Source organism: Kribbella sp. NPDC020701 (assembly GCF_055562215.1).
Window position 1 is genome coordinate 168344 of sequence record NZ_JBVHFT010000016.1, and the last position, 54685, is coordinate 223028.

Below are 54685 nucleotides of genomic sequence, written 5' to 3' on the forward strand. Positions count from 1 at the left end.
TCGGGCTGGAGCGGGCGTTCGAGATCGCCACGGCGGATCCGCGCGTGGTCGCGATCGGGCTGGGTGAGGCCGATCTGTCCAGTGCCTTGGGCGTGGACGGGTCCGCGGGGTTGGCGTGGGCTCGCGGACGGTTGGTGTCGGCGTCGCGGGCTGCCGGTCTGGGTGCTCCGATGATGTCGGTGTTCCCGCACGTGAACGATGTCGAAGGGTTGCGACGGACGTCGCTGGAGGGACGCGAGCTCGGCTTCGTCGGCCGTACGGCGATCCACCCGCGACAGTTGGCCACCATCGTCGAGTGCTTCACGCCGAGCGCCGTACAGGTGGCCGAAGCCGAAGCGCTACTCGCCGCGGTCGAGCAGACCGGAGTGTCGACCGGTGGTGTGATCGTCCTCCCGGACGGCCGGATGGTCGACCCCGCGATGGTGGGGCGCGCCCGCGAGGTCACAGACCTGATGCGGGAGATCGAGTTAAGGTCGTAGGCATGCTGCCGCGCAGTGTTGATGCCGTGGTGATCGGTTCGGGGCCGAACGGGCTCGTGAGCGCGATCGCCCTCGCCGACGCGGGCTGGGACGTCCTGGTGCTGGAGGCCGCGGAGACCTTCGGAGGGGCGGTCAGGTCGGTCGAGAGTGACGGCTGGGTCAGCGATCGTTTCAGTTCGAACTACCCACTCGGCGTGGCGTCCCCGGTACTGCGTGCGCTCGAGCTGGAGAAGTTCGGGCTGAAATGGTCGAACGCGCCGCTGTCGCTCGTGCACCTCCTCGACGCGGAGGACGGTGCGGCGGTCGCCGTCCACCCGGATCCCGAGGACACCGCGAAGTCGATCGGCGTGGACCACCCCGGTGACGGTGAGGCGTGGCTGCGGCTCTACCAGCAGTACGTCGCGATCCGCGAACCGCTGCTGAAGTCGCTGCTCACCTCGTGGCCGCCGGTCGTGGCGGGGATCAAGCTCGCGCGCAAGCTCGGGTCGGCGGGGGAGTTGCTGCGGTTCGCGCGGTTCATGGCGATGCCGATGCACCGGATGGGCCGGGAGTTGTTCGCCGGTCCGCGAGGTGCGGCCCTGCTGGCGGGCAACGCGATGCACGCCGACTCGCCGATGTCGGGCAGCGTCAGCGGCACGATGGGCTGGCTGCTCGCGATGCTGGCGCAGGACGTCGGCTTCCCGGTCGCGGCCGGCGGGTCGTCGTCGCTATCTGGTGCCTTGGTCGGCCGGGCCGAACGCGCCGGCGCCCTGCTCGTCTCCGGTACGCCGGTCGCCGGGATCGACGTGTCATCCGGCCGGGTGACCGGCGTACGCACGGCGTCCGGAGAGACGGTCGCGGTCAGCCGGGCCGTCATCGCGGACACGTCCGCGCCGGCGCTCTACCGCTCGTTGTTGCCAGAAGCAATGATTCCGGCCGGTTTGCGGCGGGATCTGGACGAGCGGTTCGAGTGGGACTACCCGACGGTCAAGCTGAACTTCCGGCTGAGCGGCCCGGTCCCGTGGAGATCGCCCGAGGCACGTTCTGCCGGGGTGGTCCACCTGGGCGGAACGGCCGACGACCTCGTCCACCTGTCCGCCGACCTCGACACCGGCCGGTTGCCGTCCCAGCCGTTCCTGCTGATCGGCCAGACCACCAAGTCGGACCCGACCCGCTCGCCGGCAGGAACCGAGGCGGTCTGGGCGTACTCACACCTCCCGCGCGGGATCTCCGACGACGAGTCCGCGGAGAAGCTGGCCGGGCGGATGGAACGTGCGATCGAACGCTTCGCGCCCGGCTTCACGGAGCTCATCCTGGCCCGCGACCTGCAGCGTCCGTCCGCGCTGGAGTCGGGGAACGCCGCGCTCGGTTTCGGTGCGCTCGGCGGCGGCACCATGCAACTTCACCAGCAACTCGTCTTCCGTCCGACGATCGGGCTGGGCAGCCCTCGAACGTTCGTCACCGGCCTCTACCTCGGCAGCTCCGCGATTCATCCCGGCGGTGGAGTCCACGGCGCCTGCGGTCATCTCGCCGCCCGCACTGCCCTGCGCGACGCGTCCGTCATCGGTCCGCTCACTCGCACTCTCCCGGCCGCGGCCCTCCGGCATCTGCAGCGTTGAAACTGGATGAAGCCACCTGTCGAGCCCGAGTCGCGGCGGCGCGAGTCGGACGATTGGCGACGGCGGGTGCTGACCTGCGGCCTCACGTCGTACCGGTGACGTATGCGGTGCACGGGGATGAGTTGTTCATCGGAGTCGATCAGAAGCCGAAGACGACAACGGACTTGAAGCGGTTGCGAAACATCGCGGCGAACTCACGGGTGGCGGTGCTCGTCGACGAGTACGACGAGGACTGGACGCATCTGTGGTGGGTGCGGGTCGACGGGGTCGCGCGGGTGCTGACCGAGGCACCGGCGGCCGTGGAGTTGCTGGCGGCGAAGTATCCGCAGTACGAGGCTGATCCGCCGCGGGGGCCGGTGATCGCCATCCGCGTGGACGGTTGGTCGGGCTGGTCCTATGCGTGAGGGGTTTGCAGATGAGTGACGGAGCCGGTGTGGAGGGTGTGCTGCGGGAGCTCGCGCCGCAGGTGCTGGGCTTCCTGGCTCGGCGGCACGGGCAGTTCGATCTGTGTGAGGACGCCGTACAGGAGGCGTTGCTGGCGGCGGCGACACAGTGGCCGGCCGACGGTGTACCGGCGAACCCGCGGGGTTGGCTGATCACGGTCGCGACCCGGCGGCTGACCGATCAGTTCCGCAGTGAGAGCGCGCGCCGGCGACGCGAGGACTCGGTCGCCGCGATGGCCGGGCCGGAGGAGTTGGTTGCCCCAGGCGCCGATGCCGACGGGCCGCCGGAGGCCGACGACACGTTGACCCTGCTCTTCCTGTGCTGTCATCCGGCCGTCACGCCGGCGTCGCAGGTCGCGCTCACGTTGCGCGCGGTCGGCGGTCTGACCACGGCCGAGATCGCCCGGGCATTCATGGTGCCGGAGGCAACGATGGCGCCGCGGATCAGCCGGGCGAAGAAGAGCATCAAGGCGGCCGGCAGCCGGTTCGTGATGCCGCCCGAGGACGAGCGGGCCGACCGGCTGCGCGTCGTACTCCAAGTGCTGTATCTGATCTTCAACGAGGGTTACACCGCGAGTTCGGGTGAGGAACTGCAGCGGGTCGAGCTGACCGCCGAGGCGATCCGGCTGACCCGGATGCTGCGATCGGCCTTGCCCGACGACGGTGAGGTGGCGGGACTGCTGGCGTTGATGCTGCTGACGGACTCCCGGCGTACGGCGCGCAGCACCGCGGACGGCGGCCTGGTCCCGATCGACGAGCAGGACCGCACGCTGTGGGACCGCGCGCAGATCTCCGAGGGCGCCGAGCTGATCCTGAGCACGCTCGCCCAGGGAGCCGTCGGGCCGTATCAGATCCAGGCGGCGATCGCGGCGATCCATGCGGAGGCGCCGAGTGCGGAGGCGACCGACTGGCCGCAGATCCTGTCGTTGTACACGCTGCTGGAGAAGCTCGCGCCGAACCCGATGGTGACGCTCAACCGCGCGATCGCGCTCGCCCAGGTGGAGGGTCCGGCCGCGGGACTCGAGTTGCTCGCCACGCTGGACGACGACAAGAACATCACCGAGACACACCGGCTGGACGCCGTACGGGCACACTTGTACGAGCGTTCCGGAGACTTGTCGCGAGCGCACGAGCTCTACCTCGCGGCGGCCCGCCGTACGACGAGCTTGCCCGAGCAGCGCTACCTGACCGCCAAGGCCGATGGGATCTCCGGTCAGGGGACCAGTCGGTAGAAACGCCAGAACGCGGTGTGGAACGGGTGAACCTGCAGTTCCTGGAAGCCCGCGTCGGTGGCGTAGCGGCGCAACGTTGACGGACGCATCACCGCTCCGGTCGCCGCCGATTCCGGATCGCCCATCGCGTCCGACAGGCAGGACATCAGGCTCCAGCCGTAGTGGTACCGCTCGAGGTCCGACGCGGGTGCCGTGAATTCGTCCTCGACCAGCTCGTCGGCGACCAGGACGGTCCCGCCGGGCGCGAGCATGTCCCGCGCGCTCCGTAGCGCCTCGACCGGCCGCGGCATGTCGTGCAGGGCCTCGAGAATCGTGACCAGGTCGAACCGGCCGGCCTGGGCTGGGTCGGCGGCGTCGGCGACCGAGAAGCTGACGCGATCGGCCAGGCCCGTCTCGTCGGCGTGTCCAGCGGCCGCGGCGATCGCGTCCTCGTCGAGGTCGAACCCGTGCACCGTGATCCGCGGGTAGGCCTGCGCCATCGCGATCGACGACCAGCCGGTGCCGCAGGCGAAGTCGGCCACGCGGGCGGGTGGATCGTCCCGGAGCCTCCGATCGATCTCCGGGATGGCCGGCAGCCACTCCTTCCCCAAACGGTTCAGGTAGATCGGCCGGTTGAACTCCGCGCGGCCTTCCGGTTCCCAGGGCTGGTGCGGTGGTGCGCCACCGGTTCGGAAGGCCTCGACGAGGTGCGGAAGCTGCCGCGCCGCGCGGGCGAGTTCTACCCCCTTGGCCGCCTGATAGTCGACGTGGTCCGGATCGGCCAGAACCGGGATGTGCTCGGGCGGAAGGTGGTACCGCCGCTCGGTCGGCGCCGCCTGGACGTCATCGACGTCGATCAGCCCGCTGGCGGCGTGATGCTCGAGCCACTCGCGGATGTAGCGCTCGGCGGTCCCGGTGCGGTCGGCCAGCTCGGCCGACGTGGACGGGCCGTGGTCGGCGAGCGACCGGTACAGGCCCAGGCGTTCGCCGAGGTAGATCGTGTACAGCTCGAGCGCGCCGCCCGCGTCGCGGAAGAGCCGATCGGCCAGTGCGGTGGTCCGGTCGTCCGTCGTACCCATGGAGGGATCGTACGGCGCTCGGCGGTCGCCGACGCGGGTGTTGAGGCGGCGCTCACGCGGATGGGACGGTGATCCGGCGGCCCGTCTCGTGGGATTGGATGGCGGCGTGGGCCAGTTGCAGGGCTCGGCGGCCGGTTTCGGCGTGTACGGGTGGCTTGGTTCCGGCGCGGAGGGCGTCGAGGATCGCGTCGACGTGCCGGTCGAAGGTGCCGGAGAAATAGCGGGCCTCGTCGTCGAAGTATCCCGAGTGCCAGCGGTGCTCGACGTCGTCGCCGACGCGGGAGAAGGTCAGCGCGCGAACGGTGTCGTGGATGACCAGGCGGCCCTCGGTCCCGTTGATCTCCACGCGTTGTGAGTCGGGGTAGGCGTAGGACGAGTCGTAGCTGCCGAGCATCGTGCCGACCGCCCGGCTCTGGAAGTCGAGTGCCAGCGCGAGGGTGCTGAAGTCGCCGTACGTCTTGTCGGTCAGGTGTGCGGAGACGTTGGCGATCCGGCCGACGAGGTGCTCGAGCATGTCGAAGCCGTGGCACTGGGTCTCGATCAGGTTCGCGTGCGGCGAGTTGCCGTGGTTGGCTTCGCCGCCGAAGCGCCAGGTGGCGAACACCGGCTCACCGATCTCGCCGGTATCGATCAGGGCTTTGGCGCGCTGGACGGGTTCGGCGTACCGGTGGTTGAAGTTGATCGCGAAGAACTGGTCGCCGGCTTCGGCGAGGAGGGTGTCGGCCTCGGTGAGGTCGAAGACGAGTGGCTTCTCGACCAGCAGCGGTACGCCGGTTCGCAGCAGCCGCAGAGTGACGTCGAAGTGGTCCTCGTTCGGTAGGCAGACGGTGATCAGGTCGGGTTGCTCGCGCTGGAGCATGAGGTCGAGGTCGGTGTACGGGGTGGCGCCGTACCGCTCGGCTCTCTTCTGCGTCCTGTCCGGGTTGCGGCCGACGACTGCGCAGAGTTCGGTGTCTTCGCGACGGGAGAAGATGCGGGCGTGCTGCTCCCCCCAGCCGCCGGCTCCGACCACAGCAACGCGAAGGCGATCGGTCACGAGGCGATCTCCTGGGTGACGACGACCTTGCCGGTCTCGCCGGCCAGGAACAGCGCGAACGCCTCGCGGATGTCGGCGACCGGGCGGCGGTGGCTGATCACGCGGCCGATCAGCTCCTGGTTGGCCTGGAGGAGTTCGAGGTTGGCGGTCATTTCGTCGTACCGGAAGTACTCGCTGCCGAGGATCGCGTGCTCGGGCGCGATCAGGTCACTCGAGACGTCGATGGTGACGGTCTCCCCGTGGCCGACACAGATCAGCGCACCGCGTTTGCCGAGGATATCCAGTGCCGCGCGCCGGGCGACCTCCTTGCCGGACGAATCGAACGCGATGTCGGGGTCCCCGACGGCTTTCAGATCGTCTGCGAGCACCGGGATCGCGCCGAAGCTCTCGGCGAAGTCGAGGCGCCACCGGGAGATGTCGGAGATGTAGACCGGTACGTCGGCGCCGTACAGGAACTTGCTCATCACTGCCAAGCCGAGGCCGATCGGCCCGGCGCCGGCGATGTAGACACTCTCGACGTCCTGCCGAACCAGCGCGGCCCGGCCGAGTGCGTGGCGGCTGGTACCCATCACGTCGAGCAACATGGTCGCGTTGCCGATCTCGATGTCATCGGTGACCGGGAAGAAGTTCGTCTCGTGGACCAACTCGTAAGGCCCGTACCCGCCGTCGTGGGTGAACCCCATGTCCGCCCGCTTGGCCAGACACTGATTGGTCGCCCCGAGCCGACAGCTCCGGCACTCGCCGCAGAAGTCCATCAGGAACACGGCCCCGCGACTCCCAACCGGAACCCCGGTGCCTTCTCCCGCGGCGATCACGGTGCCGGCGGCCTCATGGCCGGGCACAACGCTGCAGCCGCCGAAGTACTGGTCGCGGTCCGTGCCGCAGAGAGCGTTCGCCTGGACCCCGAGCAGGAGCTGCCCGGGACCGGGGTCGGCGTAGGAGCGGTCCGCAAACTCGATCCGGCCATCTCCACTGAACACGGGGGCGAGAGCTGTGCGCGTCATGGTCGCGAAATTTACTACGTAGCAAACTCGGAAAACAAGAGGTTGTGGCGCATCGTCCGGCTTGTCAGAGGGTGGTGCTCTCGCGGAGGCGGAGCTCGTAGCCGGCCATCCGGTGCTGGGGGACGCGGGGCTCCTCCGCGCCGAACTGCTCCTCGAGCAGGTCGAGCGCCATGCTCGCGATGTCGTCGAGCAGCGGTGCCACCGTGCTGAGCGTCGGCGTCGACAGGCTCGACTCGACGATGTCGTCGAATCCGATCACCGAGACGTGCCCTGGCACGTCGATCCCGGCGCGAATCAGCGCCCGGATAGCCCCGAGCGCAGCCGAGTCATTCATCGCAAAGATCCCGTCGGGCAGATCCCCTTGGCTGATGATTCCGGCGATCGCATCGGCGGCTTCGGCGGTCGTCCAGCCGCAGTCGATCAGGAGGTTCCGGTCGACCTCGAACCCGTGCTTCTTCAGCGCGGCCTGGTAGCCCTGCCGGCGGAGTTGGTAGGAGCGCTTGGGTCCGTTGTTCGCTCCGAGCAGCAGGATCCGGCGCCGTCCGGTGTCGAGTAGGTGAGTGACCGCCGCCTGCGCCGCTTCCCGGTTCTTGATGCCGACGTGGTCGATCTCGCTGCCGGGCTCACGGTCGCCGACGAGCACCACCGGATGCTTCCGGCCCTCCGCCTGCCCCTCGTCCACGCGACTCAGCGCGACCGCACTCATGATCAGCCCGTCGGTGAGGATCTCGCCGCCGCCGTGCAGGAGTTCCAGTTCGGCCTCGTGGCGTCCGCCGGTCGTCTCGACCAGGACCGTCGTACCGCGCCGCTGGGCTGCCGCGATGACGGCCTCGGCGAGATCGGCGAAATAGCGCTCTCTGAAGGTCGGGACAGCCAGCGTCACCGTGCCGGTGCGGCCCGTCCGGAGCCGCCGCGCGGCCGTGTTCGGCCGGTATCCGAGCGCGTCGAGGCTCGCCTGCACCCGGGCGCGAGTGGCGGGGGAGACGTGGACGTAGTTGTTGACCACGTTGGAGACCGTCCGCTGCGAGACCCCGGCGTGGCGGGCCACATCCGACATGCTCACGGCCACTACGTGTCCACCCTTCGAACGGGTCGTCAGGCTATCACCGCCGCCCTGCAGCGCCGGGACGTGACCTGCGTTGTAACTTCGGTTTACAGTAGCGCCATGAGCCTTCAGGAGCGAACGCGAGGCAGGCGGGACGCGATCGGAGTCGGCGTCGCACTGCTGAACCGGCTGGCCAAGTCGCGCGCGATCGACCGGTTCGGGCTGCGGAAGCAGACCGAGCGGGTGGTGTTCGAGGCGACGAAGACCGGTTTCCGCACGGCGGGAGCGCTCTCTCGGAGTTTCTCGGCGGCGTCGAAGCGCAGCAAGCCGTCGCGGTTGCCGGCGGCGCGCGGGACCGGCCGTTTCGACCTGACCCCGACCGAGGACCAGCAGTTGGTCGTCGAGGTCGTGCGCGAGTTCGCCGCCGAGGTGCTCCGCCCGGCTGCCGCCACTTCGGACACCGCGTGCGCGACCGAAGAGAAGGTTCTCTCGTCGTCCGCCGACCTCGGGCTGAGTCTGATCGAGGTTCCCGAGGAACTCGGCGGCATCGTGACCGAACGATCCGCGATGACCGGCGTACTGGTGGCCGAGGCGATGGCGTACGGCGACATGGGACAGGCTGTCGCGTGCCTGGCACCGGCAGCCGTGAGTACGGCGATCTCTCTGTGGGGCGATGAGACCCAGCAGGCGACGTACCTGCCGGCTTTCACGGGGTCGTCCGTACCCGCGGCAGCGCTGGCGATCCTCGAACCGCGACCGCTGTTCGATCCGTTCACGCTGAAAACCAGGGCGACGCGGCAACGAACCGGTCACCTCCTGAACGGCGTGAAGTCGTTGGTGCCGCGCGGGGCCGAGGCCGAACTGTTGGTGCTCGCCGCAGACGTGGAGTCCTCCGGGCCTGCGTTGTTCCTGGTCGAGTCCAACCATCCCGGCGTGACGATCGAGGCCGAGCCGTCGATGGGCTTACGGGCGGCCTCCCTCAGCCGGGTGATTCTCACGGACGTGCCGGCCGTACAACTCGGAACCCCTGAGGACTATGCCGAATGTGTGCGGTTGTCGCGGCTCGGGTGGTGCGCGTTGTCCCTCGGTACGGCACGGGCGGTGCTCGACTACGTCACGCCGTACGTGAACGAGCGGACTGCCTTCGGCGAGCCGATCAGTCACCGGCAGTCGGTGGCGTTCATGGTGGCGAACATCGGGATCGAGCTGGAGGGCATGCGGCTGGTGACGTACCGGGCCGGATCGCGTGCTGAGCAAGAGCTCTCGTTCGCTCGCGAGGTCGCGCTGGCGCGGCGGCTGTGTACCGACAAGGGCATGCAGATCGGGACGGACGGCGTCCAACTGCTCGGCGGGCACGGGTTCGTCAAGGAGCATCCGGTGGAACGGTGGTACCGCGATCTGCGGGCGATCGGCGTCATGGAAGGTGCGGTGCTGGTCTGATGATCAACCTCGAGACGCCTCGGAAGTTCCGTGCCTTCGTCAATCAGGCACACCAGGTCGCCGCGGAGATGCTGCGGCCGAACTCGCGCCGCTACGACCTGGCCGAGCACGAGTACCCGGTCGAGCTCGACATGCTCGCGGCGATGGTCGACGGATTAGGTGCCTCGGGCACCGGTTCGGGTGCGGGTGCCTCCGGCGTACGACGTACTGCCGACGCCGTCGACGGGGTCGTGAACGGGTCGAACCTGTCGTCGGTGCTGTCGATCATGGAGATGTGCTGGGGCGACGTCGGACTCCTGCTGTCGATGCCGCGGCAGGGGCTCGGCAACTCGGCGATCGCGTCCGTCGCCTCCGAGGAGCAGTTGCGTCGCTTCGACGGCGTGTGGGCGGCGATGGCGATCACCGAGCCCGATTGTGGCTCGGACTCGGCGAAGATCCAGACGACAGCTCGGCTGGATGACGACGTCTATGTGCTCAACGGTGAGAAGATCTTCGTCACGGCCGGTGGGCGCTGCGACGCCGTCGTGGTGTGGGCGACGCTGGCCAAGTCGCTCGGGCGGGCTGCGATCAAGTCGTTCGTCGTACCGAAGGACACGCCTGGGATGACCGTCGAGCGCCTCGACCACAAGCTCGGGATCCGCGCGTCGGACACCGCGACGATCCGCTTCGAGAACTGCCGCGTACCGCGGGAGAACCTGCTCGGATCACCCGACATCGACGCCGACAAAGGCTTCGCCGGCGTCATGCAGACCTTCGACAACACTCGCCCCTTGGTCGCCGCCATGGCCGTCGGCGTGGCCCGAGCATCCCTTGAACTCACCCGCGACCTGCTGCGCGACGCCGGCGTGGAGGTCGACTACGACCGCCCCGTCCACCTCCAACCGGCCGCGGCAGCGTCGTACCTCACCATGGAAGCCGATTGGGAAGCCGCCTACCTCCTGACTCTCCAGGCAGCCTGGATGGCCGACAACCGCCGGCCGAACTCCCTCCAAGCCTCCATAGCCAAAGCCAAAGCCGGCCGCTCCGGCAACGACATCACCCTCCGCTGCATAGAACTAACCAGCACCCTCGGCTACTCAGAACACCACCTCCTGGAAAAGTGGTCCCGAGACTCCAAAATCCTCGACATCTTCGAGGGAACCCAGCAGATTCAACAGTTGATCGTAGCGCGGCGCCTACTAGGGAAGACTTCCGCGGAGCTCAAATAGCCTTGACTGAAAGGGCTTTCGCCATTCCTGGATCTCCGGCTAGAGCAGCCCGGGGCCGGCGTCCGGGGGCTCGAGCTCCGGTCCGATTTCGCTCCTGGTCCGTGACTGGTCCGTCAGCCGCCGCGCAAGTCGCGTCAGCCGCCGATCGACGGCCTGTCGGTCACGGTCGTAGGACGACGGCAGCATAGGGGTGTACATCTGCAGCGTGAAGCCCGGATCGTGGTGCCCGAGATACTCGGAGAGTTCTTTGATGTTGACCCCGTCCGCGAGCGTGATGCTGGCGAAGTAGTGGCGGAGCGCGTGCAGCCCAGTCGTACGGTCGGTCTTGAAGCGCCGGCGGCCGCGGTTGTCCTTGTATGGCGGCGGGATCACACCGGCCATGGCAAGCGCGGGTCTCCACACGAGCTCGTCGTGCAAACGTGCCGTCATGTGTCGGCCGTCTGGCCAGCTGAAAATCAGGTCGTGGTCTTGGACTTCGCCGTCGAGGCGCTCCCACGGTAGCGAGATGGTGGTCATCCCGAAATGCTCGATGTGGCTCTTGATCGCAATCGCGAGCACGGGTGCCATCGGCACGAAACGCTCCTTGTCGTTCTTGGGAAGCGCGAAGACGAACCTCTTTCCCAGGCGCTTCACCTGACGCCGGACTCCGATGAGCATGAGACTGAAGTCGAAGTCGTCGACCGAGAGTCCGAACAGCTCACCCTGCCGCAAACCGGCGGCCGACGCGGTCGTCGGAAGCAGCCGGAACCGATCAGGGTGTGCTTCGACGATGCGCTCGACCGTCTCATCCGACCAGGCAACGACTTTGGAGAACCGCCGCTTCGGCTTCTTGACGACCTTGAACTGGCACGGATTGCGCTTGATCAGCTCGTCGGCGACCGCAAGTTCAAGACACCCGTTGAGAACCAGCAATGCGCTTCGAGCTGTCGAGGGGCCGTAGACACCCATGAGATCGGTTAGCCAGACCGCGACCTCCGACGGCAGGATGCTCTTGACCATCCGCCGCCCGAACACCGGCTCCACATGAAGCCGCCACTTCGAGTCGTACTGAATCGCGCTCGCCGGATCGATCGTCCGCGACCCCATCCACCGAGGCCAGATCTCCTCCAACCGGACCTTGCCGGCATCCGGATCCAGATAGTCACCCCGATCACGATCCGTCTCCATCCCACTCGCGTACCGCAGCGCCTGGACCTTCGTCTCAAACGCCCGCGACCTCTCCTTCCCCTGCGGGTCAGTCCAAACCCCCAACCACCGCTTCCCCCCTCGCGGGCGTCGCGCTGGGAGCCGTCGCGTTCGGCGTGCAGGTTGCGCTGGAACGCCGTCGCCGCCGGCCCCACCAATCCCTGGGACACCCGTCGACCACAACTTATGCCGCACCGCCCCGACAAGCCGCGCCAACTGCCGAGACCACTGCCACACCACGCGACCCCGAGGTTTACGCCAAGCTGGTTCGTGGCGCGTTCGACACGCTTCGCAGTGGCCACGAACTGCGCATGCGCGCTATGGGGAAGACGCCCGGACCGTCCTTCTGAGCGAGATTTGGATCGACATCGGGTGGCCGCCTCCGGGCTCCGGGCCGCCTCTGCCGCGGTCGCCCGTCGTGCGTCTTCTCCCCGCCCAACTCGTACCGGGCGGCTCGGTCGAACGACTGAACGACTGAGTGCCGATCCCTGTTCGCCGTACGCCTGCCGGCGCGCGGAACTCTTGAACCGCAGTGCGTGCGGCAGAGATGAAGGTCGAAGCAGTTCTCAGGCGTGGAGTTCGCCGGCCTCCTGGTGCGGGGCGGCTTCGATGTCGGACAGGAGAGTGTCGCGGCAGTTGTGCAGGTCGGCGAGCAGAGCCTTGACAGCCTCGTCCGGGTCGCCGCTCCGGATCGCGTCGAGGACCGCCGCGTGACGATCGGTCAGGGCGATCAGGTCGAGGCCGGCATGTGAGCGCACCTGTGCGATGCACAGTTGCGTCTCGCCCATGACGGTCTCGTGCATCCGGCGCAGGCGTTTGCTGCCGGTGGCGGCGACCAGCGCGCGGTGCAAGGCGACGTCGGCTTCGGTGTGCTCGGTGTGCTGGTCGCGCTCGGCTGCGATCCGCATCAGCGACAGCGAGCGGTCGGCGTCGCCGGGCACCTCGCCGCGGCGCGCGAGCGTCGTCACCGCCTTACACTCGATTGGCTCCCGGGCGTAGTAGAGGTCGCTCACGTCGTCGGCGGACAGTTGCGGGACGACCGCGGTGCGTCGGGGTCCTCGACGAAGAAGTCCTTCGTTCGTCAGCCGGTCCAGCGCGGCCTTGGCGGTAGGTCGGGCGACGGCGAATCGGTTGGCGACCCAGATCTCCGAGAGCTTTTCTCCCGGTGGGATCTCGCTGGCGATGATCTGCTTGCGCAGCGCGGTAGTCAGCGAGTCGGTCAGTGAGGTGCTCTCGAGTTCGACACTCACTCCTACCGCCTCCTTGATGTCATCTCGGCCGGGTCTCGGCCTGGGATGTCCGCATCCTAATTGATCGCTAGCCGAACTGCCTGACAGGTGTACTGGTCATCGGAAGGTCACGCGATCTGCGTTGAGCGTCGAGATCCGATCCCAGTCGTACGTCACGCCGAGACCCGGGCCGGACGGTACGCCGACGCAGCCGTCGTCTCCGACTGCGGACAGGTCCTCGGCGTAGTCGTCGGCGAAGACGTCTGGTAACGACGGATTGCCGGTTGTGGGGTCGAGGAGCCCGAGTTCGTAGTAGTTCGTGTTCCGGATCGCCGCCATGCAGTGGCGCTGCGCCGGGCCGGCCGCGTGCACCTCCAGGTCCAGTCCGATCGCCTCTGCCGCGTGCGCGGTCTTCATCACGCCGGTGATGCCCAGGTCGAGCTCCGGATCGGCGCGCAGGAAGTCGGTCGCGCCGTCGAGTGCGAGCGCGGTCCGCAGTTCGAGGCCGCGGACGAACTCGGTGATGAGCAGCGGCGTACGAACCCGGTCACGCAGGATCCGGTGCGCCAGCGGTGCGTCGCCACGGAGCGGGTCCTCCCACCAGTAGGCGCCGACCTCGTCGCAGAACCGGCCGAGCCTGAGAGCCTCCGCGAGGGTCGGCAGGCTCTTGCCTGGGTCGGTCATGATGTCGCTCCGGCCGCCTGATCCCTCAGCGGTCGCGCCGAAGATCTCGATCTCGTCGCGAGCGGTTCCGGCCGACCGCCCGTGGATCTTGAAGCCGGGCACGCCGAGGCGCGCGCACTGGTCGGCGAAGTCGCGGTAGCTGTCAGCGGTGGCAAGGCTGCCCAGCCCGTGCCCTCCGCCGACCGTGCTCACGTATGCGGGAAGCCGGTCCCGGAACCGGCCGAGAAGTTGCGACACCCCGAGGCCGGTCAGCTTGCCGAGGGCGTCCCACAGGGCGATGTCGATCGCGCCGGCCCCGATCCGGTCGGTCTTGGCGAAGCCGCCGTTGAAGCTGTCCCAGATCGCCTCGCGGTCGTGGAGGTCGCGCCCGACGATGCTTCCCGCCATGGCCTTGACCTGGGCGATGGCGTACGGCGGTGCGCTCCACATGACGACGTACCCGCCCTCGGCGCCGTCGTCGGTGCGGATCCGGATCCCGAACCGGCGCGTCGTCCGGCTCGGCGGTGTCGCGTCGGTCAGCGGCTCGCCACTGCGGTCGTAGCGCCGCACCACCGTGTGGTCGAACTCGATCAGCTCCACCGCGGAGATGATGGACATGAACCTCCTGTCCGAGCCTACTTGAGGCCGGTGGTCGCGATGCCCTGGGTCAGGGCCTTCTGGGCGAACAAGAACACGGCGAAAACCGGGACCAGCGTGACGATCGACATCGCGAACAGCGCACCGTAGTTGCTGAGCCCGGCGGAGTCGGAGAAGGTGCTCAGCCCGAGCGGCACCGTGTAGAGATCGGGCCGGTTCAGGTAGAGCAGCGGTGTGAAGAAGTCGTTCCAGGTCCAGATGAACGTGAACACGGCGGTGACGCCGATCGCCGGAGTGCACAGCGGCAGGATGACGCTCCAGAACGTGCGCAGTGGTCCGCAGCCGTCGATCGCCGCTGCGTCGTCCAGCGTGGTCGGCAGGGTGCGCATGAACTGCACCATCAAGAAGATGAAGAACGACTCCACGCCCAGGAACTTCGGCAAGATCAGCGGTACGTAGGTGTCGGTCAGTCCGAGGGTCGAGAAGATCACGTACTGCGGTACGACGGTCACGTGGAACGGCAGCATGATGGTCGCCAGCATGATCGCGAACATCGGCCCGCGGAACCGGAACCGCAGGCGGGCGAAGGCGTACGCGGCCAGCGTGCAGGAGATCAGGTTGCCGACGATGCACGCGATCGCGACGATCATCGAGTTAAGCATGAACCGTCCGAACGGGATGCCGAGCGAGTTCCAGCCGTCGACGTAGTTGGCCAGAGTCAGCGCGCCACCGCCGGAACCGTCGCCGAAGATGTCGCTGTTGTTCATGAACGATCGGGTCAGCATCCAGATCAGCGGATAGATCATGATGATGCCGAAGGCAATCAACAGCAGATGCCGCCAGCCGCGTCGCAGGATCCATTCCAGGAGGTCCGGGCCGGCCTTGCCGCCACGGCCGGGCGGCGTCTGCTCGAGCGGGGCTGCGGGCATGGTCGGGGGAGTGGTCACCGTATCTGTCCTCATCGGGATCAGTCCTCGTAGTGGACCCAGTAGCGGGCGGCGACGAAGTTGACCGCGGTCAGCATGCCGATCACGACGAACAGGATCCAGGCCAGTGAGCTCGCGTAACCCATCTCGAAGTTCTTGAAGCCGGTCACGAACAGGTAGAGCGTGTAGAACAACGTCGAGTTCGACGGCCCGCCGGTTCCCGCCGACACGATGTATGCCTGCGTGAAGGCCTGGAACGAGCCGATCAGCTGGAGGATCAGGTTGAAGAACACCACCGGGCTGAGCAGCGGCAGGATCACCGAGGTGAATCGGCGCCAGGCCCCGGCTCCGTCGACCTTGGCCGCCTCGACCAGCTCCTCGGGGACCTGTCGCAGCCCGGCCAGGAAGATGATCATCGGCGAGCCGAAGGTCCACACGTGCAGAATGATCAGCGTGTCGAGCGCATGGGCCGGCTCGGAGATCCACGACCCCATCTGGATTCCGAGCTTGCCCGCGAGTTCCGGCACCAGTCCGGTACTGGAGAACAATTGCCGCCACAGGACCGCCACCGCCACGCTGCCCCCGAGCAACGAGGGCAGGTAGTACACGGACCGGTAGATCGCCAGCCCTCGTACGCCCTGGTTGAGCAGCACTGCGATCGCGAGTGCGAAGGTGAGTTGCAACGGAACGGAGATGAACACGTACTTCGCCGTCACACCCGAGGCCGCGAGGAAGTCCGGGTCGCTGAACATCCGCCGGTAGTTCTCCAGCCCCGTGAACCGGGGAGACTCGCCGAGCCGGTAGTCGGTGAAGGACAGATACAGCGAGGTGACCATGGGGACGAGCGTGATCAGCAGCACGCCCGCCATCCACGGCAGCAGGAACAGATACGCGATCCGCGATCGCCGGCCCCGGGCGCGATCCTTGGCCGCCTGCTGAACCTCGTTGATCAATGCCATGGCGCTTATTCCACCGTCGAACCGGTCAGTGGTTGCCAGTCGCGCTGCTGCGCCTCCCAGCGGCGCAGCCCCAGCTTGACAGCGTCCAGCCGTTCCATCGTGGCGCCGTCGTAGTGTCCGAGTGACAGACCGTCCGCTCCGGCGTCAACCGCGGCCTTGACGCTGTCGGTCAGCGTCTGAGTGGTCGCGTTGGGCCGGACGCCGAGAGCGGCGATCAGCTGCTGGTCCTCGCGCAGGGCGCGACGGCACTTCATCAACTTTGCCCGCTTGGTCGCGACTCCTTCGGCCGTGCCCAGCTGGTCGGAGTAGTCGGATTCGCGAACCGAGTCGACGTGTGTGAACGCCGATGCGAAGTCGAGCCCGGCGCGCTCGGGCGACGCCATGTAGGTGTTGTAGCGGAACTCGACCTGGCGTCCGGAGCTTGCGAGCGCCTCGCGGACGAGCGCGAACAGGCGGTTCACCGAGCGCTTGCGGAACTGCAGCCACGCGGTGAAGGCCTCGTTCTCCACGAGCAGTGCCGATTCGGTGTAGTTGGACTCGTCGAGCAGTTGACGTTCGTGCAGTTCCTCGAGTCCGATCCGGCGGGACAGGTTGGCCAGGTGAGTCACTTCGTGGACAACCGACGCCCAGTCCAGGCCTTCATCAGTGGCCTTGCGCTTGCAGGCGTCGCAGAAACAGCCGCCGGTCGCGACCGCGAGCAGTTGCTGCCAGGACGTCGGGCCGAAGCCGTGCGTTCCGCCGTCGTCACGTCCTGCGCCGAACAGCACCAGGCAGGTCTGCACGTAGTCGACGTCGTGGTTGCTCGCGATGTCGGCGAACAACCCGTACAGGTAGTCCTGGACATCGGGATTGTTCAGGCAGGGCAGCGCCCGCTGGGCCTCGACCGCCTCGAATGCGCCGACGACGTTTCCGTACACATCGCGCTGCAGTACGTCGGACAGGTTCTCCCGTGCGTACTGCGCGTCGATGATCGTGTGTGAGATCTCGCAGCCGGTGCGCAGGCCGCGCTGCCGGGACGCTGTGATCAGCTCGTCGAGCCAGTCGCGGCCGATCAGGAAGTCGCGCTCGGTGGTGAGCGGTTTGATCCGCTTGTACTTGCTGGGATCCGGTGCCCAGTACGCCCGGCTGTCCTCGGGCACGTAGTAGCGACGGACGGGGTTGTGCGGATAGTGCCGGGCGTGCAGAGGCCGCTTCTCCTTGTGCATCAGGCCGACCAGGTACACCGAGTTCACCTCCGCACGGCTGGTCAGGACGTCGAGGACGTGCTCGATGCCCTCGTCGGCCAGGTCCCACGGATAGAGACTGGCGGCAATCTCGTTCAGTGGCATAGCGGTCCTTCCGCGCGATCGGGGGAGTTGGCTACTTCTTGAGGAGCTTGGTGCGCAGGTCGCCGAAGATCAGGTCGACGGTCTGCTGGATCGAGGCCTTGTCGTAGGCGAGGTTCCGCCAGGCCTTGACCATGTCGCCGGTGAAGGCTCCGGAGGTCGGCAGCCCGTTGCGGACCGGGTTGGACTTGGCTTCGGCCTCGAACCCGATGTAGGTGAGGAACTGCTTCTCGGCGTCCGACACCGCGGACGTGATGGCGTCGCGAACGGTCTGGGTGGGTGGTGCGCCGATCGTCGTACCGATGATCTTGGCGCGGTCGACGTCGTTGAGCAGGTAGTCGGCGAACTTGAGTGCCGCGTCCGGATTCTTGGCGTTGGCGGCGACGCAGAGCATGTTGGGGGAGAGCCCGATCGCCTTGGTCCCGGCTCCGCCGTTGCCCGGGCACGGCATCAGTACCAGCGGATCCTTGGTCAGGCTCTGCAGTTCGAGCATCTGGTTGGAGTTGCGCAGGTGGTACGCCGCCAGTCCGCGGATCATCGGCGCGCCCTCGAAGTACGGATTCTGCTCCAGCGCCAGCGCCGTCGGGACCGATGCCTGGGTGTCGCGCAGGTTCTTCCAGTAGGTCAGCCATTCGGTCATGAGGTCCTTGGTGAAGCCGAGGTCGCCGTTCTCCGCCCACGTGTCCTGGTCGTGCTGCCGGGCGTAGGCCTTGAACCAGTCGGCGGCGCCGCCGGTGTTCGGATCGTCGGTGCCGAAGAACTTCGCTCCCTTGGCGGCGTGGATCTTCGCGCTGAGCTGCGCGAACTCGTCCCAGGTGTAGGAGTCCGGGTACTTCTTCACCGGTATGCCGACCTCGTCGAGCACGTTCTGCTTGGCGAACATGCCGATCGACTGCAACCCGTGGGTCATCGCGTACTGCTTGCCGTCGATCTGGCCGGGTGCCTTGATCGAGTCGGTGAAGCCGGCGTCCGTGATGCCCTTACCCGCGCCGAGGTGCGGAGTCAGGTCCATGACGTGGCCGCCGGCAACAAGTTGGGGCAACAGGTCGGCGGTCACCCAGAACACGTCCGGAAGGTTCTTGCCCGACATGGCGACGGTGATCTTGGTTTCGATGGCGTCGATGTCGCCGAACTCGGGGCTGACCTTGATGGACGGGTTCTTCTCGTTGAACGTCGTGCAGGCCTTCTGGAAGCGCTTCACCCGGTCGTCGGACCCCCAGAACATGAACCGGAGCGAGGCCGACTTGGAGGAACCGGAACCGGTCGAGTCGCCACAGGCCGCAAGAGCTGGGCCGGCGACTGCTGCTGCGCCCAGTCCGCCCACCAGGCGGAGCACGGACCGGCGGGACATACGGGGGAGCGGGACGGACATCGCCATCACCTTTCGCTCGGCGCGATCGGAGGCAGGTGCTCGATGCGCTGTGGGGATGTTCCTGCGATCATCTTCAATTCGGCTAACTTGTCTGTCAAGATTGCAGACAAGACGAGTTTTCAGGAGAGTATTGCTATGCCAACGCTCCCGCTCAGCGCCAACATCTCGATCCTGTTCACCGAGCTTCCCTACCTGGAACGCCCGGGCGCCGCCCGGGCCGCGGGCTTCGAGCGGGTCGAGAGCTGGTGGCCGTTCCCCGGGCCCGGAGCCACGCCGGCGCAGGTGGATGCGTTGACCACCGCACTGGAAGAAGCGGGCGTCGAGTTGTCCGGCCTGAACTTCTTCGCCGGCGACATGTCGACCGGTGAGCGAGGAATCGCCTGCCGGCCGGACCGGCAGGAGGAACTCGAGGTCAACACCGAGCAGGTGTTACAGATCGCGCGGCGGACCGGCTGCCGTGCGTTCAATCTGCTGTACGGCCAGCTGGATGTCCGATGGTCCGTCGACGAGCAGCACGACACCGCGGTTCGCGCCGTACGGGCGGTCGCGAAGATCCTTGCCGAGATCGATGGAGTCGTACTACTGGAGCCGCTGGCCCGCGGGCTGAACGGTACGTATCCGCTGGTCGACGGCGATGACGTGGTCGAACTGCTCGAGGGTCCGTTGCGCTCGACTCCGAACGTCCGTCTGCTCTTCGACCTGTTCCACCTCGGCAACAACGGCGTCGACTTGGTGACAGCCGCAGAACGCTTGGCGCCCTGGATCGGTCATGTTCAGCTCGCCGACAGCCCTGGCCGTGGCGAGCCAGGCAGTGGGGATCTTCCGATCGAGGAGACGGTGACGGCTCTGGTCGCGGCCGGCTATCGCGGAACGATCGCCGCCGAGTATCAACCGACGCGGCCGACGACGGAATCGCTCGGCTGGGTGGATCGGCTCGATCCGGTCCAGCTCGCCACAGCTGTGCGTGAGAAGAGGCCACGATGAGCACGGTCGGATTCATCGGTGCCGGCGTCATGGGCGCGCCGATGATCGCCAACCTGGTCCGGGCCGGGTATCTGGTCCGCGCGTACGGGCGGTCGGCGGCCTCGCGGGAGCGCATCGAGACCGCGGGCGGCGGCCTGGTGGAGTCGGTCGCGGCGGTCGCGAAAGGTGCAGACGTCGTGGTCGCGATGGTTGCTGACTCCTCCGACGTACGAGAAGTGGTGCTCGGGGCCGACGGACTCGCGGACACCTGTGCCGAGGGCCAGATCTTTGTCGACATGAGTACGATCGCGCCGTCGGTCGCGATCGAAGTGCACGAGGCCATGGCGGCGCGCGGCGTACCGGCATTGGACGCGCCCGTGAGCGGCGGCGAGCAGGCCGCGATCGACGGGGAGCTCAGCATCATGGTCGGCGGGGATCCGGCCGTGCTGGAACAGGTTCGGATGATGCTCTGCACGCTGGGCGGCACGATCACGTATGTCGGTCCGCCTGGAAGCGGCCAGCTCACCAAGGCGGCCAACCAGCTGATCGTTGCCGCGAATCTGCAGGCCGTCGCGGAAGCGGTCGTTCTCCTGGAACGCTCCGGCGTAGAACTCCAGCCGGCGCTGTCCGCGATCGGCAGCGGCTTGGCCGGATCGGCCGTGCTGGACCGCAAGCGTGCCGCGTTCTTGACCGGCGTCTTCGAGCCAGGGTTCCGGGTCGACTTGCACGACAAGGATCTGGGCATCGTCGCCGGGGTCATGCGCGAGCAGGGGCTGTCATTGCCGCAGACCGCGATCGCCGCTCAACTGATGGCTGCGCTCCGCGCTCGCGGCGACGGCGGGCTGGACCACTCAGCCTTGCTGCGGCTCACTCGAGCCCTGAACGGAACGGAGAGCCGGCGGTGACATCTGACGACGTGATCGTGGTAACGGGTCCATTCAGCGAGGAAGATCGGTGCCGCGCCGCGGCACTTGCCCCACAGCACACCCTGCACTTCGCCGAGCGCCCGCCAACTGCCGACGTCGAGCATGTCGTCGCCGTGGCGGGCGCGGTGGGACCGGACGACTTCGTTCGCCTGCCACACCTGCGGTGGATACACAGCTGGGCGGCAGGACCCGATGCGGCCATCTTCGACGATCTGGTGTCCAGTCCGGTCGTACTCACCTCATCGGCCGGGAACGGCGGAGTACCACTGGCCGAGCACGCCCTGATGCTGCTGTTGATGCTGGACCGGGACGCTCCCCGCTGGTTGTCCGCTCAGCAGGACCATCGGTGGGACCGGCACCGGCATCCCGAACTGATGGGCACCACGATCGGGATCTACGGACTCGGCAACGCCGGCAAGGACCTGGCCCGCAAGGCCCAGGCGTTCCACATGCGAGTGCTGGGCCTGCGAAGGCACCCGACGGCACCGGTCGACTGTGTCGACGAGTTGTACGGACCCGAACAACTGATGGACTTCGTCCGGAACTGCGACCACGTCGTGATCACCGCACCTCTGACACCCGAGACCCGCAACGCCTTCGACGCATCGGTCTTCGAGGCGATGAAACCCACAGCGAACCTCGTCTGCATCTCCCGTGGCGGAATCGTGGTCGACGATGACTTGCTGGAGGCCCTCCGCAACGGCCAGATCCGGGCTGCCGGACTCGATGCCCACAGCATCGAACCGCTACCGACCGGCAGCCCGTTCTGGGACCTGCCGAACGTCATCGTGACCCCGCACAACGGAGCGACCACGCCAGGAACGCTCCGGCGGCAAGTCACCATCTTCCTCGACAACCTCGCACGCTTCGCCGGCGGCCGGCCATTGGTGAACGTCGTCGACAAGCAACTCGGGTACTGACCCGCGTGTTGGTCACCCAAACGTAACAACTGCGCCAACGCTTGCTCGGCTAGTTGACTGAACTCATCAGTGTGTCATTCGGCGCTTGGTGGGCGGGTGATAGAGAGAGTGTAGTGTCCACAGCGGGCCGGGCCGCGTGGCGGAGTTCGCGCTCACCAAGCGCCGACATATCTCCGAGCCGCCCTGACGGCGATCGACCTCAGTTCATGATTGCTGGAGCACGACGGTCGTCGCGGTGACCTGCCAGTCCTCCTCGCCACGACCGAGGACATACGTCGCATGCGCGATGCGATCCGGCTCGATCCACGACTCGTGCACTATCGCGACCGTCCGCGTGATGATGCGGACCTCCTCGGTCCGACGCTCCGCGGCGAACAGCGCCTGGCGGCCAGACTGCGCCAACTCCCCAAGTCGCTCCCCGATCATCGCCCGGCCGCGGTACCACTGACCGGAGCGGTTGACCAGGTCCGCGTCCGATGCGAACGCCGCTACGTAGGCATCGATATCGCCCGCTCGCCACGCACCGCGAAGGCGTTCCATGAAGTCGGCGATCTCGGCATCACGCGTCATGGATAGCCTTATACCAGCTCGATAGTGCCAGCCGGACCTCGTCGGTGATGTGGTTCATAGTGCCGAGTTCGTCGTCGTCGCCCCACCGCCCCCAGTTCGACAACGAGTCGGAGTACCCGAGCACGTCCTTCTGTGTAGGCATCGGTCGCCCGGCCGTCATCCCGGTATCGGCGAGGTGCATCGTGATTGTTCTTCTCCTGTTGGTGATCAGCCATCGATTCGCTTCACGGTCAAGCTGCTCTTTCGTTGGGTTGAGCAATCGTGGCTTCTGGTTGGGTGGGCCGGTGCCTCGCGCTCCGGGCAGCGGACAATCGCAGGCCGGGGTGAGAATGGCGGTCACGGCGAGGGACGCGATCGCCAGGATTGCCATCGTCGTACCGACGGGCAGGAGCTGCGCCATGAGGCCGGCCAGGGTCGCGCCGAACGCCTGCATCGCCTTCATGCCGTTGGCATGCAGGCCCAGTGCCTGGCCGCGGACATCCTCGCCGGTCAGCGCGATCAATCGCTCCTGCAACAGCAGGGTGGACGCGAAGCCTGTCGACGCGATGGCGGCCGCGCCGATTGCGATCGGCAGACTCAGGGGGAACACGAACAGCAGGTACGGCGCGGCACCTTCCCGAGGATGATCTGAAGCCCATAGATGTCTGATCAGGACCGGCGTTGGCGCGCTGGTTCGGGAAGGTACGCCCGTGCTCAAGGTAGTCGACGAGGAGTCCGAGCCCAACGCGACCGGCGGGGATGGCGGGTCGTTGGTGTCGTCGTTGCTGGATGAGATTGTTCGCGATGGTGCCCGTCAGATGCTGGCTGCGGCGTTGCAGGCCGAGATTGCCGCCTACATCGAGGCCCATCGTGACGAGCTCGACGAGAACGGCCACCGGCTGGTGGTCCGTAACGGGTACCACGCCGAGCGGGAGGCTGATGGGCCGCGTACGCCGGGGCCGTGCTGCGCGAGCGAGGCAGAATCTGGTCGGCCCTCGGACGCGGCGCGATCAACTTCTACCGTTCAGCAAGGGTGATGCCGCCATGATCGATCTTCCACGAAGTCTCGCACTCGCCCGAGGCCTACGACGCCGCGGTCAGCGCGATCGCGGAGTGGATGAAGACGGAGCCATCTTCGGCACCCATTCGCACCGAGCCGGACGGCGGAGATGCGCACGACCACGAGGGATGGGGGGCAGGTGCCGGGACCGTGGAGCGCTACGAGTACCTGTGCCCCTGCGGCGACGGGACGATCATCGAAGAGCACGACAACATCCCGGGCTTCCGCGAGCACGACGTCCGGATCGACTGCGACAAGTGCCGCGCCGAGTGGCGCTTCGTTGACGGCAGGGGCGTTCGGGACTGGGGCCTGGAACCCGTAGCCGTGAGTGCAAACGTCTGACAGGCGACTCAGGAAAACGCAACGCCGTACTGAGCCAAACGAGTCGGCTCGGTACGGCGCTCGTGGGGAATCGGGGCTATGCCGACTCGTCGCGTGCAGGGGGCCTGAATCATCAGCACATTCGAGACGGTCTTCAGGGCCGGGAAGAGTTCTCAGACTCTCTACGAAGGTGCACAACGGTCGCGTCGGCGCCGAGCACGTTGCGCGTCGGACTCGGCATATCGCCACAGCCGCTCAGCGGCCGGGTCGACCGCGTGCGCGGCGACGCCGTCGCCGGCGGGGTCGGCGGTGACGGGAGCTTCCTGGTTGTCCTCGAAGTAGCCTCCGGTGATGCCGTCCAGGAGCAGGGATGCGGCCAGGAGCGCGCTCGTGCCGGCGCCCTGCTCGGGTGTCTTGTAGAAGGGTTGGTCGATGCGGTTGCCGTCGGTGTCGGCGGCGCCCATGGCCTGCAGGGTCGCGAGGTCGAGGTGGCGTTGCAGGCCGGTGGTGACGCAGCCGGGCATCAGGGCGTTCGCGGTGATCTGGTCGCCGGCCCAGCGGTGGGCGTTGCCGACCGTGAGCAGGACGCCGGCGGTCTTGGACCGGCCATAAGCGACCCATGGGTCGTAGGGGGTGCGCTCGAACTGGGGGTCGCCGAAGTCGAAGGGATGCTTGCGGTGCACGCCGGAGCTGACGACGACGACCGGCGCGGCGCGCACGGTGCCAGCCCATCCCTCCGCGGCGGACGCCTCGGTCGGCGGGGTGACCGCGGCGGGGTCGCGGACGGCGGCGGTGACCTCGGCGCCGGAGCGGGCGAGGGCGCGGACGGTCTGCGCGCCGATGCCCGAGGCGCCGCCGGTGACGATCATCCGCCGGCCTGCGAGATCGACGCCGTCGAGCACCTCGTCGGCGGTCGCTGTGGGGCCGAACGGGGTGGTGACCAGCTCAGACATCGGTGGCCTGCGCGTCGAGGTGGGCCATGATCTGGTGGAGCTCGGCGGGCAGGTCGCCGGGTTTGCGGGCCGTGAAGAACTGTCCGTCGCGCACGACCGGCTCGTTGACCCAGGTGCCGCCGGCAGCCTCGACCTCGGGAGCGACCTCGAACCAGGACGTGAGCTGGCGGCCCTCGGCGAGGCCGGCGGCCACGAGCAGCTGAGGTCCGTGGCAGACCAGCCCGATCGTCTTGTCGGCAGCGGCGAAGGCCCGGACGAAGTCGATCGCCTCCGGGATCTCGCGCAGCGCGGTCGGGGCGAGACCGCCGGGCACGTAGAGCATCAGGTAGTCCGCCGGGTCCGCATCGGCCAGCGGGATCGTTTCCTAGATGCCGAAGCCGCGGTAGCCGGTCAGCTCGCCGCCTTCAGGCGTGATCACGTCGACCTGGTAGCCGGCCTCGGTGAAGCGGTAGTACGGGTAGAAGAACTCGACCTCCTCCACCTTGTCCGAGGTCAGCACCGCGATGCGACCCTTGCTGGGCTCGCCCGTCGGGACCGCGGCCCGGTTGTCGGCGGGCTGGTCGATGGTCTGCTCGGTCATGTTCCACTCCTTCTCGTGAACTTCTTCCTCAAGACTAGGAGCGGAGGAATAGACTATCCATTGCTATGAGTCCAACAAACTACATGGATCGTCCAGAGCGAGTCGACCCTTTAGAGGACGTCCTCAATCTCGTCGACGCCCGCGGCGAGCTCGCGTCCACCCTGACGGGGCATGGCGAGTGGGCAGTCCGGTTCCCTTCACCAGCTGGCGCGAAGTTCAACTCCGTCCTCACCGGCTCCTGCACGGTCCAGACTGATGGACTGGACCATCCGATCACCCTCCGGGCCGGAGACTGCTTCCTGCTCACCCGGCCGCAGGAGTTCGTGCTCGCCACCTCCACACAGGCTCCCGTCAGGGCCGCATCCCCCCTGTTCCAGGCCAGCGAAGGGCGCAGTGCCGAGGTCGGCCCGGCCAGCGAGCCCGTCACGGCGGCCCTCATCGGCGGCAGCTTCTCCTTCGACCGCCGCGCCCGTGAGCTCCTGCTCGACGCACTGCCGCCTCTCATCCACCTTCCCGCCCATGCCGAGGGTGCTCCGATGGTCCAGTACCTGCTCGGGCGCATCGACCAGGAGACACGAAACGATCGCCTCGGGGCAAGCGTCGTCGTCCGACACCTCGCCGTCGTACTCCTCATCGACGTCATCCGCCACCACCTCAGCACAGACCCGGCCGGCACCGGATGGCTCCACGGCCTCACCGACCCGACCGTCGCAGCCGCCCTCCGCGCGATCCACGCCGCACCGGGCCAACGGTGGACCGTGCAGCTCCTCGCCGACGAAGCGCATGTCTCCCGATCCACCCTCGCCGCCCGATTCAAATCCGTCGTCGGCCAAGGTCCCCTCGAATACCTCACCCGGTGGCGCATCGAAGTCGGCGCCCACCGACTGGCCACCACCGATAGCACCATCGCGCGGATCGCAGAGGACGTCGGCTATGGCTCCGAGACTGCATTCGCCCTCGCGTTCAAACGGGAACTGGGTTCAGCACCCGGCCGCTATCGCAGGGCCGCTACCGGAAGCGATGTCCTCACTGTCGGAAGTCCCTGAGGGGGCTGGTTCTCGTTCGTCGCAGCTGAGCAACAGTCGACGCCCACGAGGGCGAACCTCCATACCTTCGATGGCTTCCGGAAACTTCGGCCGAGCTGAGGTCAGTCAGGAGTGGTGCGACCGGCTCCGTCGTGGCTTCGGGCTAGAACAGACGCGAAGCCGCAGGCGTGCGCTGGATCTACGGCGTGTGCGTACGGACTGGCTTCACCACACAGCTTGACGGGCCATTACGACGATCGTCCACGAGTCCCGCCCGCTCTTCGCTTCGCGCCCGGCCCCGGTTCCGGAGCGATCGTCGTCCCTGGCGTCAGGAGCCGCCCATGATCCGAACGAATCTCGACGTGCACGCCGGTGCCTGTGGGCGTGCGGTAGACGATGGGTGGTCCGTCGGGCGCCGACCAGGTGTCGCCCCACTCCGTGAGCGCGATCAGGGCTGGCACCACGTCGCGGGCCTTCGCGGTGGGATGGTAGCTGCCGTCTGTGTCCACCTCGAACAGACCTTCCTCGACCAGGCGAGCGAGGCGACCCGACAGGACGTTGCTGGCCATATTCAGACTAGCCTCGAACTCCGAGTAGCGGGTCATCCCGCGGAAGAGGGCATCGCGCAGGATCAGCAGTGTCCAACGCTCGCCAAGCACCTCAAGGGCCCGGGCGATCGAGCAGTTCTCGGCGGGGTAGTCGCGGCGCAGCATGCCCCCACGCTATCTCTTGCTTGAAGCAAGTTGTCGTGTGTAGGTTTGGCTTGCTTGAAGAAAGTTCGATGGAAGGACGTGGAATGACCCCTGCCGAAACCACCGCGCGGCAGTTCCTGGCTGCGTTCTACGCAGGCGCACGCGAGGATGCGCGTGTGCTCCTGGACGACGACCTCGACTTCGCCGGCCCGCTCGTCCAAATCCGTGGCGCGGACGCATTCCTCGACAGCGCAGGCCCGCTGCTGACCGCGAGCGTCGGACACACCGTGCGTCAGAGTTTCACCAATGGCGACGAGGTTTGCCTGATCCACGACGTCGCTCTACGAGGTGCGAACCGGCCTGTCGCCATGGCGGACTGGCTCAGCGTGCGCGCCGGCCGCGTTGTCGCCGAACGGGTCTTCTTCGACCCCGCTCCGCTGCGTGCGGCGCTGACCAGCTGAAAAGAGGGAGAGAACCGTGGACAGCTTTGTCATGACGTTCCGCACGCGACGCGACCACGAGCCGGATGCGGCCGAAGAGGCCGAATGGGCCGCCTGGATGGCGTCGCTGCGCGACTCGGTGGTCGATTGGGGAAACCGAACCCACTCCACGGTCACGATCAGCGCCGGCGGGCCGAGCGGCGATACCACCGACGGCCTCAGTGGCTACGTCGTCCTCAAGGCCGACACACTGCAAGAGGCGATCGAACTCGCGCGCCGCTGCCCCGGACTTCCCCACGGCGGCACCATCGAACTGGCTCGGGTCCGCGCCTGACACGGCTCGACCGGATCCGGCTCGTGGGGCAAGGTCGTGTGAACCTCCCCACGACGCCAGTGCTCGGCATCATTCGTGCGATCCCGACGCGTCCACTACCCGCAGCCCGTCCAGGCCGGCGACCCGCCACGACCGTGTCGATCTGGGTGTCATGGTCGACGTCGAGGCAGGCGAAGACGTAGCGCCGGGTCGCTACTCCGGGCTGGTTGTCGCCGAGGCCGGTGCGCGTGGAGCGGATAAGCCGGAACGTGAGATGGTCGCCGAGGTCGACGTCGACCAGTTCGGTGAGTGCTCTCTCGGCTTCGGCGAGATTGGTCGCGTGCTGTGCTGCGAGGTCCATGTCCTTGGTGGTGCGCGAGCGGGGCACGCGGGCGAGCATGCTCATCCCGCCCTTGAGCAGCCACTCGGACTGCTCGCCTTTGGGCGAAGACTCGGGTGAGGAACCGGTCGAAGCGTGCCTGTCGGATCTGGGCATCGACGCTGGCGGCACTGACGCCGGGGCCTGCTTGCCGGGCTGCCTTCTTCGCGGCGTCCTTGATCGCCAGCTCCAGGGATCGCCAGTCGGCTAGCCCCGTGCTCAGTCACGGTCTCATCCTTCCGGTTGCACGCCGGCCAGCTCGTACAGGTCGTTCGCCAGGGAGTTGCCGTCGCTCCTGCGTCGCGCTGCGATGGGGTCGAGGTAGGACGCGAGCCGGTCGGGTGCCACGAGCTTGTCGGCGCGTACGGCGTCGCGTACGGCGCCGGCGACCATGGACAGGTCGGTCCCGAGCTCGACCAGATCGGCGATCGTGCGCTCGACGGTCAGGGTGGGGAGTCCATCGACGGGGATCACCTCGTCACGGGTCAGTTGCCGGATGCGCAGGCGTACGCCGGGAAGCCGGGTTCCTTTGCGTGCAGGCACCATGAAGTCGAAGCCGTCGAGGAGGAAGTCACCGATGCCGTGAACGATCGCGGCCGTGGTGCCGGCCGTCGCGATCGATGCGACACCGGCGCTGGTGCGGGGCGCGGTCGCTCCACCAAGGGTCAGCCAGGTCGCGTAGATCGCCTCGTGATTCTGTGGTGGCGCTCCGGCCATGCGGTACACGCCCTGTGCCACACGCTCGATCGCACCGGCCGACGCCATCCGGGACAGCTGCTTGCGGGAGACACCGGCGTCCTCGGCCTGAGCAGTGGTGACCAGGCCCCACCGGCGTTCCGCGATGGAGCCGAGCCGCGCCAGCGTCGAGTCAGCCACGGCAACGATTGTACCCAGTTCCGGGGACAAATGTTGCCTCGAATCTCTGCACCGCCTGGAAGCGGAGGGGGCGCGCCCGAGCGGGCTGTGTCATCAGGGACTGGTTTGTCGCAGGGTACGACGATATACCGCGTCAGGTGGCGGATCTGGTGAGGCAAGCGGGGCTCAGCGCATACTCAGGAGTTCTGGCAGGCGATACTGTCGGCATTGCTCGAGGCTGGTGCAGGCGGTGAGTGAGTCCTGGGAGCGTGCGCGGCCGGATCGGTGACGGTCTCACGCGATGCCGGTGAGCGCGAACTGCTGGCGGTGCAGGTCGAATCATCACCCCGGTTGCTGATGGTGGCCTCGCCTTCGCGGGCGTGCACTGCAACCGGACCGGCGCCCGCGGTTCGGTCCTGCATACGCCGTCGTGCACCGCAGTACTGACCCGGACCTCACCCGCGATGAGCCGACCTGGGCAGAGGCAGTTGGCCGGTTGGCGGAGGTGCGGATCGAGCTTAGATGCCGGCTCGGTTGAGGCGTTCGATGAGGCTGGGTTTGCGTGCGTGGGTTTGCCGCAGGGTGATGGCGCGTTGGGCGAAGGTGTCGGGGCGGTTCTCGCGTTCGGCGAGTGCTTGGAGGTCGGTGAGTAGTGTGATGGCGGCGTCGTACTCGGCCGGTTTCCGGGTGGCGATCAGGGCGTCGACGCGCGACCATGCAGCGTCTTCCTGGCGGGTCAGGTCGTCGAGTCGTTGTTCGCGAGCCAGGGCGCGGGCGTGCTCGCGCCGTGCCTGGTCTTCGGCGTGTTGGGCGGCGAGCCGATGCTCGCGGTTGGCTCGCCGGCGTGCGGCGTTGTCGAGCAGGTCGGCAACGGTGCGGGGGGCTGGGGTGTGGGGGTGGTCGGCGTGATCTCAGTCCGGAAGCGGCGCAGCATCTCCATCTGTACCCGCGCGGCCTCACCCTGGACGACCTGTCGCAGCAGCCGGTCCTTCTCGGTGATCGGCAGGCCGGCGATCCAGTCGGCGACATCTGCGGGATCGTCGGCGATCTCCTCCATCGGCGGGGAGGTTTGGGCCGCGGTGGCGAGCAGGTCGTCATCGAGGCGGAGGAAGTCGGCCAATGCTCGCTGTGCCGCGGTGAGCGTGCCGAGCCCTGGCGGGACTTGTGGTTCGAGGTCGTCGTCGGCGTCGCTGTCGAAGACATCCTCGTCGCGTTCCCAGGCGCCGTAGGTGGCCAGCCATGCGAGGTAGAGCGGCCGGAGATCACCTGCGGCGAGTTCGGCACGAACGCCGACGGTTGCCGACAGCAACGACCCTGCGTCGTAGTCGAAATCGAACTCGCCTGCGTCGTCTTCGCTGGTGAAGTCGAGCACAACAAAGTCGCCCGCGACCCAGGAGTTGAACTGGTCGCCGGCGCGGTATTGCTCGACGACGTCGGGCTCGAGCAGATCACTGGGCAGGCGGAACATCACGCGGTGCGTGCCCCAGTTCCTCACCTGCAGATGTGCGTCGTAGTAGCGCTCCATCAACAGGTTCGGGTCACCCCGGAAGTCGCCCCAGTGGTACTCGTTCACGAAACTGGTGGCCGTGATCCTTGCCCGGGTGGACAGCGACCGGACCGCGGCTTGTTCGTCATCGTCCAGTGGCCGGTCGATCGCCAGGAATTCGTAGTACTGGTACTCGCTCACTGCCCGTCCAGTCCGTCGGCGCCGTTGAAGGGTTCTGCCCGGAAGCTGGAGTCGTCTCCCAGGTGGAAGAACAGATGCCCCTCGATCGTCTCGCGGTCGACAAGCGCCGCCCAACCACGACCGCTGACTTGGTCGCCCTCGTCGACCCCTTCCCAGGTGAACGCGACACCGGCACGGCCGTCTCGCTCGGCCGGACGGGAGTCCAGCCAGCCACGGACCGCGATGAACCCGAACTGCCCGGTCCCACCCGCGCTGAACTCGATGAAACCCGGTTCGACCAGGTCGATCGCGTCGAGGTCCCATCCACTCATCTCCACGATCCGCCACCGGCCGATCAGCGGTGCCACGAATCTCCGAGCTCCTTGTGCCACGGGCGCCAGCATAGCCATCGCGCGGAAGCTTGTTGCTGCGCCGGGTTTGCCGAGATGATCAGGTGAGGAACCACCGTTGTACGGTTCGTCCGATAGTTTCTCGTCTCGGACCTTGCCGGCCCTGGCGATTTCCGCAAGCGTTCCAGCGACGAGATCCTTGGTCAGATCCGGGCTCAGCGCGGCGGTGACCACGTCTGTCGTGGCACCGTTGTGAGCGCGCAGGACGTGAGGATGCGCTGTTGCCTCGTGGTTGCCCACAGCAGCCAGCAGAGCACCAATTCGGCGGGAAGGCAGTACGACCAGAGGGTAGTCGGCGTTCGACCGGCTTCCTAGCCTCCAAGCTTTGTCCAGACAGGCAATGCTGCTCGGCATATCTTTGCGGTAGGCCCCGTGCCGATTTGGATCAATGGACTAATTGGCCGGAAGTCAAGTTCCGGGACATGTCGTCCCGCGGCTCATCGCCGGTGTTGGGCGACGGGGCGGTCTCGGGCGCTGGCAGGATGGTCGCGTGAGTCTTCGTGACGGTCGCGATGGCGGCGGCAGCCCGGACCTGCGCCGTGAGTTGTCCGAGCTGCGGGCCGAGCGGGATCGGCTGCGGGCCGAGAATGCGCGGCTGTCCCGTCTGCTGGAGCTTCGGGGCGAGGACACCACGCCCGCACCCGAGCAGCTCGCGGCGCCCGGGGGGCCTGGCGGGCTGGTGTCGATGGCGGGCTCGACGCCGCAGCAGAAGCTCGCCCTCTACCTGGACCTGTTCCGTGCCAGGACCGACACCTACGCGAGGCGCTGGGAGGACCCGCGGACGGGCAAGAACGGGTGGATGCCCGCGGCGGCGGGTGGGTGGCGCAAGGGCATGACCCGCGCGACCGCCCGCCTGCTCCCGCTGACTCCGGATATCGTCGCCGAGCACCTGGCCGCGAGGTCGCGGCAGGACCTGTTCATCGGCCTGTACCCGATGCTCCCGGACAACACCTGCTGGTGGCTGGCTGCCGACTTCGACGGCAAGACCGCGATGCTCGACGCTTTAGCGTACGTCAAGGCCGCGCGAACTGCCGGCGTCCCCGCTGCGCTGGAGATCTCCCAGTCCGGCGCCGGGGCGCACGTATGGATCTTCTTCACCGAGGCGATCACCGCGCAGACGGCACGCGCGGTGGGGACCGCGTTGATCCACGAGGCCATCCTCCAGCGTGGCGCCATGAGCCTGGGCTCGTACGATCGTCTGTTCCCGAGCCAGGACGTACTGCCCGGCTCTGGCCCGGGCAACCAGATCGCCGCACCGCTGCACGGCAACCGCCGCAAGGACGGGCTCACGCTCTTCCTCGACCCGGCCACGCTGGAACCGTACGAGGACCAGTGGGCCTTCCTCTCGACGCTGGACCGGCTCACTCCGGGTGACGCCACTCGCCTTGCCCGCAAGGCGTCGCGCGCCGCCGTCGGCAACGACGTCACGACCCTGGCACGAGCCGAGTCCACCAAGGTGCACCCGCCAATGCCACCGGTCGTGTGCGCCGAACTCGCTGCCGGCCTGGTCCTGGACGCGACCGTCTTCCCGCCTGCTGCTCTGGCGACTTTCAAGCACGCCGCATCGATGGCGAACCCGAAGTTCTACGAGCTGCAACGGCTGCGCAAATCCACCTGGGACACTCCGCGGTTCGTCACCGGTTACGACCTGACCCTGGACGAGAAGCTTGTCCTGCCTCGCGGACTGCGGCACCTGGTGACAGGCATCATCGAGCGCAGCGGCGCCCGCCTCGACGTCACCGACAGCCGGACCGCCGGCACGGAGATCGACGTGGCGCTGATCGGCGAGCTGACCGACCGGCAGGCCGCGGCAGTCGGCGAGCTGCTCGCGTACGACGACGGCGTCCTGGTCGCCCCGCCAGGATCCGGCAAGACGGTCATGGCATGCGCAATCATCGCCGAACGAGCGGTGTCCACCGTGATCCTGGTTGACCGCAAGGCCCTCGCCGACCAATGGCGCACCCGGCTGGCCGTGTTCCTCGGCCTCAAACCGGGACAGGTCGGCGGCGGGCGGAGCAAACTGACCGGGATCGTCGACGTCGCCATGCTGCCCACCCTGGCCAGACACGACGACGTCGCGAACCTGACCGCCGGATACGGGCAGGTCATCGTCGACGAGGCACACCACATCGCCGCAGCCGCCTACGACCACTCGGTCAAGAAGATCGCCGCCCGGTACTGGCTCGGCCTCACCGCCACCCCCGAGCGCCGCGACGGCCTCGGCGAGCTCCTGCGCTGGCAGCTCGGACCGGTCCGGCACACGATGACCGACGAGATCCCCGGGACGCTGGCCGAAGCAGCCGACACCACCGCAGGACCGGCACGAGTGCTGCACCTCCACGAGACCAGGTTCACCGCAGCAGACATCGATCAGGACGCCCCGTCACCGATCGCCGAGGCCCACCGGGCGCTCACTGCCGACAAAGACCGCAACGAGCAGATCCTCGACGATGTCCACGCCGCTCTCGCCCAGGGGCGCAACTGCCTGGTCCTGACCCGCCGGGTCGCCCACCTCGAAACGATGACCTCGCTCCTGGCAGGTCGCGGCCACGAACCACTTGTGCTCCAGGGAGGCATGCCGGCCAAGGATCGACGCGCCGTCGTCGAACGACTCACCGACGCCAGGCCTGGGGACGGCGTCCTGGTCCTGGGCACCACACCGTTCGTCGGCGAAGGGTTCGACGCACCGGCCCTGGATACCCTGTTCCTGGCGGCGCCGATCTCCTTCGACGGACTCCTGGTCCAGTGCGCCGGACGAGTCGTCCGCCCCGCACCCGGCAAGGCCGTCGCCGAGGTCCACGACTACCACGACCCGCTCGTCCCGCTGCTGGCAGCCTCGCTCCAGCGGCGCATGCCCGGGTACAAGCGGCTGCGATTCGACCGGGCCCGATGATGCCCCTCGCTACTGGGCGCCAGTCGCCGTGCACAAGATCATCAGGTCAGCCCTGGCCGATGTGCCGGCATCCGCCCGTGCAGCTCATGAAACCACTGCTGGCCGAGGATCGACCGTTCCCGCGAACAGCCGCTCGACCCTCGTTCGAGACGTTGTGGATCACGTCCCTGGCGCCGAGGTCGCGCTCGACCACCGGCGGGTTGACCAAACTTTGTCGGGTTCGCCGAGACCCCGGGATATCAGGCGCCAGCCCGCAAACCTTCTGGGACCGCGTGTTGCACATCTCCGCCATGATCACCACCACAGGCAGCCGTGTCCGGATCCAGTCGACACCACCTGAACGACAGTGTCTGCCCGCCACAACCAGAGCGGGACACCAGCAAACGCCAAGTAGACAACGCGGTCCCAGGACCAAACCGAAGCTCCTCCTGGGACCCCGACACACCCAAACCACTCACAAACGCACACGGCCAACCACGCCTGCACTCACGGCCGGATGAAGGCTGAGGGTAACGTTGGGCCCGTGAGCACGAAGGCTGAGCGTCAGGCTGCGCGTCAGCAGGTCGCCACTTATCATGAGGTGCAACTGGCGGCTCTGGTTCAGCGGGTCGCTGAGGCGATCGATCGGCACCGCGGCGGTGAACTGGATGTCTTCGAAGCCGACGAAGTGATCTTCCAGTATCAGCGTGCCGCGCGGCAATTGTGGACGTTCTGCCAGACCACCGGCAGTCAGGCTGAGCTCACCGCTCACATCATCCAGCGTATGGCTGAGGCCGGCGAGGCGATCGATTGGTGGAACGCGGCCAACCGCGCCACCGCAGTTGATGTGGAATCCACGGTCAAGACTACGGTCAGAACAGGAATCTTAGCTCAGGAGCAGCGATCCGGACTGGTGATCAAGCTGCCCTGTGACCAGGTGACACATCGGTCCGACCAGGGGGAATGGCTGCCACGTTGCAGGGACCCAGAGGTCGCAGGTTCAAATCCCTGCCCCGCTACTGGCGACGTGCAGGTCGTGCTGCCTGCGTCGTCCGTGGTTGGTGATGGGCGGTTGCGTGTCGAGAGTGATGGGGGTGTTCCGGCGAGCGCGGCTGGTCTGTGGCGGTTCGGGGAAGGCGTGCGCGTCGAGTTGTCGGGGACGCAGCTGAAGGGCCGGGCGACGGTAGCGTTCAAGGTGCCGGCTGGGTGGGATCCGAATCTGGTGCCGGTGGTTGCGTGGCAGGACGGGCATGGTGGTTGGCGGTGGTTGCCGACATCGCCATGGAAGCCTGGCCAGTTGACGGTGACGGCGCAGACCGACCATTTCTCGTCGGGGTTTCTGGGTGGATTCGATATCCAGGCGTTTGCCAAGGATTCGCTCGGGCGGTTAGGGGATTGGCTCACCGGGCGCGCTGGAGTGGCTCAGCCGAGATGCGGTGGCGAGTCGGCGCTGCGGACGAAGGTCACGGTGGCGTCGGACGGTGGTGACTCGGTGAAGTGGTGTGCCGGTGTCGAGTCTGGTCGCGCCGTTGTGCGGATCGCCAACAACCGGCTGGCCTACACGCAGGTGACGTATCCGAAGGCCTGGAAGGTCATCGCCGGCAATCGGCTCGGGTTGAGCGTGGGTGCGCTGACTCAGTGGGTTGCGACGGGTGGGGGAGAAGCTCCTGACGCCACGTGGCAAGTCCGTCATTTTGATACCGCGTGGCGAGAGCGTCACCTTGCGGCTTCCGGATGTTCCGGAGGCGAAGGTGTGGGCGGAGATCAGTCAGGTGGCGTACGTCCTGCAGATTCTCGAGCTGGCAGGTTCCGTCGAGGGCGCGGTGTCGAAGGTGGCAGGGCAGGCCGTCGCGACCGACGGGTGGATGGAGCGACTGGCCAAGACCGTCACGAGCGGCGATCCGTCGAAGGGATGGACGGACGCGGCTAAGAGCTGTTTGAAGAGCTTCACCGACGAGTACACGGACAACTTCTTCGAGGTGGCCGACGTCACCAAGACCATCGAGCAGACGATGAAGTTCGCGGCGAGATGTACCGCTGAGATGGCTCGTGCGTCCATGACCGATGTTCCCGTGTTCCTGGGCGGGCTGGTTTCGGCGTGATCGACGTCGTCGTGTCGACGATCCTGACCGCGGTGAATCTGCTCATCATCAGTGCGCGCGAGATCGTCGACTCGGTGGCGAGCTTCGGGGGCAAGAGCAGTCCCATCTATGGCATCTCGTTCATTCCCAAGGCCGTTCCGACCGAGGTCGTCAACATCAACCCGCTGACCCAGTCCGGTCAGGTGAAGTCAGGTTGGCGGGTCGAGAACACCGGAAAGGGGTTGGCGTGTGCACCCTCCGGTGATGCGTACCCCTCGCCGGCCGCGGTGAGCTCAGGCATCTACTCCTGTGGCTACGTATCCGATGGGGCGGACGTCTGCTAGGTCACCGCCGGACGTGCGGCGCTGTGTGGCGGCGAACCCTGGGACAAACGGCTCTACCGCTGGACTGTCACCGAACCCGGCCTTCCTGCTGTGAAGCCGGATGCTGCTCCTTATCCCTGGGGACTCGAACTCGCCGACGGCACCCGCTGCCGACTCCGCAACGGCGGCGCGTGGTCGGGGCGGCCCGATGGGTGGACCGGCGCCTACTACTGTGACGACGTCAATTTCGTCGTCCTTGCCGACAGCAACCACGACTTTAAGTACCTGGACAAGACCACCACGACCTGGAAGGTATGGGTCGGCGAACTGGACGACTCGGCGAAGTCCATGCCACCGCCCAAGATCATGGCGGTCACAAAGGCATACTTCGCCTCGAGTTGAGTGGCACGGGCCAGCATCCTCCAGAGAACTCGGAAGGCACGGCCGTACTTCAGCGAAATGGCAGCGTGCTTCCATCCCGACGTCGTGATGCACCAAGGTCCGTCCGTTCCGTTCCCGGGCGACTGGGTCATATCAGGACTGGTGCGACCTCGATGCCAGCCGGGCTACCGGGCAGCGTTGCCGCGGGTCGTGGCGGAGACTCTGTCGCGCCAGCCTGGGGTGCGCAGGGACAGGTAGCAGAGGCCGGCCACGGGGACGGGGATCCAGAATTGGAAGAGGCGCCAGGAGACGACGGCGAGTACGGCGATTCCGCCGGGGACTCCGAACCCGATGAGGCCCGGGATGAGGAGGCCTTCGATGATGCCGAGTCCGCCGGGTGTGATCGGGAGGACCGCGAGCAGGCTGGCGATGCTGTAGGCGAGCACGAGTGACGCCGGGTTCATCGGGTGTCCGAAGGCGATCAGGAAGAACCAGAGAGCTGCGGCGTCGAGCAGCCAGTTGAGCGTGGCCCAGGTCAGGAAGGATCTGCGGACCTCGTGGTCCGACAGCAGGTGACGCAGATGGGTCGCGATCTCGCGAGCCCTGGGGCGCCAGCGCCGGGGGAGCCGGCGGAGCGCGAAGCCGAGGATGGCAGCCGCGCCCGCGGCCATCCGCGAACGCTTCCGGGTGGCGACGACGCCGCAGGCGGCGAGCGCGACGCCGATCAGCCAGATGATCAGGTACGGCGCAGTCGGCCCGGAGAACACCAGGTTGGGAATCAGGGCGACCCAGAGGATCGTGGCAAGCGCCACCGCACACCCGACGCCCTGTGCTGCGATGGCCGCGGCGACGTCGGTCGGTGCCGCGCCACCGGAGACCAGAAGCCGATATCGGAGTGCGGTCGTCGTCGCGCCACCGCCCGGCACGATGTGTCCGATGCCGTAGCCGGTCAGATCGCTGCGCAGGAGCCAACCGAAGCCTGGTGGTCTCCTCCTGAGGACGCTGCGAGTGCTCAGCGTGTAGCTCACCAGGCTGATCGCTTCGAGCGCGATTCCGGCGCCGACCCACCATGGATCGACGTTGCGCAGCAGGCGAAGTGACTGCTCGGTGCCGGCCATCCTCGGCAGTACGACGTAGTCGACGACGGCGATGAGAATCAGCAGGCCGACGGCGCTGCGGAGCCAGGCGAGCGCAGTCGTCACCGTTCGCCGGGCGGCCGTGCGCCGCCGGGATCCGGGTGCCGCAGGCCTACTTGCCTGCGGCAACAGGTGAGTCATCGCCGGCCGCTTCGGCTCGCGGTGTCTGCAGGGCGGTGGCGATTTCTCGGGACCAGGCGCCGATCTTGGGCCAGTCCCTGGAGTCGCCGATCAGGTGCTCGAGTTCGGCCCGGTGGGACAGCCGCGCGGTGACCACGTCGGCCTGGAGTTCACCGGCGAAGGTCTTGACCGGTGCTGCCTGGATGAGAGAGGCCAGCTGGGCGACGTCGGGCGGTAGGGACTGGTCCTGGTGCTTGCTCGGACCGATCGGGCCGCTGTGGAAGAGCCAGACCGGGCGGTTGCGGAGCTGCCGCTCGTGGTGGCGGAGGAAGCGAACCACCTCGGGGCGCCAGCGGGCCTGATAGATCGCGCTGCCGACGACGACGGCGTCGTACTCGCTGACCGCCAGGACGGCGCCGACCTCGTGGACGTCGACCTGGTGGCCGGCGGCGCGGAGCTCGGAACCGAGGACTGCCGCGATGGTCGCGGTCGCGCCCATCTTGGTGCCGTAGGCAATGAGTACCTTCTTGGACATCACTGAACTCCCTTCTTCAGCACGCCTTCACTGGTTCTTATGGCGAGACTTTGGTTCCTTCGAGGTTGAATGCGGTAGCGAGGAACGCGGTGACCCGCTGTTCCCATTCGCGCGGATGGGTTCGCAGAGCATCGGTGTGTCCCGTGCCGGGGACGACCCACAGGTCGACGCTGCCGGTCGCGGCGGATCGGATGTAGCGGCCTGCGTTCGGTTCGTCGGCAAGGTCACCGGCAGCGATGAGCAGGACCTTTCGTGGCGCGGTCGCGGCGACCGCATCGCGCAACGCCCGCGGGGGATCTGCGGCCGTGAGCAGGTCGGTGATGCCGAAGGTAAGCCGGTCCAGACCCTCCTGGAGGGTGCCGCGCCAGCCGAATTCGTCGGACAGCCATGCTCGGTCGGCGGCCGTTCGATGGGTCGCGCCTTCGGCGACGACAACACGGATCCGCCGGTCACCGGCCGCCGCGCCGATCGCTTCCTCGCCGCCCATCGACAATCCGACCGCCCCAATCAGCTCGTCATCGACGTCCGGTCGGGTCTGAAGGAACGACACGGCCGCGGCGACGTCTGTGTCGCCGTACCAACCGAAGTCCATGGCGCGTCCGCCGCTGCGGCCATGACCGCGCGCGTCGAGGAGCAGTACGCCGTACCCGTGATGCGCGAGCACGACAGCGTGGTCGAGCGGACTCGAGCGAGTGGAGCCCGCCCCGTGGAGCAGGACGACGGCCGCGTGGTTGCGGGACGGGATGTACCAGCCGGCGAGCGCAACCCCGTCAGCCGTCGGGAACGTGACCTCGGCGAACGTCAGGCCTCGATCTGCCGGAGTGGTTGAGCCGACGGTCGTCGGGGGCACGTTCGTCGCCGCAACAGCCTGACCGACCGTCAGCGCTGCGATGACTACCGCGGCGAGGAGGACGGGCACCACCACGATGCGGCGCCAACTCCGGGGGGCGCGTACCAGAGCCACCCCGCCGAGACCGAGCAGCACGAGTCCGGCCGCCAGGACAGCGATACCTATGACTGTGACGGGATGGACGCCGGCCTTCATCAGGTACGGCGGACCGAGGCCGATCCCGACTCCGAGCAACAGACATCCGGCACTGAACACCAGGCTCGCTCGGACGATCTTTGGACGGTCACCGACTCGCTCCACGTCGCGTCACCTCCTTCGACCAGCCTCTGTCGCGGACCGCCCGCGCCCCAGTGCCGGAGGTCCTGATCTGGCAGGGACAACGTGAAGGGGTGCCCCTCATGACACGGACACGTCGAAGGAGCCTGCTATGAAGCGACTACGGGCAACACTGCTCGGTCTTGGCGTCGCCGTCGGGTTCGGCCTGTTCCGCAAGTACGGCGGTCGGGCAGAGATACAACTGCGTTCGCGATGTTCGGCGAGACCAAGACCCTGGTTCAGTCCGAACGACTGGCGAGCGCCGATGCCACGGCGGTCTTCGGAGCGGTCACTCTCGACTTGCGCGAGGCGCAGGTCGATGACGAAGCAACGGTCGACTGCCTCGCACTCTTCGGTGGTTTCGAGGTTCTGATACCCAAGCGATGGCGGCTCGCCTTGTCAGGCACGCCGATCTTCGGAGGAGTCGAGGACAAGACGATTCAGGACGACCCGCTGCCGCGGAGGCGCCCGTCCTCTTCGTCAACGCGGTCGCGATGTTCGGTGGGGTAGCGGTGGCCAACGAGCCAGGCGAGGCCACCCGCCGGAAGGTCACGGCAACGGAGTACGCCGGCAACCGATCAGGGAAGAGATCTGGCGACGGATTGCCAAGGCTTCGTTCGCGGTGCTGAGCATGCGCAACCCGGCCGCCGCCCGGGCCCGAGTCCCGGTGAACTGAGCGCGCAGGGCCGCCGAATCAGCGCGCAGGCGGCTGATCGGTCGGCTGGTCCGCTGCGGATTCGTCAGGTGCGTTGTCACGGCGGTTGCGCTCCTTGTAGAGCTCGACGCCGAGGTGGCGCAGTACGGCCTGGTCCGATCGGGACGATCCGGTGCTCCGGCGGCTGGCCACGGTGCGCTGCGCGTCGCGCTGCGCGCGGGCGTTGTCGATGTCGGTCATGGCCGGCTCCTTTCTCGCAGTTCCAGCACACGTCGGCTCGCGATCGCGCGACAGGGCAGAAGTGCCCGCTGCGGTGGACCGGAAGGCCCTGGTGTGGACCGCGGCTGCTTCGGACGATGGACCCGAAGGGTCCGTACTTCGGTGTCCGCGGTCTGATCGCGACCAGAGTCGACGTGGCCTACCGGAACGCTGAGCGCGTCGTCGCCATCGAGCGATCGTCCGGGGTCTTCGTCGAGCCGAAACTGCAGGCGGCCGTCACCGCGCACGGGTGGATAGCGAACACGGTGAGCTACATCTACATCTATGGGCACTGGCCGGTGCTGCTGACGACGTTGCTGTGGTTACTGATCCGGCATCGCGAGGCGTACTGGACGTTCCGGAACGCGATGCTCCACTACCTGTTCGACGGCCTGGCCGGCGGCCTGATCGCCCTGCTCAGCCTGCTCGCCGTCAACCGGTTCGGTTCGGCTGGTCGGCGACGGCGTCAGGGTCGAAGGCCTGCCGGGTCCGGTGCCTTCGGCCCTGCTGCGTCGGCGCGGCGCGAGGTGTCGTGGAAGTGAAGGAAGACAACGGAAAGGAGCCACTATGACGACGCTCCAACACAGGGACCCCCGGCGTCAGTTCGCGGACCTGTTCGACTGGGCCGAGGGATTGCCGAGTCTGTTCACCATGCCGGCGATGATGCGCGGCGTCCGGATCGAGGAGTTCAGCGACGACGACAAGTACGTCGTCCGGGCAGAGCTGCCCGGCCTGGATCCGGCGAAGGACGTCAAGGTCGAGGTCGCGAACGGGATGCTGACCATCTCTGCGACTCGTCAACAGGAGGAGCACGACGGTGCCCGCTCGGAGTTCCACTACGGCACGCTCACCCGCCGGGTGCTGCTGCCGGACGGAGCCGACGAGAAGGCCGTCGTGGCCAAGTACACGGCCGGAATCCTCGAGGTGACCGTCCCGATCTCGGTGCAGCCCGCCGAGGCGCGCACGATCACGATCGAGCACACCGACTGACCCCAACCCGGCCCGGCCGGCGGCAACCGGCCGGGCCCGTTCATGAAGGGATGTTTGTGATGAGGCAGTTGGTGATTCTGGGCGCCGGGACCGCCGGTACGACGGTGGCCAACAAACTGAGGCGCCGGCTGGCGCCGGACGAGTGGCGGATCACCGTGATCGACCACGATCGCGATCACCTGTACCAGCCGGGATTGCTGTTCGTCCCGTTCGAGCGCGTACCGACGCCGCTGCTGAAGCCGCGCCGGAGCCTGCTGCGGAACGGGATTCAGCTGCTGATCGGTGAGGTCTCGGCCGTCGACCCCGAGCGGAAGGCCGTCAAGCTCGTCGACGGCGACGTCGTCGGCTACGACTATCTCGTCATCGCCACCGGCACCAGTCCGAGGCCCGACCAGACGCCTGGAATGCTCGGGCCGGAGTGGCATCGCAGCATCCACGACTTCTACACCTACGACGGCGCGTTCGCCGTCCGCGACGCGCTGCGGACGTTCACCGGCGGCCGCCTGGTCGTGCACGTGGTGGACCAGCCGATCAAGTGCCCGGTGGCTCCGCTGGAGTTCGCGTTCCTGACCGAAGCCTACTTCCGCCGCCGGGGCATGCGGGATCAGGTCGAGATCGTCTATGTGACGCCGCTGGACGGCGCGTTCACCAAGCCGATCGCATCGCGGTACCTCGGCCGCTTGCTCGACGAACGCAAGATCGCGGTCGAGACCGATTTCCTGGTCGAGCGGATCGACGCCGAGCGCAAGGCTCTGGTCAGCTACGACGACCGCGAGGTCGGCTACGACCTGCTGGTCACCGTGCCGCTGAACATGGGTGCGGATTTCATCGGCGAGTCCGGCCTCGGTGACGAGCTCAACTACGTGCCGGTCGACAAGCACACCCTGCAGTCGAAGGCTCATCCGGACATCTTCGCCATTGGCGACGCCAACGATATCCCGACCTCGAAGGCCGGCTCGGTCGCACATTTCGCCAGTGAGATCTTCGCCGAGAACTTCTGCCAGTACGTCGAAGGCCTGGCGATGACCCATCGGTTCGACGGGCACGCCAACTGCTTCGTCGAGACCGGCGACGGCAAAGGCCTGCTGATCGACTTCAACTACGACACCGAACCGCTGCCCGGGCATTACCCGCTGGGGCGGATGGGTCCGCTGTCCCTGCTTCGGGAGACGAAGGCGAACCACTGGGGCAAGGTCGCCTTCCGCTGGATCTACTGGCACCTGTTGCTCCCGGGCCGTCGGCTGCCGGTGCCGACCCTGATGTCCATGACCGGCAAACATCGACCGGACGAGGAGGTCCGACCATGACCGTCGTCAACCTCGGCGACACCCATATCCACGTCGACTCCGAAGGATTCCTCACCAAGTACGGCGAATGGACCGACGAGCTCGCCGCACAACTGGCCGCGCAGATCGGCATCGAGCTCACCGACGACCACTGGACCGCGATCCGCTTCCTGCGACAGGACTATCCCTCACACGGCGAGACGGCCACCCTGCGCCGGGTCTCGATCCTGACCGGCATCCCGATCAAACGGCTGTTCACCCTGTTCCCCGGCAAGCCGGCCAAGAAGATGGCGTACGTCGCCGGCCTGCCGAAGCCCCGCGGTTGTGTGTGAGAGAAGGAACCGTCATGACCACCACCGACAGCATGCCGCTGATCGTTCCCGACTTCGGCGATCAGGCATCCGAAGGTCGCAAGCTCGCGATCATCTGCTCCAAAGGCAACCTCGACATGGCCTACCCGGGCCTGATCCTGGCCAACGCCGCACTGGGTGAGGGTGTGGAGACGCATCTGTTCTTCACCTTCTGGGGTTTCGACATGATCACCAAGTCGCGGATGCACGACCTGAAGTTCACCATGCTCGGCAACACCGCCACGCACCTGCCGCAAGGACTCGGCGGCCTGCCCGGCATGACCGCGATGGCCACACACCAGATGAAGAAGCAGATCCACGACATCGGTGTCCCCGACGTACCGGAGTTCCTCGAGCAGATCGTCGCCTCCGGCGGCCACCTCTGGGCCTGCCGGATGTCGGCCGACATGATGCACCTCGACGAGTCCGACCTCTCCGAAGACGTCGAAGGCATCATCAGCGCCGCCGACTTCATCGAGAAGACCAACGGCGCCCAGTTGCTCTTCATCTGAACACCGCCGGCTGCGGGATTCCGCAGCCGGCGAGGTACGGGCAGCTCAGCGAGCCAGATAGCCGCCGTCAATGCACAGTTCGAGGCCGGTGACGAACGAGGCGTCGTCGCTGGCCAGGTAAGCGACGCCGGCGGCGATCTCGTCCGGGCGACCAAGGCGGCCCATCGGGGTGAGCTGGATCATCGTGTCCCAGAACGGGGTGTTCCGGGCAGTTTCCAGGATCGGCGTGTCGATGAAACCGGGGTGGATCGAATTCACCCGGATGCCTTCGGTTGCCCAGTGCAGCGCTGCGTTCTTGGTCAGCGTACGGACCGCACCCTTCGCGGCGTGGTACGCCGGCGACGTGCCGAACCCGCCACTGGTGCCGAAGATCGAGCTGATGTTGATCACCGACGCGTTCCTGGAAGCCTTCAAGTACGGTGCGGCCGTCCGCATCCCGAGGAAGACACCGGTCTGGTCGATATCGATGGTGTGCTGCCAGTCCTTGAGAGTGGTTTCCTCGATCGTCGAGAGATCGCCGATGCCGGCGTTGTTGACCAGGATGTCGATTCCGCCGAATTCCTCCGCGGCCAGTCCGCAGACAGTCTCCCAGTCGGCTTCGCTCGAGACGTCGTGGCGGGCGAAAACAGCACGGGCTCCGGAGTCCCGCAGCGCTTCCGCCACGGCCTCGCCGGCCTCCACCGCGACGTCGGTCAGCAGAACAGCTGCGCCCTCCGCGGCCAGGCGCCAAGCGGTCGCCTTTCCGATGCCGCTCGCGGCTCCAGTCACCAGTGCAACTCGATCATCAAGTCTGCTCATGTCGTCCTCCTCCGTCGCAGTCCAGGACTCAACTCTCTGATTGCACTGGTGCCGACGACAGGGCCGGAGGTCTCGAGATCGGTTGACGATGGGCTCTACTGCCGGCTCGTCGTGCCGGAGCCGCCGCGCGTTCGGAACGCATGGCCCGTGGCCGGTACTGCGAAGGCGAGTGCGGGGATGCACCACTGAGCATCGGCTGTCCGGCAGCCTTCCGCATCGGCCGATCGGTCCCCGCGGGCCGGGACCTTCGACTCTCAGCCGCGTCTGCTGCCCAGGTCACGGCCCGGACGGGTCTTTCGGCCCTACGTGCCCGCACCAGGCGGGAGTTCTCTCGAAGTGCACGGACTCATTGAGGTTGAGGAGATGCATCGTGCAGTACGTCGCACCTGGGAAGCAGGGGAGTCCGGTCGAGGCACGCCCCGGTACGAGAACGGCCGGGGCGGCGTTCGGCGGTTACCAGATCTCGGGCATCGGCCGGGAGAACCAGCGGATGATGCTCGACCACTACAGCCAGACCAAGAACCTGCTCGTCAGCTACAGCGACGAGCCGCTCGGTCAGTTCTGAGCGACAGGAGCATTCGATGACAGCCGTCCGCATCACAGCCACCGCTGCCGCACGCCAGGCGATCCTTCGCTTGAGCGCCGACCGCGGCGCTCCGGTGATGTTCGTCCAGTCCGGCGGGTGTCGCGCCGGCAGCACGCCGATGTGCTACCCGGACGGCGAGTTCCTCGTCGGTCCCGGCGACGTGCTCGTCGGCGAGATCGAGGGCAGCCCGTTCTACATCGACCGGCGGCTGGACCAGGCCTGGGGCGAGGCCACGGTCCAGCTCGATGTCGTGCCCGGCGGGCCAGAGGGATTCTCCCTCGCTGCCGGGCTCGCCGGTCATTTCGTCACCCGATCCACAACCTGCGTACCTGAGAGGCAGATCATGAAAGCAGCAGTTGTCACCGACTTCCGTGCACCTCTGGAGATTCAGGAGATGCCGATTCCCGAGCCCGGGCCGGGCGACGTTCTCGTCCGGATGGAGACCAGTGGGCTCTGCCACACCGACATCCACGCGGCGCACGGTGATTGGCCGGTCAAGCCGACCCCGCCGTTCGTCCCGGGCCATGAAGGCATCGGCGTGGTGGAGAAGCTGGGCGCCGGAGTGACCGACCGAGCGCTGGGCGACCGGGTCGCGATCGCGTGGCTGGGCTACGCGTGCGGCAAGTGCCGGTACTGCATCGGAGGCTGGGAGACCCTGTGCCTGGAGCAACGGAACTCCGGCTACTCGGTCAACGGGAGCTTCGCGGAGTACGCCGTACTGCCCGCTGCCTTCGCGACGCCCGTCCCGAAGGATGTCACCTCACGTGACGCCGCACCGCTGACGTGCGCCGGAGTCACGACGTACAAGGCGATCAAGGTCGCCGGTGTCGCCCCGGCCGAGACGGTCGCGATCTTCGGCGTCGGCGGGCTTGGGCACCTGGCCCTGCAGTACGCGCGGATCGCGGGCGGCATCACCATCGGCGTCGACATCGAGGACTCCAAGCTGGAGATGGCCACCGAACTCGGCGCGGACCACGTGGTGAACGCCGCGAAGACCGATCCGGTCGAGGCGATCCAGGCGCTCGGTGGGGCCGACGTGGCGGTCGCGCTGGCGGCGAACCCGCAGTCGTTCGACCAGGCGTACCGGTCGCTGCGCCGAGGCGGTCGCCTCGTGTGCGTGGCGCTGCCCGCCGACGACGGCGCGCTCAGCCTGCCGATCTTCGACACCGTGCTCAACGGCAAGACCGTGATCGGCTCGATCGTTGGCACGCGCAACGATCTCGAGGACGTCTTCGCCCTGCACGCGGCCGGCCGGACCCGGGTCATCTCCGTCGACCGCAAGCTCGACGACGTCAACCAGTCCATCGCAGACGTGCTGGCCGGCGACATCCCGGCTCGGGTCGTCTTCCAGTTCTAGCGAGGTCACCGATGAGACTGGTGATCGGCTGCCTGGCCGAAACCGCCGAACGTGAGACGCGGGTGGCGCTCACTCCGGACGCGTTTCCCGGCGACCGACGTCGTGCTCGTCGTCGGCGCCAACGACGTCACCAACCCGGCCGCACGACGGCCAGGCAACGCCGTCTCCGGAATGCCGGTCCTGGACGTCGACAAGGCCCGCAGCGTCATCGTGGTGAAGCGGTCGCTGGGTCACGGCTACGCGGGGATCGACAACGAGCTCTACACCAACCCGAGGACCGCGATGCTCTTCGGCGACGCGAAGGTCGTACTGACCGCGTTGATCAACGAGCTGCAGGCCTACGTGCACTGAGGTGATCGTGATGGAAGCAACAGACAGGCCGGCCGGCGGATTGCCGGACGCGGATCGAGACGCGATGCTGCGGGCCGCGGTGGCGGCGCCGTCCATGCACAACACCCAGCCGTGGCGGTTCCGCTTCGGTGACCGGGTGGTCGAGGTGTACCGCGATCGTGAGCGCGAGCTGCCGGCCGAGGATCCCTCCCGGCGGATGTTGTTCGTCTCTCTGGGGGCCGCGATCCTCAATCTGCGGGTCGAAGCGGCGGCCCGCGGGATCGGCTCGGAGGTCCGGCACCTGGTGGACCAGCGCCGGCCGGATCTCGTGGCCGTGATCGAGCTGGGCGGCCCGGTGATCGGTCCACTGGCCGAGTTGGCGCCGTACCTGGCCGTGCGCCGGACGAACCGGGAGCCGTTCACCGATCGGCGGGTGCCCAGACAGGTGCGTGCGCTGCTCGGCCTCAGTGCGTCGGCGGAGGGTGCGGCGCTGCAGTGGCTCGATCGGCCGTCCCGCCGATGGTGGTTGCGGATGGCAACGAATGACGCGGTGAACGCCGACGCCGAGAACCAGGCCCGAACAGCGGAGCGGCGGCGCTGGGTCGGTGGTGATCGGGAGACTGACGGCATCCCGTCGAGTGCGCTCGGGCCGCGAGCAGCGGGTGGCGAGGCGGTGGTACGCGACCTGGCCGCCACGGACGCTGACGCAGCCCGCGCGGTGGCCGATTTCGAACGCGAGCCCCAGTTGGCAGTGCTGGCGACGCGGTACGACGGTCCGATCGAGTGGCTCCGTGCCGGCCAGGCGTTGGAGCACGTGCTGCTCGAAGCCACCGCGCACGGGGTGTCGGTATCGCTGCTGAACCAGGTGATCGAGCACGAAGAGCTCCGCACGCAGATCAACGAGCCCCTCGGCCCCTGGCAGCGCCCGCAGGCGGTGATCCGATTCGGCTACGGCCCACCTGTCCCGCCGACGCCTCGCCGCCCCGGCGAGGCCGTCCTGATTCCTGACTGACAGCGCAGGCCAGGTGTCCCCGATTGTCGGGACCTTGGTCCCTGACCTCGGGAGCGAGGCCGGGCGAGCCTGGAGATGGAGGAACGCGACCGGCTCGCCGGAAGCGGACCGAAGGAAGGTGGCCAGAGGCCACGAGATCCACCGTCATCAAGACGATTCCGGTCCGGTGAGCCGGTCCCCTGCGTCCGGTCGAGATCTGAGTGGGAGGTCGCCGTGAGCACCGTCAAGGAACGGTCGGGGGAGCAGTGGGTGCTCAGGCAGACCCGCCGGCTCGGGATCGGCCGCAGTCCGTTGCGTCGCCGTTCGGATCGCCTGGAAGCGGCCCTGCTGTGGTGCGGGATCGTCGCCGCACTCCTGCTGCTCCCGGTCGCCGCGGCGGTCGGAACCGGTGTCCGCAATGCCAATGACGAGTCGGCGGATCGGCAACGAGCTGTCCTGCACGAGGTCAAGGCAACGACACTGGAGGGCACGGAGCGCGTCGTACCGAGCGCGCCTGGCGACGTCCTGTCGCGGGCGCGGGTCAGCTACATCGACGCGAAGGGCGACCCGCGCGAAGGCACGACAAGTGTGGTGATCGGAACGAAGGCCGGCGCCGAGGTGACGATCTGGCTCGACCGGGCCGGCGCCATTGTGATGGCTCCCCGCTCGAGCTCCGACAGCGCGTTCTTCGGCACCTGGGCCGGCCTGCTGACGCTCGCCGGCTCGTGGCTGCTGCTCTGGGGCGTCGTTCGACTCGCCCAGGTCCCACTGAACCGCCGCCGATCCCGGGAGTGGGAGACCGAGTGGCTCGCCGTCGCACCACGCTGGCTCCGCGGCCAGAAATGACCCACCGGAGCCGGTCCCCGAACGGGACCTTCGGCTCTGCTGGCGGAGTCGCGGCCGTCCGACGCTGGCAGCGAAGGACGAGTGATGGGAGGGCGTGATGAGTACGACGACGTATCCGGTCCGGGTGGACGCGGCGCTCGACGACCGGCTGAATCGGTGGTTGTGGCTGGTGAAGTGGGTGCTGGTGATCCCGCACCTGTTCGTGCTCGCGGTGCTGTGGATCGCGTTCGCGCTGCTGAGCTTCGTGGCGTTCTTCGCCATCTTGTTCACCGGGCGGTACCCGCGAGGGATCTTCGAGTTCAACGTCGGGGTGATGCGATGGACCTGGCGGGTGCAGTTCTATGCGTACGGCGCCCTCGGCACCGACAAGTACCCGCCGTTCACGTTGCACGACGTACCGGACTACCCGGCGCATCTCGAGGTCGCGTATCCGGAGCACCTGTCCCGTGGGCTGGTGCTGGTGAAGTGGTGGCTGCTCGCGATCCCGCACTACATCGTGGTCGGCTTCTTCCTCGGCAGCGGCACCTGGTTCGCCACCCAGGCGGACCACCGCACGCTGGTGTGGGGTGCGGGCCTGGTCGGTCTGCTGGTTCTGGTGGCGGCGGTGGTGTTGCTGTTCACCGGACGGTACCCGCGGTCCGTCTTCGACCTGGTGCTCGGCATGGACCGCTGGGCGCTACGGGTCGCGGCGTACGCGGCCTTGATGGTCGACCAGTACCCACCGTTCCGGCTGGACATGGGCGGTGACGATCCTGCTACGACGCGGCTGCACTCGCCGCCGCTCGAGCAGCGCCCGAAGCCGCCGGCGCACGAACCCGAGCCGCGGATGTCGGGCCGGCGCACCATCGCGCTGATCGCCGGCATCGTGGTCACCCTGGCCTCGGTCATCGGGATCAGCGTCGGGGGAGCGCTCGCGTGGCTGGATCTGGGTCGGCGTGACTCCGCGGGCTTCGTCACCTCGGACAAGGTGACCTTGAGCACGACCGGGTACGCGCTGACGAGCGAGAACCTGACGATCGACGCCGGAGCGGCATCGGTTCCGCGACGCTGGTTCGGCGACGCGCGGATCCGCGTGCAGACGACCACCGGTGCGCCGGTGTTCGTGGGGATCGCCTCCGCAGCGGACGTGCGCAGGTATCTGGCCGGTGTCGGGTACGCGACGGTGCAGGCCGTCGGTCCGAACACCCGGACGTACGACGTCCACGCCGGGACCGCTCCGTCGTCAGCGCCCACCGAGCTGGCCATCTGGCGGGCTCAGTCCACCGGACCGGGCGAGCAAACCCTCACCTGGCCGATCGAGAGCGGCGACTGGATGCTCGTGGTGATGGCGCCCGACGGCAGCAAGGACGTGACGGTGCGGGCCGACGCCGGTGCCACTGCACCCGCGCTGCCGGGGCTGTGGATCGGGATCCTGACCAGTTCGGTCCTGTTCCTGCTGCTGGGCACGCTGACTGTCGCGCTGGTGGTCGTCCGGCAGCCGAAGCCGGGACCTTCGGCCCTGCAGGCACCCCCGCTCACACCGGTCGAATGAAAGAGACGGAAACAACCGACTGAGGGGTCGATGATGAGCGTACGAGTGGGGATCAACGGGTTCGGGCGGATCGGGCGCGACTACCTGCGCTGTGTGCTCGAACGCGAGTCCAGCGGTATCGAGGTGGTCGCGATCAACGACGTCGCGGCACCGGCGACACTCGCGCACCTGCTGCGCTACGACTCGACGTACGGGCCGCTCAAGGAGGAAGTCGGCCACTCGGACGACACGATCACAGTCGGCGGCCGCACCCTGCGTGCGACCGCCGAGCGGGACCCGGCGCGGCTCGACTGGACCGGTGTCGGCGTCGACATCGTGATCGAGTCGACCGGCAGGTTCCGCACGCTCGACACCGCCGGCGCGCATCTGACCGCCGGCGCGCGCAAGGTGATCCTGTCGGTCCCCGGCAAGGACGTCGACACGACCCTCGTGCTCGGCGTGAACGAGGACGACTACGACCCGGCAGCCCACCACGTCATCTCGAACGCCTCGTGTACGACGAACTGCGTCGCACCGATGGTCTCCGTACTACATCGGGCCTTCGGCATCGAGCGTGGATTGATGACCACGATCCACAGCTACACCAACGACCAGGTACTGCTGGACTCGCCGCACAAGGACCTGCGCCGCGGACGTTCCGGCGCCGCGAACCTGATCCCGACCAGTACTGGCGCGGCCCGCGCGGTCGGCCTGGTCATCCCCGAGCTCGCCGGGAAGATCGACGGTGTCGCGGTCCGCGTCCCGATCGAGGACGGCTCGCTGACCGACCTGACCGTGGAGCTGTCCGAGGCCGTCACCGTCGAGCAGGTCAACCAGGCCTTCGCCGACGCCGCGGCCGGGCCGCTGAAGGGCATCCTGCGCTACACCACGGATCCGATCGTGTCCCACGACATCATCGGCGACCCGTCGTCCTGCATCTTCGACGCGCAACTGACACAGGTCCAGGACCACCTGGTCAAGGTCTTCGGTTGGTACGACAACGAGTGGGGCTACACCAGCCGCCTGGTCGACCTGACCGAGCTGGTTGCCGGAGCGCTCTGACAGGAGGAGTCATGAACAGCGAGATGGTCGTCTGGCTCGAGGGCGAGGTTGATCCGGATCAGGTCGGAACAAAGGTCGCTCGCCTGGCCTCGCTGGCCGGCGAGGGCGTCCGGATTCCGGTGGGCTTCGCAGTGACGGCCGCGGCGTACCAGGAGTTCGTTCGCGAAGGCCGTCTGGGACCGGTGATCGCACAAGAGCTGCGCAGGTACCGGGCCGGGCGCGCCCTGGTGGTCGTCGCGGCGGCGATCCGCACGGCCTTCCGCGAGGCGTCGCTGCCCCCGGACCTGGCCGACCGGATTCTCAAGGCCTATGCCGAGTTGGGCGGCGACGGCACCGAGGTTGCCGTCCGCTGCAGTCCGGTCGGATCGCACGACGATGCGCCGGACGAGGTCTTCCTGCGGCTGCGGACCGGCGCGGACGTGCTGGCGGCCTGCCGGCGGTGCTTCGCGTCGCTGTTCAGTGCCGTTGCTGTCGGCAACCGTGAGCACTGGGGTCTGGATCACCTGAAGGCGGCCATGCCGATCACCGTGCAGCCGATGGTGCGCTCGGATCTGGGTGGCTCCGGCACAGTCCGTGGCGAGAGCACCTTCGTACGGATCCGCGCCGCCCGGGCCGGCGGCGATCCCGACCTGTACTCCGTCCACCCGGGCGCGCGGCCGATGATCGTGAAGCACCGCGCGGAGAACGGCTCCGGCTTGGTGCTCACCGACGACGAGATCCGCGAGTTGGCGAACTGGTCGGTGATCGCCGACCGGTACTTCAAGCGTCCGATGGAACTCGAGTGGGCCAAGGACGATCGGTCCGCCGAGCTCTACCTGGTCGAGGTCCGCCCGTGGGTGCTGCCCGCCATGACCATCGGGGCTCCGGTCCGTGGCGATTCCGTGCGTCGGGTGACGTGATGTTCGAGGTGCGGATCCACGGCCGGGGTGGCCAGGGTGTGGTGACGACCGCCGAGTTGCTGTCCGTTGCGGCGTTCACCGAGGGACGGCAGGCGCAGGCGTTCCCGACCTTCGGGTCGGAGCGGACCGGCGCGCCGGTGGTCGGCTTCTGCCGGATCGACGACCGGCCGATCCGGACCCACGAACCGGTGGCGGACCCTGACGCGGTCCTCATCCAGGACGCCACCTTGCTGCACCAGGTGGACGTGTTCGGCGGACTCCGTGCCGACGGGTATCTGCTGATCAACACCTCGCGGTCGCTGGCCGAGCTGGGTCTGGACTCGTACGTCCAGCGGTTCCGGCCGGAGCGCGTGATGACGATCCCGGCGACAGAGCTCGCCCTGACCCACCTGGGCAGGCCGTTGCCGGGTGCCGTACTCCTCGGTGCCTTCGCCGCCTTGAGCGGGCAGGTGGGGCCCGAATCGGTGGTGGCCGTCGTCCAGGAGCGGTTCTCCGGTGCGGTCGCTGCCGGCAACGTCGCGGCCGTCCGCGCCGCCTACGACCTGGCCTGCCGGCAACTCGAGGAGGTGTCCCGTGCTCACGCAGATTGAAGGTTCGCGCGGCGTCGCTGAGGCGGTGGCCCGCTGCCGGCCCGAGGTGATCTGTGCGTATCCGATCTCCCCGCAGACTCACATTGTCGAGGCGCTCAGCGTACTGGTCGCCTCTGGTGAACTGGCCCCGTGCGAGTTCGTGAACGTGGAGTCGGAGTTCGCCGCCATGTCCGTCGCCATCGGCGCGTCGGCGACCGGTGCCCGCGCGTACACGGCGACTGCGAGTCAGGGACTGCTGTACATGGCGGAGGCGCTGTACAACGCTTCAGGGCTCGGCCTACCGATCGTGATGACGGTGGCCAACCGCGCGATCGGTGCCCCGATCAACATCTGGAACGACCACAGCGACGCGATGTCCCAGCGCGACTCCGGCTGGATCCAGTTGTATGCCGAGAGCAATCAAGAGGCCGTCGACCTGCACCTCCAGGCGTTCCGGATCGCTGAGGAGCTGTCCCTACCGGTGATGGTCTGCATGGATGGATTCGTGCTCACGCACGCGGTCGAACGCATCGATCTGCCGGGTCAGGACCAGGTGGACACGTTCCTGCCGCCGTATGTCCCGCGACAGCTGCTGGATCCGGATGAGCCGGTGTCGATCGGCGCGATGGTCGGCCCGGACGCCTTCACGGAGGTCCGCTATCTGGCGCATGCCAAGCACCTGCGGGCGCTGGAGGTGATTCCCCGGGTGGCGAGCGAGTTCGCCGCGGCGTTCGGCCGGGATTCCGGCGGGCTGGTCCGGGACTACCGCTGCGCGGACGCGGAGACCGTCGTCGTCGCCCTCGGCTCGGTTCTGGGGACGGTGAAGGACACCGTGGACGAGCTCCGCGACGAGGGCGTGAGCATCGGCGTGCTGGGCGTGACCTCGTTCCGGCCGTTCCCGTTCGACGCGGTGCGTACGGCGCTCCGCGGTGTGCGGCGGGTCGTCGTACTGGAGCGGGCGCTGGCGGTCGGCATGGGCGGGATCGTGGCGGCCGACGTACGAACGGCGTGGTCCGGCGAGCCGTACACGGTGATCGCTGGTCTCGGCGGTCGTCCGGTCACGAAGAAGTCGCTACGCACGTTGTTCGCCGACGCGGTGGCCGATCGGCTGGAGCCGCTGACGTTCCTGGACCTGAAACATGACCTGGTCGAGCGCGAACTGCGCCGGACAGGCTGAGAGGACTCGCCATGCCTGTGCAACGGATCAAGTTCTATCAGACCGGCAGCTTCGCCGTGGGCAACCGCCTGCTGGACCCGGATCAACGCTCGGTACAGGCCGATACCCACCGGACGAACTCGCTGAACTCGGGACACCGCGCTTGCCAGGGCTGCGGTGAGGCACTCGGCGCCCGCTACGTGCTCGATGCGGTGATGCGTGCCACCGGCAACCAGATGGTGGCGGTGAACTCGACCGGCTGTCTGGAGGTCTTCTCCACCCCGTTCCCCGAGTCTTCGTGGCGGATTCCGTGGTTGCACTCGCTCTTCGGCAATGCACCCGCCGTGGCGACCGGTGTAGCGGCCGCGCTCAAGGCGAAGGGCCGCGGGGACGTTCGCGTCGTCGGTCAAGGTGGTGACGGAGGAACGGTCGACATCGGTCTGGCCTGCCTGTCCGGGATGTTCGAGCGCAACGACGACGTCTTGTTCATCTGCTACGACAACGGCGGCTACATGAACACCGGCGTCCAGCGGTCCGGTGCGACTCCGCACGGCGCCACCACCACGACGACCCCCACGGGAAACTCGTTCGGTCAGGGCAAGAACCTTCCGGAGATCGCGATGGCACACCGGATCCCGTACGTCGCCACGGCGACCGTCGCGGACCTGCGTGACCTCGAGTACAAGGCGAGCCGCGCCATGGAGTTCCATGGTGCGCGCTATCTGCACGTGCTGGTGCCGTGCCCGCTGGGCTGGCGGACTGCCTCCGACGAAACGATCCGGACCGCCCGGCTCGCCACGGAGACCGGTATCTTCCCGGTCTTCGAGGCGGTCGACGGCGTGGTGTCCGACGCGACGAAGATCCGCCGGCTCCTGCCGGTCACCGACTACCTGCGGCCGCAGGGGCGGTTCGCGCACTTGTTCGGAGACACCCCGCGCGAGGACCTGATCACCAGGATCCAGGCCGAGGCGGACCGCAACATCCGCATCTTCGGGCTGACCGAACCGGACGAGGTGAGTTAGATGCCTGAGGCAAACAAGCACGGACCGTTGCCGTTCGCCATCAC

60 protein-coding genes and 2 pseudogenes (2 of these 62 cut by a window edge) are annotated in these 54685 nt (G+C 67.5%); 36 read left to right on the plus strand and 26 right to left on the minus strand.

Features of this window, described 5'->3' with window-relative positions; genetic code table 11:
* The 4 genes in view from ACZ3HV_RS33075 to ACZ3HV_RS33090 are tightly spaced (at most 11 nt apart) and all read left to right on the plus strand, a layout consistent with a single transcriptional unit that may run on beyond the window.
* Nucleotides 1-479: the 3' portion of an HpcH/HpaI aldolase/citrate lyase family protein gene (locus ACZ3HV_RS33075; RefSeq protein WP_465690104.1), read on the plus strand. Its footprint begins 346 nt before the window's first position; only the last 479 of its 825 coding nucleotides appear in the window; its start codon lies beyond the left edge, outside the window; it ends in the stop codon at nucleotides 477-479.
* A 2-nt stretch (nucleotides 480-481) separates the two neighbouring features.
* A complete protein-coding gene (locus ACZ3HV_RS33080; RefSeq protein WP_465690105.1) occupies nucleotides 482-2077 on the plus strand; it encodes a phytoene desaturase family protein in 1596 nt (531 codons plus the stop codon).
* On the plus strand, nucleotides 2074-2481 hold the full coding sequence (locus tag ACZ3HV_RS33085) for a TIGR03668 family PPOX class F420-dependent oxidoreductase (RefSeq protein ID WP_465690107.1): 408 nt from the start codon (nucleotides 2074-2076) through the stop codon (nucleotides 2479-2481). Before ACZ3HV_RS33080 ends, ACZ3HV_RS33085 begins: the two co-directional genes overlap by 4 nt.
* A gap of 11 nt (nucleotides 2482-2492) precedes the next feature.
* Entirely contained in the window at nucleotides 2493-3752 is a 1260-nt protein-coding gene (locus ACZ3HV_RS33090) for an RNA polymerase sigma factor (protein WP_465690109.1), read from the plus strand.
* Here the strand turns inward: ACZ3HV_RS33090 and ACZ3HV_RS33095 are convergent.
* The 4 genes from ACZ3HV_RS33095 to ACZ3HV_RS33110 form a co-directional block, all read right to left on the minus strand.
* Entirely contained in the window at nucleotides 3734-4810 is a 1077-nt protein-coding gene (locus ACZ3HV_RS33095; protein WP_465690111.1) for a class I SAM-dependent methyltransferase, read from the minus strand. The genes ACZ3HV_RS33090 and ACZ3HV_RS33095 overlap by 19 nt on opposite strands.
* 52 nt (nucleotides 4811-4862) lie before the next feature.
* Entirely contained in the window at nucleotides 4863-5846 is a 984-nt protein-coding gene (locus ACZ3HV_RS33100) for a Gfo/Idh/MocA family protein (RefSeq protein ID WP_465690113.1), read from the minus strand.
* Nucleotides 5843-6850 carry an alcohol dehydrogenase catalytic domain-containing protein gene (locus ACZ3HV_RS33105; protein ID WP_465690115.1) on the minus strand — a complete coding sequence of 336 codons (1008 nt, stop codon included), beginning with the start codon at nucleotides 6848-6850 and terminating at the stop codon, nucleotides 5843-5845. The genes ACZ3HV_RS33100 and ACZ3HV_RS33105 overlap by 4 nt, the downstream gene beginning before the upstream one ends.
* Before the next feature lie 64 nt (nucleotides 6851-6914).
* Nucleotides 6915-7919 carry a LacI family DNA-binding transcriptional regulator gene (locus ACZ3HV_RS33110; protein ID WP_465690117.1) on the minus strand — a complete coding sequence of 335 codons (1005 nt, stop codon included), beginning with the start codon at nucleotides 7917-7919 and terminating at the stop codon, nucleotides 6915-6917.
* Between the two features lie 96 nt (nucleotides 7920-8015).
* Here ACZ3HV_RS33110 and ACZ3HV_RS33115 point away from each other — a divergent pair, with 96 nt between their 5' ends.
* Together ACZ3HV_RS33115 and ACZ3HV_RS33120 are read left to right on the plus strand one after the other, a co-directional pair.
* On the plus strand, nucleotides 8016-9335 hold the full coding sequence (locus ACZ3HV_RS33115) for an acyl-CoA dehydrogenase family protein (protein ID WP_465690118.1): 1320 nt from the start codon (nucleotides 8016-8018) through the stop codon (nucleotides 9333-9335).
* The gene (locus ACZ3HV_RS33120; protein ID WP_465690120.1) at nucleotides 9335-10543 is read left to right on the plus strand and encodes an acyl-CoA dehydrogenase family protein; all 1209 of its coding nucleotides are present in this window, start codon (nucleotides 9335-9337) and stop codon (nucleotides 10541-10543) included. Before ACZ3HV_RS33115 ends, ACZ3HV_RS33120 begins: the two co-directional genes overlap by 1 nt.
* Nucleotides 10544-10582: 39 nt before the next feature.
* Here the strand turns inward: ACZ3HV_RS33120 and ACZ3HV_RS33125 are convergent, their stop codons facing one another.
* The 7 genes from ACZ3HV_RS33125 to ACZ3HV_RS33155 all read right to left on the minus strand — a co-directional run bounded on the left by ACZ3HV_RS33125 (nucleotide 10583) and on the right by ACZ3HV_RS33155 (nucleotide 18799).
* Complete coding sequence (locus tag ACZ3HV_RS33125; protein ID WP_465690122.1) at nucleotides 10583-11710, minus strand: tyrosine-type recombinase/integrase; 1128 nt, start codon at nucleotides 11708-11710, stop codon at nucleotides 10583-10585.
* A gap of 584 nt (nucleotides 11711-12294) precedes the next feature.
* Nucleotides 12295-12978 (minus strand): GntR family transcriptional regulator, encoded by a 684-nt coding sequence (locus tag ACZ3HV_RS33130; RefSeq protein ID WP_465690124.1) that lies wholly within the window; start codon nucleotides 12976-12978, stop codon nucleotides 12295-12297.
* Between the two features lie 96 nt (nucleotides 12979-13074).
* A complete protein-coding gene (locus ACZ3HV_RS33135; RefSeq protein ID WP_465690126.1) occupies nucleotides 13075-14238 on the minus strand; it encodes an enolase C-terminal domain-like protein in 1164 nt (387 codons plus the stop codon).
* A gap of 17 nt (nucleotides 14239-14255) precedes the next feature.
* Nucleotides 14256-15164, minus strand: coding sequence for a carbohydrate ABC transporter permease (locus tag ACZ3HV_RS33140; protein WP_465690128.1), 909 nt, complete (start codon nucleotides 15162-15164; stop codon nucleotides 14256-14258).
* Nucleotides 15165-15184: 20 nt separating this feature from the next.
* Complete coding sequence (locus ACZ3HV_RS33145; protein ID WP_465690130.1) at nucleotides 15185-16102, minus strand: carbohydrate ABC transporter permease; 918 nt, start codon at nucleotides 16100-16102, stop codon at nucleotides 15185-15187.
* Nucleotides 16103-16107: 5 nt separating this feature from the next.
* Nucleotides 16108-17430, minus strand: a complete 1323-nt coding sequence (locus ACZ3HV_RS33150) for a hypothetical protein (RefSeq protein WP_465690132.1) — start codon at nucleotides 17428-17430, stop codon at nucleotides 16108-16110.
* A 31-nt stretch (nucleotides 17431-17461) separates the two neighbouring features.
* Nucleotides 17462-18799, minus strand: coding sequence for an ABC transporter substrate-binding protein (locus ACZ3HV_RS33155; protein WP_465690134.1), 1338 nt, complete (start codon nucleotides 18797-18799; stop codon nucleotides 17462-17464).
* A 135-nt stretch (nucleotides 18800-18934) separates the two neighbouring features.
* On the opposite strand from ACZ3HV_RS33155, the gene ACZ3HV_RS33160 reads away from it, so the two are divergent.
* Genes ACZ3HV_RS33160 through ACZ3HV_RS33170 form a run of 3 tightly spaced genes read left to right on the plus strand, consistent with a single transcriptional unit; the run spans nucleotide 18935 to nucleotide 21608 of the window.
* Complete coding sequence (locus ACZ3HV_RS33160) at nucleotides 18935-19783, plus strand: hydroxypyruvate isomerase family protein (protein WP_465690136.1); 849 nt, start codon at nucleotides 18935-18937, stop codon at nucleotides 19781-19783.
* Nucleotides 19780-20667 carry an NAD(P)-dependent oxidoreductase gene (locus tag ACZ3HV_RS33165; protein WP_465690138.1) on the plus strand — a complete coding sequence of 296 codons (888 nt, stop codon included), beginning with the start codon at nucleotides 19780-19782 and terminating at the stop codon, nucleotides 20665-20667. The genes ACZ3HV_RS33160 and ACZ3HV_RS33165 overlap by 4 nt, the downstream gene beginning before the upstream one ends.
* Nucleotides 20664-21608 carry a D-2-hydroxyacid dehydrogenase gene (locus tag ACZ3HV_RS33170; protein WP_465690140.1) on the plus strand — a complete coding sequence of 315 codons (945 nt, stop codon included), beginning with the start codon at nucleotides 20664-20666 and terminating at the stop codon, nucleotides 21606-21608. The genes ACZ3HV_RS33165 and ACZ3HV_RS33170 overlap by 4 nt, the downstream gene beginning before the upstream one ends.
* 204 nt (nucleotides 21609-21812) lie before the next feature.
* On the opposite strand, the gene ACZ3HV_RS33175 is transcribed toward ACZ3HV_RS33170, so the two are convergent.
* Together ACZ3HV_RS33175 and ACZ3HV_RS33180 are read right to left on the minus strand one after the other, a co-directional pair.
* Complete coding sequence (locus ACZ3HV_RS33175; RefSeq protein ID WP_465690142.1) at nucleotides 21813-22178, minus strand: DUF4440 domain-containing protein; 366 nt, start codon at nucleotides 22176-22178, stop codon at nucleotides 21813-21815.
* Nucleotides 22168-22767: a hypothetical protein gene (locus ACZ3HV_RS33180; protein WP_465690144.1), complete on the minus strand. Its 600-nt coding sequence runs from the start codon at nucleotides 22765-22767 to the stop codon at nucleotides 22168-22170. Before ACZ3HV_RS33180 ends, ACZ3HV_RS33175 begins: the two co-directional genes overlap by 11 nt.
* A 100-nt stretch (nucleotides 22768-22867) precedes the next feature.
* Here ACZ3HV_RS33180 and ACZ3HV_RS33185 point away from each other — a divergent pair.
* Together ACZ3HV_RS33185 and ACZ3HV_RS33190 are read left to right on the plus strand one after the other, a co-directional pair.
* A pseudogene (locus ACZ3HV_RS33185) lies at nucleotides 22868-23092 on the plus strand (IS256 family transposase); the annotation flags it as partial.
* A 275-nt stretch (nucleotides 23093-23367) separates the two neighbouring features.
* Complete coding sequence (locus ACZ3HV_RS33190) at nucleotides 23368-23559, plus strand: hypothetical protein (protein ID WP_465690145.1); 192 nt, start codon at nucleotides 23368-23370, stop codon at nucleotides 23557-23559.
* Between the two features lie 161 nt (nucleotides 23560-23720).
* Here the strand turns inward: ACZ3HV_RS33190 and ACZ3HV_RS33195 are convergent, their stop codons facing one another.
* Nucleotides 23721-24491 (minus strand): SDR family NAD(P)-dependent oxidoreductase, encoded by a 771-nt coding sequence (locus tag ACZ3HV_RS33195; RefSeq protein ID WP_465690147.1) that lies wholly within the window; start codon nucleotides 24489-24491, stop codon nucleotides 23721-23723.
* Nucleotides 24484-25071 (minus strand): annotated as a pseudogene (locus tag ACZ3HV_RS33200) (type 1 glutamine amidotransferase domain-containing protein). Before ACZ3HV_RS33200 ends, ACZ3HV_RS33195 begins: the two are co-directional and overlap by 8 nt.
* Before the next feature lie 65 nt (nucleotides 25072-25136).
* Between ACZ3HV_RS33200 and ACZ3HV_RS33205 the strand changes: the two are divergent.
* The gene (locus tag ACZ3HV_RS33205; protein WP_465690149.1) at nucleotides 25137-26117 is read left to right on the plus strand and encodes an AraC family transcriptional regulator; all 981 of its coding nucleotides are present in this window, start codon (nucleotides 25137-25139) and stop codon (nucleotides 26115-26117) included.
* A gap of 227 nt (nucleotides 26118-26344) precedes the next feature.
* Here ACZ3HV_RS33205 and ACZ3HV_RS33210 read toward each other — a convergent pair whose 3' ends face one another.
* The gene (locus ACZ3HV_RS33210) at nucleotides 26345-26809 is read right to left on the minus strand and encodes a winged helix-turn-helix transcriptional regulator (protein WP_465690151.1); all 465 of its coding nucleotides are present in this window, start codon (nucleotides 26807-26809) and stop codon (nucleotides 26345-26347) included.
* An 83-nt stretch (nucleotides 26810-26892) separates the two neighbouring features.
* On the opposite strand from ACZ3HV_RS33210, the gene ACZ3HV_RS33215 reads away from it, so the two are divergent.
* On the plus strand, nucleotides 26893-27249 hold the full coding sequence (locus ACZ3HV_RS33215; RefSeq protein WP_465690153.1) for a nuclear transport factor 2 family protein: 357 nt from the start codon (nucleotides 26893-26895) through the stop codon (nucleotides 27247-27249).
* Nucleotides 27250-27265: 16 nt separating this feature from the next.
* Entirely contained in the window at nucleotides 27266-27562 is a 297-nt protein-coding gene (locus tag ACZ3HV_RS33220; RefSeq protein WP_465690155.1) for a YciI family protein, read from the plus strand.
* On the opposite strand, the gene ACZ3HV_RS33225 is transcribed toward ACZ3HV_RS33220, so the two are convergent.
* From ACZ3HV_RS33225 to ACZ3HV_RS33240, 4 genes are all read right to left on the minus strand, one after another.
* Nucleotides 27465-28037 carry a nucleotidyl transferase AbiEii/AbiGii toxin family protein gene (locus ACZ3HV_RS33225; RefSeq protein WP_465690157.1) on the minus strand — a complete coding sequence of 191 codons (573 nt, stop codon included), beginning with the start codon at nucleotides 28035-28037 and terminating at the stop codon, nucleotides 27465-27467. The two genes, ACZ3HV_RS33220 and ACZ3HV_RS33225, sit on opposite strands and share 98 nt — an antisense overlap.
* A 114-nt stretch (nucleotides 28038-28151) precedes the next feature.
* Nucleotides 28152-28796, minus strand: a complete 645-nt coding sequence (locus tag ACZ3HV_RS33230) for a type IV toxin-antitoxin system AbiEi family antitoxin domain-containing protein (protein ID WP_465690159.1) — start codon at nucleotides 28794-28796, stop codon at nucleotides 28152-28154.
* A gap of 715 nt (nucleotides 28797-29511) precedes the next feature.
* Nucleotides 29512-30462 carry a hypothetical protein gene (locus ACZ3HV_RS33235; protein ID WP_465690161.1) on the minus strand — a complete coding sequence of 317 codons (951 nt, stop codon included), beginning with the start codon at nucleotides 30460-30462 and terminating at the stop codon, nucleotides 29512-29514.
* On the minus strand, nucleotides 30459-30809 hold the full coding sequence (locus tag ACZ3HV_RS33240) for a hypothetical protein (protein WP_465690163.1): 351 nt from the start codon (nucleotides 30807-30809) through the stop codon (nucleotides 30459-30461). Before ACZ3HV_RS33240 ends, ACZ3HV_RS33235 begins: the two co-directional genes overlap by 4 nt.
* Before the next feature lie 532 nt (nucleotides 30810-31341).
* On the opposite strand from ACZ3HV_RS33240, the gene ACZ3HV_RS33245 reads away from it, so the two are divergent.
* Complete coding sequence (locus ACZ3HV_RS33245) at nucleotides 31342-33744, plus strand: TOTE conflict system archaeo-eukaryotic primase domain-containing protein (protein ID WP_465690165.1); 2403 nt, start codon at nucleotides 31342-31344, stop codon at nucleotides 33742-33744.
* A 454-nt stretch (nucleotides 33745-34198) separates the two neighbouring features.
* Here the strand turns inward: ACZ3HV_RS33245 and ACZ3HV_RS33250 are convergent, their stop codons facing one another.
* Nucleotides 34199-34495, minus strand: a complete 297-nt coding sequence (locus ACZ3HV_RS33250; protein ID WP_465690166.1) for a hypothetical protein — start codon at nucleotides 34493-34495, stop codon at nucleotides 34199-34201.
* An 880-nt stretch (nucleotides 34496-35375) separates the two neighbouring features.
* Here ACZ3HV_RS33250 and ACZ3HV_RS33255 point away from each other — a divergent pair.
* From ACZ3HV_RS33255 to ACZ3HV_RS33265, 3 genes are all read left to right on the plus strand, one after another.
* Nucleotides 35376-35825 carry a hypothetical protein gene (locus ACZ3HV_RS33255; protein ID WP_465690168.1) on the plus strand — a complete coding sequence of 150 codons (450 nt, stop codon included), beginning with the start codon at nucleotides 35376-35378 and terminating at the stop codon, nucleotides 35823-35825.
* Nucleotides 35822-36148: a hypothetical protein gene (locus tag ACZ3HV_RS33260; protein ID WP_465690170.1), complete on the plus strand. Its 327-nt coding sequence runs from the start codon at nucleotides 35822-35824 to the stop codon at nucleotides 36146-36148. Before ACZ3HV_RS33255 ends, ACZ3HV_RS33260 begins: the two co-directional genes overlap by 4 nt.
* Before the next feature lie 90 nt (nucleotides 36149-36238).
* A complete protein-coding gene (locus ACZ3HV_RS33265; protein WP_465690171.1) occupies nucleotides 36239-36529 on the plus strand; it encodes a hypothetical protein in 291 nt (96 codons plus the stop codon).
* Nucleotides 36530-36693: 164 nt separating this feature from the next.
* Here the strand turns inward: ACZ3HV_RS33265 and ACZ3HV_RS33270 are convergent, their stop codons facing one another.
* Genes ACZ3HV_RS33270 through ACZ3HV_RS33280 form a run of 3 tightly spaced genes read right to left on the minus strand, consistent with a single transcriptional unit; the run spans nucleotide 36694 to nucleotide 39449 of the window.
* Nucleotides 36694-37710, minus strand: a complete 1017-nt coding sequence (locus ACZ3HV_RS33270) for a lysylphosphatidylglycerol synthase transmembrane domain-containing protein (protein ID WP_465690173.1) — start codon at nucleotides 37708-37710, stop codon at nucleotides 36694-36696.
* A gap of 46 nt (nucleotides 37711-37756) precedes the next feature.
* Complete coding sequence (locus ACZ3HV_RS33275; protein WP_465690175.1) at nucleotides 37757-38299, minus strand: flavodoxin domain-containing protein; 543 nt, start codon at nucleotides 38297-38299, stop codon at nucleotides 37757-37759.
* 37 nt (nucleotides 38300-38336) lie between these two features.
* The gene (locus tag ACZ3HV_RS33280; protein WP_465690177.1) at nucleotides 38337-39449 is read right to left on the minus strand and encodes an alpha/beta hydrolase; all 1113 of its coding nucleotides are present in this window, start codon (nucleotides 39447-39449) and stop codon (nucleotides 38337-38339) included.
* A gap of 228 nt (nucleotides 39450-39677) precedes the next feature.
* Between ACZ3HV_RS33280 and ACZ3HV_RS33285 the strand changes: the two genes are divergently transcribed.
* A complete protein-coding gene (locus ACZ3HV_RS33285) occupies nucleotides 39678-39974 on the plus strand; it encodes a hypothetical protein (RefSeq protein ID WP_465690179.1) in 297 nt (98 codons plus the stop codon).
* Nucleotides 39975-40158: 184 nt separating this feature from the next.
* Here ACZ3HV_RS33285 and ACZ3HV_RS33290 read toward each other — a convergent pair whose 3' ends face one another.
* A complete protein-coding gene (locus ACZ3HV_RS33290; protein ID WP_465690181.1) occupies nucleotides 40159-40359 on the minus strand; it encodes a hypothetical protein in 201 nt (66 codons plus the stop codon).
* A 116-nt stretch (nucleotides 40360-40475) separates the two neighbouring features.
* Here ACZ3HV_RS33290 and ACZ3HV_RS33295 point away from each other — a divergent pair, with 116 nt between their 5' ends.
* From ACZ3HV_RS33295 to ACZ3HV_RS33315, 5 genes are read left to right on the plus strand one after another with little or no spacing between them, the layout of a single operon-like run.
* Nucleotides 40476-40919 (plus strand): phosphatase PAP2 family protein, encoded by a 444-nt coding sequence (locus ACZ3HV_RS33295; protein WP_465690183.1) that lies wholly within the window; start codon nucleotides 40476-40478, stop codon nucleotides 40917-40919.
* Between the two features lie 25 nt (nucleotides 40920-40944).
* Entirely contained in the window at nucleotides 40945-41367 is a 423-nt protein-coding gene (locus ACZ3HV_RS33300; RefSeq protein ID WP_465690185.1) for an Hsp20/alpha crystallin family protein, read from the plus strand.
* Between the two features lie 59 nt (nucleotides 41368-41426).
* Nucleotides 41427-42674 carry a type III sulfide quinone reductase, selenoprotein subtype gene (gene sqr, locus ACZ3HV_RS33305; protein WP_465690187.1) on the plus strand — a complete coding sequence of 416 codons (1248 nt, stop codon included), beginning with the start codon at nucleotides 41427-41429 and terminating at the stop codon, nucleotides 42672-42674.
* Nucleotides 42671-42985: a TusE/DsrC/DsvC family sulfur relay protein gene (locus ACZ3HV_RS33310; RefSeq protein ID WP_465690189.1), complete on the plus strand. Its 315-nt coding sequence runs from the start codon at nucleotides 42671-42673 to the stop codon at nucleotides 42983-42985. Before sqr ends, ACZ3HV_RS33310 begins: the two co-directional genes overlap by 4 nt.
* Before the next feature lie 14 nt (nucleotides 42986-42999).
* A complete protein-coding gene (locus tag ACZ3HV_RS33315; protein WP_465690190.1) occupies nucleotides 43000-43515 on the plus strand; it encodes a DsrE/DsrF/DrsH-like family protein in 516 nt (171 codons plus the stop codon).
* A gap of 45 nt (nucleotides 43516-43560) precedes the next feature.
* On the opposite strand, the gene ACZ3HV_RS33320 is transcribed toward ACZ3HV_RS33315, so the two are convergent.
* Complete coding sequence (locus ACZ3HV_RS33320) at nucleotides 43561-44313, minus strand: SDR family NAD(P)-dependent oxidoreductase (protein ID WP_465690192.1); 753 nt, start codon at nucleotides 44311-44313, stop codon at nucleotides 43561-43563.
* A gap of 370 nt (nucleotides 44314-44683) precedes the next feature.
* Between ACZ3HV_RS33320 and ACZ3HV_RS33325 the strand changes: the two genes are divergently transcribed.
* From ACZ3HV_RS33325 to ACZ3HV_RS33380, 12 genes are all read left to right on the plus strand, one after another.
* Entirely contained in the window at nucleotides 44684-44878 is a 195-nt protein-coding gene (locus ACZ3HV_RS33325; protein WP_465690280.1) for a hypothetical protein, read from the plus strand.
* Nucleotides 44879-44894: 16 nt separating this feature from the next.
* On the plus strand, nucleotides 44895-46256 hold the full coding sequence (locus ACZ3HV_RS33330) for a DUF779 domain-containing protein (protein ID WP_465690194.1): 1362 nt from the start codon (nucleotides 44895-44897) through the stop codon (nucleotides 46254-46256).
* A 51-nt stretch (nucleotides 46257-46307) separates the two neighbouring features.
* Entirely contained in the window at nucleotides 46308-46607 is a 300-nt protein-coding gene (locus tag ACZ3HV_RS33335) for an NAD(P)(+) transhydrogenase (Re/Si-specific) subunit beta (RefSeq protein ID WP_465690196.1), read from the plus strand.
* Between the two features lie 10 nt (nucleotides 46608-46617).
* On the plus strand, nucleotides 46618-47598 hold the full coding sequence (locus ACZ3HV_RS33340) for an Acg family FMN-binding oxidoreductase (RefSeq protein WP_465690197.1): 981 nt from the start codon (nucleotides 46618-46620) through the stop codon (nucleotides 47596-47598).
* 213 nt (nucleotides 47599-47811) lie between these two features.
* On the plus strand, nucleotides 47812-48423 hold the full coding sequence (locus tag ACZ3HV_RS33345) for an Rv1733c family protein (protein WP_465690199.1): 612 nt from the start codon (nucleotides 47812-47814) through the stop codon (nucleotides 48421-48423).
* 97 nt (nucleotides 48424-48520) lie between these two features.
* Nucleotides 48521-49954, plus strand: a complete 1434-nt coding sequence (locus ACZ3HV_RS33350; RefSeq protein WP_465690201.1) for a DUF4389 domain-containing protein — start codon at nucleotides 48521-48523, stop codon at nucleotides 49952-49954.
* Nucleotides 49955-49987: 33 nt separating this feature from the next.
* Complete coding sequence (gene gap, locus ACZ3HV_RS33355) at nucleotides 49988-50995, plus strand: type I glyceraldehyde-3-phosphate dehydrogenase (RefSeq protein WP_465690203.1); 1008 nt, start codon at nucleotides 49988-49990, stop codon at nucleotides 50993-50995.
* 11 nt (nucleotides 50996-51006) lie between these two features.
* Nucleotides 51007-51894, plus strand: a complete 888-nt coding sequence (locus ACZ3HV_RS33360) for a PEP/pyruvate-binding domain-containing protein (protein WP_465690205.1) — start codon at nucleotides 51007-51009, stop codon at nucleotides 51892-51894.
* Nucleotides 51894-52484 carry a 2-oxoacid:acceptor oxidoreductase family protein gene (locus ACZ3HV_RS33365; protein WP_465690207.1) on the plus strand — a complete coding sequence of 197 codons (591 nt, stop codon included), beginning with the start codon at nucleotides 51894-51896 and terminating at the stop codon, nucleotides 52482-52484. Before ACZ3HV_RS33360 ends, ACZ3HV_RS33365 begins: the two co-directional genes overlap by 1 nt.
* A complete protein-coding gene (locus ACZ3HV_RS33370; protein ID WP_465690209.1) occupies nucleotides 52468-53640 on the plus strand; it encodes a transketolase C-terminal domain-containing protein in 1173 nt (390 codons plus the stop codon). The genes ACZ3HV_RS33365 and ACZ3HV_RS33370 overlap by 17 nt, the downstream gene beginning before the upstream one ends.
* 11 nt (nucleotides 53641-53651) lie before the next feature.
* Nucleotides 53652-54641, plus strand: a complete 990-nt coding sequence (locus ACZ3HV_RS33375; protein ID WP_465690210.1) for a thiamine pyrophosphate-dependent enzyme — start codon at nucleotides 53652-53654, stop codon at nucleotides 54639-54641.
* Nucleotides 54642-54685, plus strand: partial view of an NAD(P)-binding protein gene (locus tag ACZ3HV_RS33380; RefSeq protein ID WP_465690212.1) — the 5' end (the start) only. The gene runs 1597 nt beyond the window's last position; the window shows 44 of its 1641 coding nt (coding positions 1-44); its start codon is at nucleotides 54642-54644; its stop codon lies off the right edge, out of view.

Bases quoted from the DNA above. Each gene is read 5' to 3' on its own strand.
- sqr (WP_465690187.1), top strand. From the start codon at position 41,427: ATGAGGCAGTTGGTGATTCTGGGCGCCGGGACCGCCGGTACGACGGTG.
- ACZ3HV_RS33215 (WP_465690153.1), top strand. From the start codon at position 26,893: ATGACCCCTGCCGAAACCACCGCGCGGCAGTTCCTGGCTGCGTTCTAC.
- ACZ3HV_RS33115 (WP_465690118.1), top strand. From the start codon at position 8,016: ATGAGCCTTCAGGAGCGAACGCGAGGCAGGCGGGACGCGATCGGAGTC.
- ACZ3HV_RS33210 (WP_465690151.1), bottom strand. From the start codon at position 26,809: ATGCTGCGCCGCGACTACCCCGCCGAGAACTGCTCGATCGCCCGGGCC.
- ACZ3HV_RS33160 (WP_465690136.1), top strand. From the start codon at position 18,935: ATGCCAACGCTCCCGCTCAGCGCCAACATCTCGATCCTGTTCACCGAG.
- ACZ3HV_RS33360 (WP_465690205.1), top strand. From the start codon at position 51,007: ATGAACAGCGAGATGGTCGTCTGGCTCGAGGGCGAGGTTGATCCGGAT.
- ACZ3HV_RS33125 (WP_465690122.1), bottom strand. From the start codon at position 11,710: ATGGAGACGGATCGTGATCGGGGTGACTATCTGGATCCGGATGCCGGC.
- ACZ3HV_RS33320 (WP_465690192.1), bottom strand. From the start codon at position 44,313: ATGAGCAGACTTGATGATCGAGTTGCACTGGTGACTGGAGCCGCGAGC.
- ACZ3HV_RS33365 (WP_465690207.1), top strand. From the start codon at position 51,894: ATGTTCGAGGTGCGGATCCACGGCCGGGGTGGCCAGGGTGTGGTGACG.
- ACZ3HV_RS33155 (WP_465690134.1), bottom strand. From the start codon at position 18,799: ATGTCCGTCCCGCTCCCCCGTATGTCCCGCCGGTCCGTGCTCCGCCTG.
- ACZ3HV_RS33275 (WP_465690175.1), bottom strand. From the start codon at position 38,299: ATGTCCAAGAAGGTACTCATTGCCTACGGCACCAAGATGGGCGCGACC.
- ACZ3HV_RS33350 (WP_465690201.1), top strand. From the start codon at position 48,521: ATGAGTACGACGACGTATCCGGTCCGGGTGGACGCGGCGCTCGACGAC.
- ACZ3HV_RS33340 (WP_465690197.1), top strand. From the start codon at position 46,618: ATGGAAGCAACAGACAGGCCGGCCGGCGGATTGCCGGACGCGGATCGA.
- ACZ3HV_RS33145 (WP_465690130.1), bottom strand. From the start codon at position 16,102: ATGGCATTGATCAACGAGGTTCAGCAGGCGGCCAAGGATCGCGCCCGG.
- ACZ3HV_RS33315 (WP_465690190.1), top strand. From the start codon at position 43,000: ATGACCACCACCGACAGCATGCCGCTGATCGTTCCCGACTTCGGCGAT.
- ACZ3HV_RS33175 (WP_465690142.1), bottom strand. From the start codon at position 22,178: ATGACGCGTGATGCCGAGATCGCCGACTTCATGGAACGCCTTCGCGGT.
- ACZ3HV_RS33375 (WP_465690210.1), top strand. From the start codon at position 53,652: ATGCCTGTGCAACGGATCAAGTTCTATCAGACCGGCAGCTTCGCCGTG.
- ACZ3HV_RS33295 (WP_465690183.1), top strand. From the start codon at position 40,476: ATGGACCCGAAGGGTCCGTACTTCGGTGTCCGCGGTCTGATCGCGACC.
- ACZ3HV_RS33105 (WP_465690115.1), bottom strand. From the start codon at position 6,850: ATGACGCGCACAGCTCTCGCCCCCGTGTTCAGTGGAGATGGCCGGATC.
- ACZ3HV_RS33205 (WP_465690149.1), top strand. From the start codon at position 25,137: ATGAGTCCAACAAACTACATGGATCGTCCAGAGCGAGTCGACCCTTTA.
- ACZ3HV_RS33135 (WP_465690126.1), bottom strand. From the start codon at position 14,238: ATGTCCATCATCTCCGCGGTGGAGCTGATCGAGTTCGACCACACGGTG.
- ACZ3HV_RS33300 (WP_465690185.1), top strand. From the start codon at position 40,945: ATGACGACGCTCCAACACAGGGACCCCCGGCGTCAGTTCGCGGACCTG.
- ACZ3HV_RS33285 (WP_465690179.1), top strand. From the start codon at position 39,678: ATGTTCGGCGAGACCAAGACCCTGGTTCAGTCCGAACGACTGGCGAGC.
- ACZ3HV_RS33310 (WP_465690189.1), top strand. From the start codon at position 42,671: ATGACCGTCGTCAACCTCGGCGACACCCATATCCACGTCGACTCCGAA.
- ACZ3HV_RS33120 (WP_465690120.1), top strand. From the start codon at position 9,335: ATGATCAACCTCGAGACGCCTCGGAAGTTCCGTGCCTTCGTCAATCAG.
- ACZ3HV_RS33150 (WP_465690132.1), bottom strand. From the start codon at position 17,430: ATGCCACTGAACGAGATTGCCGCCAGTCTCTATCCGTGGGACCTGGCC.
- ACZ3HV_RS33225 (WP_465690157.1), bottom strand. From the start codon at position 28,037: ATGCCCAGATCCGACAGGCACGCTTCGACCGGTTCCTCACCCGAGTCT.
- ACZ3HV_RS33080 (WP_465690105.1), top strand. From the start codon at position 482: ATGCTGCCGCGCAGTGTTGATGCCGTGGTGATCGGTTCGGGGCCGAAC.
- gap (WP_465690203.1), top strand. From the start codon at position 49,988: ATGAGCGTACGAGTGGGGATCAACGGGTTCGGGCGGATCGGGCGCGAC.
- ACZ3HV_RS33165 (WP_465690138.1), top strand. From the start codon at position 19,780: ATGAGCACGGTCGGATTCATCGGTGCCGGCGTCATGGGCGCGCCGATG.
- ACZ3HV_RS33095 (WP_465690111.1), bottom strand. From the start codon at position 4,810: ATGGGTACGACGGACGACCGGACCACCGCACTGGCCGATCGGCTCTTC.
- ACZ3HV_RS33330 (WP_465690194.1), top strand. From the start codon at position 44,895: ATGACAGCCGTCCGCATCACAGCCACCGCTGCCGCACGCCAGGCGATC.
- ACZ3HV_RS33090 (WP_465690109.1), top strand. From the start codon at position 2,493: ATGAGTGACGGAGCCGGTGTGGAGGGTGTGCTGCGGGAGCTCGCGCCG.
- ACZ3HV_RS33290 (WP_465690181.1), bottom strand. From the start codon at position 40,359: ATGACCGACATCGACAACGCCCGCGCGCAGCGCGACGCGCAGCGCACC.
- ACZ3HV_RS33195 (WP_465690147.1), bottom strand. From the start codon at position 24,491: ATGTCTGAGCTGGTCACCACCCCGTTCGGCCCCACAGCGACCGCCGAC.